Source organism: Gordonia sp. Z-3, from assembly GCF_036233855.1.
Taxonomy (GTDB): Bacteria; Actinomycetota; Actinomycetes; order Mycobacteriales; family Mycobacteriaceae; genus Gordonia; species Gordonia tangerina.
Map to the genome: position 1 here is coordinate 366,081 of NZ_JAZARS010000001.1, position 55,304 is coordinate 421,384.

60 protein-coding genes, 3 tRNA genes, 1 other RNA gene and 1 riboswitch (2 of these 65 cut by a window edge) are annotated in these 55,304 nt (G+C 66.2%); of the genes, 43 read left to right on the top strand and 21 right to left on the bottom strand.

Annotated features, from left to right (window positions below; translation table 11 throughout):
• Positions 1–112 carry the final stretch of a YlbL family protein gene (locus VX037_RS01580; protein WP_328712992.1) on the top strand. It extends 929 nt beyond the left edge of the window, so only the last 112 of its 1,041 coding nucleotides appear in the window; its start codon lies off the left edge, out of view; the stop codon is at positions 110–112.
• Between the two features lie 109 nt (positions 113–221).
• On the opposite strand, the gene VX037_RS01585 is transcribed toward VX037_RS01580, so the two are convergent.
• Positions 222–860: a PPA1309 family protein gene (locus tag VX037_RS01585; protein WP_235724625.1), complete on the bottom strand. Its 639-nt coding sequence runs from the start codon at positions 858–860 to the stop codon at positions 222–224.
• 270 nt (positions 861–1,130) lie between these two features.
• On the opposite strand from VX037_RS01585, the gene VX037_RS01590 reads away from it, so the two are divergent.
• Complete coding sequence (locus VX037_RS01590; protein ID WP_235724624.1) at positions 1,131–4,085, top strand: UPF0182 family protein; 2,955 nt, start codon at positions 1,131–1,133, stop codon at positions 4,083–4,085.
• Positions 4,086–4,276: 191 nt separating this feature from the next.
• Here the strand turns inward: VX037_RS01590 and VX037_RS01595 are convergent, their stop codons facing one another.
• Both VX037_RS01595 and VX037_RS01600 read right to left on the bottom strand, forming a co-directional pair.
• Positions 4,277–4,564: a hypothetical protein gene (locus VX037_RS01595; protein ID WP_235724578.1), complete on the bottom strand. Its 288-nt coding sequence runs from the start codon at positions 4,562–4,564 to the stop codon at positions 4,277–4,279.
• 93 nt (positions 4,565–4,657) lie between these two features.
• Complete coding sequence (locus tag VX037_RS01600; RefSeq protein WP_235724577.1) at positions 4,658–4,948, bottom strand: hypothetical protein; 291 nt, start codon at positions 4,946–4,948, stop codon at positions 4,658–4,660.
• Positions 4,949–5,349: 401 nt separating this feature from the next.
• Here VX037_RS01600 and VX037_RS01605 point away from each other — a divergent pair.
• Positions 5,350–5,426 (top strand) — tRNA-Met (locus VX037_RS01605).
• 65 nt (positions 5,427–5,491) lie between these two features.
• Here the strand turns inward: VX037_RS01605 and VX037_RS01610 are convergent.
• Entirely contained in the window at positions 5,492–5,767 is a 276-nt protein-coding gene (locus tag VX037_RS01610) for a hypothetical protein (RefSeq protein ID WP_235724576.1), read from the bottom strand.
• 185 nt (positions 5,768–5,952) lie between these two features.
• Between VX037_RS01610 and VX037_RS01615 the strand changes: the two genes are divergently transcribed.
• Positions 5,953–6,029 (top strand) — tRNA-Met (locus VX037_RS01615).
• Between the two features lie 77 nt (positions 6,030–6,106).
• Here the strand turns inward: VX037_RS01615 and VX037_RS01620 are convergent.
• A complete protein-coding gene (locus VX037_RS01620) occupies positions 6,107–6,610 on the bottom strand; it encodes a hypothetical protein (protein ID WP_235724575.1) in 504 nt (167 codons plus the stop codon).
• Between the two features lie 93 nt (positions 6,611–6,703).
• Positions 6,704–7,144, bottom strand: a complete 441-nt coding sequence (locus VX037_RS01625) for an SRPBCC family protein (RefSeq protein ID WP_235724574.1) — start codon at positions 7,142–7,144, stop codon at positions 6,704–6,706.
• A 123-nt stretch (positions 7,145–7,267) separates the two neighbouring features.
• On the opposite strand from VX037_RS01625, the gene VX037_RS01630 reads away from it, so the two are divergent.
• Both VX037_RS01630 and VX037_RS01635 read left to right on the top strand, forming a co-directional pair.
• Positions 7,268–8,506: a bifunctional alpha/beta hydrolase/OsmC family protein gene (locus tag VX037_RS01630; protein WP_235724573.1), complete on the top strand. Its 1,239-nt coding sequence runs from the start codon at positions 7,268–7,270 to the stop codon at positions 8,504–8,506.
• A gap of 25 nt (positions 8,507–8,531) precedes the next feature.
• Positions 8,532–9,143: an MSMEG_1061 family FMN-dependent PPOX-type flavoprotein gene (locus VX037_RS01635; protein WP_235724572.1), complete on the top strand. Its 612-nt coding sequence runs from the start codon at positions 8,532–8,534 to the stop codon at positions 9,141–9,143.
• 2 nt (positions 9,144–9,145) lie between these two features.
• Here VX037_RS01635 and VX037_RS01640 read toward each other — a convergent pair whose 3' ends face one another.
• On the bottom strand, positions 9,146–10,051 hold the full coding sequence (locus VX037_RS01640) for an alpha/beta fold hydrolase (RefSeq protein ID WP_235724571.1): 906 nt from the start codon (positions 10,049–10,051) through the stop codon (positions 9,146–9,148).
• 69 nt (positions 10,052–10,120) lie between these two features.
• On the opposite strand from VX037_RS01640, the gene VX037_RS01645 reads away from it, so the two are divergent.
• The 5 genes from VX037_RS01645 (at position 10,121) to VX037_RS01665 (ending at position 14,284) form a co-directional block, all read left to right on the top strand.
• Entirely contained in the window at positions 10,121–10,645 is a 525-nt protein-coding gene (locus VX037_RS01645) for a MarR family winged helix-turn-helix transcriptional regulator (RefSeq protein WP_235724570.1), read from the top strand.
• 38 nt (positions 10,646–10,683) lie between these two features.
• Positions 10,684–12,633: a propionyl-CoA synthetase gene (locus tag VX037_RS01650; protein ID WP_435948551.1), complete on the top strand. Its 1,950-nt coding sequence runs from the start codon at positions 10,684–10,686 to the stop codon at positions 12,631–12,633.
• Between the two features lie 106 nt (positions 12,634–12,739).
• A riboswitch (Fluoride riboswitch) is annotated at positions 12,740–12,829 on the top strand.
• A 19-nt stretch (positions 12,830–12,848) separates the two neighbouring features.
• Positions 12,849–13,364, top strand: a complete 516-nt coding sequence (crcB, locus tag VX037_RS01655; protein WP_328712994.1) for a fluoride efflux transporter CrcB — start codon at positions 12,849–12,851, stop codon at positions 13,362–13,364.
• Complete coding sequence (crcB, locus tag VX037_RS01660) at positions 13,361–13,729, top strand: fluoride efflux transporter CrcB (RefSeq protein WP_328712996.1); 369 nt, start codon at positions 13,361–13,363, stop codon at positions 13,727–13,729. The genes crcB (VX037_RS01655) and crcB (VX037_RS01660) overlap by 4 nt, the downstream gene beginning before the upstream one ends.
• Before the next feature lie 27 nt (positions 13,730–13,756).
• Positions 13,757–14,284, top strand: coding sequence for a universal stress protein (locus VX037_RS01665; protein WP_235724566.1), 528 nt, complete (start codon positions 13,757–13,759; stop codon positions 14,282–14,284).
• A 327-nt stretch (positions 14,285–14,611) separates the two neighbouring features.
• Here VX037_RS01665 and VX037_RS01670 read toward each other — a convergent pair whose 3' ends face one another.
• Both VX037_RS01670 and VX037_RS01675 read right to left on the bottom strand, forming a co-directional pair.
• Entirely contained in the window at positions 14,612–15,835 is a 1,224-nt protein-coding gene (locus VX037_RS01670; protein ID WP_328712997.1) for an acyl-CoA dehydrogenase family protein, read from the bottom strand.
• A gap of 30 nt (positions 15,836–15,865) precedes the next feature.
• Positions 15,866–17,251 (bottom strand): acyl-CoA dehydrogenase family protein, encoded by a 1,386-nt coding sequence (locus VX037_RS01675; protein WP_235724564.1) that lies wholly within the window; start codon positions 17,249–17,251, stop codon positions 15,866–15,868.
• A gap of 272 nt (positions 17,252–17,523) precedes the next feature.
• Here VX037_RS01675 and VX037_RS01680 point away from each other — a divergent pair, with 272 nt between their 5' ends.
• Positions 17,524–17,892: a DUF2752 domain-containing protein gene (locus VX037_RS01680; RefSeq protein WP_235724563.1), complete on the top strand. Its 369-nt coding sequence runs from the start codon at positions 17,524–17,526 to the stop codon at positions 17,890–17,892.
• A gap of 73 nt (positions 17,893–17,965) precedes the next feature.
• The gene (locus VX037_RS01685; protein ID WP_235724562.1) at positions 17,966–18,625 is read left to right on the top strand and encodes an MBL fold metallo-hydrolase; all 660 of its coding nucleotides are present in this window, start codon (positions 17,966–17,968) and stop codon (positions 18,623–18,625) included.
• Positions 18,626–18,650: 25 nt separating this feature from the next.
• Here the strand turns inward: VX037_RS01685 and VX037_RS01690 are convergent, their stop codons facing one another.
• Together VX037_RS01690 and hisN are read right to left on the bottom strand one after the other, a co-directional pair.
• A complete protein-coding gene (locus VX037_RS01690; RefSeq protein WP_235724561.1) occupies positions 18,651–19,046 on the bottom strand; it encodes a VOC family protein in 396 nt (131 codons plus the stop codon).
• Positions 19,047–19,149: 103 nt separating this feature from the next.
• Positions 19,150–19,971 (bottom strand): histidinol-phosphatase, encoded by an 822-nt coding sequence (hisN, locus tag VX037_RS01695; protein ID WP_235724560.1) that lies wholly within the window; start codon positions 19,969–19,971, stop codon positions 19,150–19,152.
• A gap of 107 nt (positions 19,972–20,078) precedes the next feature.
• Between hisN and VX037_RS01700 the strand changes: the two genes are divergently transcribed.
• From VX037_RS01700 to ssrA, 10 genes are all read left to right on the top strand, one after another.
• Positions 20,079–20,477 (top strand): hypothetical protein, encoded by a 399-nt coding sequence (locus VX037_RS01700; RefSeq protein WP_235724559.1) that lies wholly within the window; start codon positions 20,079–20,081, stop codon positions 20,475–20,477.
• Positions 20,478–20,544: 67 nt separating this feature from the next.
• Positions 20,545–21,660 (top strand): peptide chain release factor 2, encoded by a 1,116-nt coding sequence (prfB, locus tag VX037_RS01705; RefSeq protein ID WP_235724623.1) that lies wholly within the window; start codon positions 20,545–20,547, stop codon positions 21,658–21,660.
• Position 21,661: 1 nt separating this feature from the next.
• Positions 21,662–22,618 (top strand): mechanosensitive ion channel family protein, encoded by a 957-nt coding sequence (locus VX037_RS01710; RefSeq protein WP_235724558.1) that lies wholly within the window; start codon positions 21,662–21,664, stop codon positions 22,616–22,618.
• Positions 22,611–23,123 (top strand): hypothetical protein, encoded by a 513-nt coding sequence (locus VX037_RS01715; RefSeq protein WP_235724557.1) that lies wholly within the window; start codon positions 22,611–22,613, stop codon positions 23,121–23,123. Before VX037_RS01710 ends, VX037_RS01715 begins: the two co-directional genes overlap by 8 nt.
• A 67-nt stretch (positions 23,124–23,190) precedes the next feature.
• Complete coding sequence (gene ftsE / locus VX037_RS01720; protein WP_235724556.1) at positions 23,191–23,877, top strand: cell division ATP-binding protein FtsE; 687 nt, start codon at positions 23,191–23,193, stop codon at positions 23,875–23,877.
• 89 nt (positions 23,878–23,966) lie between these two features.
• Positions 23,967–24,875, top strand: a complete 909-nt coding sequence (ftsX, locus tag VX037_RS01725; protein WP_235724555.1) for a permease-like cell division protein FtsX — start codon at positions 23,967–23,969, stop codon at positions 24,873–24,875.
• Positions 24,876–24,927: 52 nt separating this feature from the next.
• The gene (smpB, locus tag VX037_RS01730) at positions 24,928–25,401 is read left to right on the top strand and encodes an SsrA-binding protein SmpB (RefSeq protein ID WP_235724554.1); all 474 of its coding nucleotides are present in this window, start codon (positions 24,928–24,930) and stop codon (positions 25,399–25,401) included.
• A 78-nt stretch (positions 25,402–25,479) separates the two neighbouring features.
• Positions 25,480–26,700 carry a glycoside hydrolase family 27 protein gene (locus VX037_RS01735; RefSeq protein ID WP_266063404.1) on the top strand — a complete coding sequence of 407 codons (1,221 nt, stop codon included), beginning with the start codon at positions 25,480–25,482 and terminating at the stop codon, positions 26,698–26,700.
• 136 nt (positions 26,701–26,836) lie between these two features.
• Positions 26,837–28,246 carry a glutamate decarboxylase gene (locus VX037_RS01740; RefSeq protein WP_287017040.1) on the top strand — a complete coding sequence of 470 codons (1,410 nt, stop codon included), beginning with the start codon at positions 26,837–26,839 and terminating at the stop codon, positions 28,244–28,246.
• 75 nt (positions 28,247–28,321) lie between these two features.
• Positions 28,322–28,694, top strand: a transfer-messenger RNA (tmRNA) gene (gene ssrA, locus VX037_RS01745).
• 107 nt (positions 28,695–28,801) lie between these two features.
• Here the strand turns inward: ssrA and VX037_RS01750 are convergent.
• Positions 28,802–29,425 (bottom strand): alpha/beta hydrolase, encoded by a 624-nt coding sequence (locus VX037_RS01750; RefSeq protein ID WP_328712999.1) that lies wholly within the window; start codon positions 29,423–29,425, stop codon positions 28,802–28,804.
• A gap of 193 nt (positions 29,426–29,618) precedes the next feature.
• Between VX037_RS01750 and pgm the strand changes: the two genes are divergently transcribed.
• From pgm to VX037_RS01765, 3 genes are all read left to right on the top strand, one after another.
• Positions 29,619–31,259, top strand: a complete 1,641-nt coding sequence (gene pgm / locus VX037_RS01755; RefSeq protein ID WP_328713002.1) for a phosphoglucomutase (alpha-D-glucose-1,6-bisphosphate-dependent) — start codon at positions 29,619–29,621, stop codon at positions 31,257–31,259.
• A gap of 78 nt (positions 31,260–31,337) precedes the next feature.
• Positions 31,338–32,087 (top strand): DsbA family protein, encoded by a 750-nt coding sequence (locus VX037_RS01760; RefSeq protein ID WP_235724621.1) that lies wholly within the window; start codon positions 31,338–31,340, stop codon positions 32,085–32,087.
• A 105-nt stretch (positions 32,088–32,192) separates the two neighbouring features.
• A tRNA-Ala gene (locus tag VX037_RS01765) sits at positions 32,193–32,265 on the top strand.
• A 113-nt stretch (positions 32,266–32,378) separates the two neighbouring features.
• On the opposite strand, the gene VX037_RS01770 is transcribed toward VX037_RS01765, so the two are convergent.
• Positions 32,379–32,600: an amphi-Trp domain-containing protein gene (locus VX037_RS01770; protein WP_287015500.1), complete on the bottom strand. Its 222-nt coding sequence runs from the start codon at positions 32,598–32,600 to the stop codon at positions 32,379–32,381.
• 117 nt (positions 32,601–32,717) lie between these two features.
• On the opposite strand from VX037_RS01770, the gene VX037_RS01775 reads away from it, so the two are divergent.
• Complete coding sequence (locus tag VX037_RS01775; RefSeq protein WP_328713004.1) at positions 32,718–34,385, top strand: ABC-F family ATP-binding cassette domain-containing protein; 1,668 nt, start codon at positions 32,718–32,720, stop codon at positions 34,383–34,385.
• A 72-nt stretch (positions 34,386–34,457) separates the two neighbouring features.
• On the opposite strand, the gene VX037_RS01780 is transcribed toward VX037_RS01775, so the two are convergent.
• Positions 34,458–35,066 carry a TetR/AcrR family transcriptional regulator gene (locus VX037_RS01780; RefSeq protein WP_328713006.1) on the bottom strand — a complete coding sequence of 203 codons (609 nt, stop codon included), beginning with the start codon at positions 35,064–35,066 and terminating at the stop codon, positions 34,458–34,460.
• 141 nt (positions 35,067–35,207) lie between these two features.
• Here VX037_RS01780 and VX037_RS01785 point away from each other — a divergent pair, with 141 nt between their 5' ends.
• A complete protein-coding gene (locus tag VX037_RS01785) occupies positions 35,208–37,070 on the top strand; it encodes a multicopper oxidase family protein (protein ID WP_328713008.1) in 1,863 nt (620 codons plus the stop codon).
• 9 nt (positions 37,071–37,079) lie between these two features.
• Here the strand turns inward: VX037_RS01785 and VX037_RS01790 are convergent, their stop codons facing one another.
• Entirely contained in the window at positions 37,080–37,457 is a 378-nt protein-coding gene (locus VX037_RS01790; protein ID WP_328713010.1) for a VOC family protein, read from the bottom strand.
• Between the two features lie 177 nt (positions 37,458–37,634).
• Here VX037_RS01790 and VX037_RS01795 point away from each other — a divergent pair, with 177 nt between their 5' ends.
• Positions 37,635–38,591, top strand: coding sequence for a glycine betaine ABC transporter substrate-binding protein (locus VX037_RS01795; RefSeq protein ID WP_328713011.1), 957 nt, complete (start codon positions 37,635–37,637; stop codon positions 38,589–38,591).
• A 12-nt stretch (positions 38,592–38,603) separates the two neighbouring features.
• On the opposite strand, the gene ykgO is transcribed toward VX037_RS01795, so the two are convergent.
• A complete protein-coding gene (gene ykgO, locus VX037_RS01800) occupies positions 38,604–38,726 on the bottom strand; it encodes a type B 50S ribosomal protein L36 (RefSeq protein WP_235724544.1) in 123 nt (40 codons plus the stop codon).
• A 133-nt stretch (positions 38,727–38,859) separates the two neighbouring features.
• Positions 38,860–39,198 (bottom strand): histone-like nucleoid-structuring protein Lsr2, encoded by a 339-nt coding sequence (locus VX037_RS01805; protein ID WP_235724543.1) that lies wholly within the window; start codon positions 39,196–39,198, stop codon positions 38,860–38,862.
• Between the two features lie 1,018 nt (positions 39,199–40,216).
• On the opposite strand from VX037_RS01805, the gene trhO reads away from it, so the two are divergent.
• The 6 genes from trhO (at position 40,217) to VX037_RS01835 (ending at position 45,801) form a co-directional block, all read left to right on the top strand.
• The gene (gene trhO, locus VX037_RS01810; protein ID WP_328713013.1) at positions 40,217–41,101 is read left to right on the top strand and encodes an oxygen-dependent tRNA uridine(34) hydroxylase TrhO; all 885 of its coding nucleotides are present in this window, start codon (positions 40,217–40,219) and stop codon (positions 41,099–41,101) included.
• Positions 41,098–42,156 (top strand): CobW family GTP-binding protein, encoded by a 1,059-nt coding sequence (locus tag VX037_RS01815; RefSeq protein WP_328713015.1) that lies wholly within the window; start codon positions 41,098–41,100, stop codon positions 42,154–42,156. Before trhO ends, VX037_RS01815 begins: the two co-directional genes overlap by 4 nt.
• Before the next feature lie 164 nt (positions 42,157–42,320).
• Entirely contained in the window at positions 42,321–43,436 is a 1,116-nt protein-coding gene (locus tag VX037_RS01820) for an N-acetylmuramoyl-L-alanine amidase family protein (protein WP_372475115.1), read from the top strand.
• Between the two features lie 63 nt (positions 43,437–43,499).
• On the top strand, positions 43,500–44,432 hold the full coding sequence (locus VX037_RS01825; protein WP_235724540.1) for an SDR family oxidoreductase: 933 nt from the start codon (positions 43,500–43,502) through the stop codon (positions 44,430–44,432).
• The gene (locus tag VX037_RS01830; protein WP_328713017.1) at positions 44,433–45,206 is read left to right on the top strand and encodes a fructosamine kinase family protein; all 774 of its coding nucleotides are present in this window, start codon (positions 44,433–44,435) and stop codon (positions 45,204–45,206) included. It begins immediately after the preceding gene.
• Between the two features lie 10 nt (positions 45,207–45,216).
• Positions 45,217–45,801, top strand: a complete 585-nt coding sequence (locus tag VX037_RS01835; RefSeq protein WP_235724538.1) for a nucleosidase — start codon at positions 45,217–45,219, stop codon at positions 45,799–45,801.
• Between the two features lie 15 nt (positions 45,802–45,816).
• Here VX037_RS01835 and VX037_RS01840 read toward each other — a convergent pair whose 3' ends face one another.
• From VX037_RS01840 to VX037_RS01855, 4 genes are read right to left on the bottom strand one after another with little or no spacing between them, the layout of a single operon-like run.
• Positions 45,817–46,977 (bottom strand): DUF6542 domain-containing protein, encoded by a 1,161-nt coding sequence (locus VX037_RS01840; protein ID WP_328713020.1) that lies wholly within the window; start codon positions 46,975–46,977, stop codon positions 45,817–45,819.
• A 34-nt stretch (positions 46,978–47,011) separates the two neighbouring features.
• On the bottom strand, positions 47,012–48,217 hold the full coding sequence (locus tag VX037_RS01845; protein WP_235724536.1) for a DNA recombination protein RmuC: 1,206 nt from the start codon (positions 48,215–48,217) through the stop codon (positions 47,012–47,014).
• Between the two features lie 26 nt (positions 48,218–48,243).
• Complete coding sequence (locus VX037_RS01850) at positions 48,244–48,786, bottom strand: methylated-DNA--[protein]-cysteine S-methyltransferase (RefSeq protein ID WP_287014949.1); 543 nt, start codon at positions 48,784–48,786, stop codon at positions 48,244–48,246.
• 55 nt (positions 48,787–48,841) lie between these two features.
• Positions 48,842–50,539 (bottom strand): Ada metal-binding domain-containing protein, encoded by a 1,698-nt coding sequence (locus tag VX037_RS01855; protein ID WP_287014948.1) that lies wholly within the window; start codon positions 50,537–50,539, stop codon positions 48,842–48,844.
• Between the two features lie 119 nt (positions 50,540–50,658).
• Here VX037_RS01855 and VX037_RS01860 point away from each other — a divergent pair, with 119 nt between their 5' ends.
• The 8 genes from VX037_RS01860 to VX037_RS01895 form a co-directional block, all read left to right on the top strand.
• Positions 50,659–51,024 carry a hypothetical protein gene (locus VX037_RS01860; protein ID WP_287014947.1) on the top strand — a complete coding sequence of 122 codons (366 nt, stop codon included), beginning with the start codon at positions 50,659–50,661 and terminating at the stop codon, positions 51,022–51,024.
• Positions 51,025–51,081: 57 nt separating this feature from the next.
• Positions 51,082–52,362: an AI-2E family transporter gene (locus tag VX037_RS01865; RefSeq protein WP_328713022.1), complete on the top strand. Its 1,281-nt coding sequence runs from the start codon at positions 51,082–51,084 to the stop codon at positions 52,360–52,362.
• A 104-nt stretch (positions 52,363–52,466) separates the two neighbouring features.
• The gene (ychF, locus tag VX037_RS01870; RefSeq protein WP_266063373.1) at positions 52,467–53,546 is read left to right on the top strand and encodes a redox-regulated ATPase YchF; all 1,080 of its coding nucleotides are present in this window, start codon (positions 52,467–52,469) and stop codon (positions 53,544–53,546) included.
• Positions 53,547–53,670: 124 nt separating this feature from the next.
• Positions 53,671–53,862, top strand: coding sequence for a type II toxin-antitoxin system RelE/ParE family toxin (locus tag VX037_RS01875; RefSeq protein ID WP_442903627.1), 192 nt, complete (start codon positions 53,671–53,673; stop codon positions 53,860–53,862).
• Complete coding sequence (locus tag VX037_RS01880) at positions 53,849–54,151, top strand: HigA family addiction module antitoxin (protein WP_266063372.1); 303 nt, start codon at positions 53,849–53,851, stop codon at positions 54,149–54,151. The genes VX037_RS01875 and VX037_RS01880 overlap by 14 nt, the downstream gene beginning before the upstream one ends.
• Positions 54,148–54,438 carry a putative quinol monooxygenase gene (locus tag VX037_RS01885; RefSeq protein ID WP_266063371.1) on the top strand — a complete coding sequence of 97 codons (291 nt, stop codon included), beginning with the start codon at positions 54,148–54,150 and terminating at the stop codon, positions 54,436–54,438. Before VX037_RS01880 ends, VX037_RS01885 begins: the two co-directional genes overlap by 4 nt.
• A 405-nt stretch (positions 54,439–54,843) precedes the next feature.
• Positions 54,844–55,041, top strand: a complete 198-nt coding sequence (locus tag VX037_RS01890; protein ID WP_235724527.1) for a type II toxin-antitoxin system VapB family antitoxin — start codon at positions 54,844–54,846, stop codon at positions 55,039–55,041.
• Positions 55,038–55,304, top strand: the 5' portion of a protein-coding gene (locus VX037_RS01895) for a type II toxin-antitoxin system VapC family toxin (RefSeq protein ID WP_266063370.1). 102 nt of this gene lie beyond the right edge of the window; the window shows 267 of its 369 coding nt (coding positions 1–267); the start codon lies at positions 55,038–55,040; its stop codon lies off the right edge, out of view. Before VX037_RS01890 ends, VX037_RS01895 begins: the two co-directional genes overlap by 4 nt.

The window sequence follows — 55,304 nt, forward strand, 5'->3', positions numbered from 1 at the left end:
AGCCGTATCCGATGCGCCCGACGGTCTCACCCTGGTCAAGGTGGCGAACCTGGACGGTGCGGTCGACGCGTTGGACGCGATCGGTGCCGGCCGGTCGGCGCCGCATTGCTGAGATCGACAGGGTTCCCCATCTGACGGGTCGGCGCCGTCGACGCCGACTACTGATACGAATCGACGTCTGATGCGAATCGTCGCCGGCTCCGCACGGAGTGGAGTGGCGATCAGCTCTCGTCGAAGGTGTGCGCGAGCGCGGTCCGCAGGTCGGCGGCGAGGTCGTGGCGGGTGAGCAGTTCGATGTCGCCATCGGTGACGTCGGCAGCGGGGTCCGGACGTAGATGCAGCAGACCCAGGGTGGTCCCAGAGCGCAGCGCGCCGACGATGAGGCGGGCCACCCGGCGTTCGGGGTGCGCGGCTGCTCCCGAGAGGGTGTCGGTGCCCTCGGCCTCGGGCGGCAGGACGACGATCTCCTGGATCAACGCCGCTCCGGCGACCGCGGCAGGCCAACTCGTGGTGGCCAGTGCTCGTTCGATATCGGCCGTCAGGTCGGTCTTTGAGCGGTCGGTGTCCCCGGATGTCGCCTCGTCTGCTCGGGAGGCCACCGCCGCAACGTCGGCGGTTGTGTCGCGGGGGAAGGGTTCCTGTGCGATCGGACTCAGGACGGAGTCGTCGTCGGGGGCGATCAAGCCCGGCTGTGAGGCCGCCAGGATCGCGGTCGGTACCAGGGCGAACAGCATCGGTGGCTGTCCCCATCCCGCCGGGTCGACGAACTCGACGATGTCGCGCAGGGCGGCACCGAGATCGTCGACGGACAGCGTGGCGGGGTCGCTGGCGGGGCCTGAATCGTCGGTCACGGCCCCCATCTTGCCGTTTCGCGTCGGTGTGACGCGGAACTCACCGCGTCGGTCGATCGTTGGCGGGGTGTCGTGCACATCCGGCAGCACGTGACGGCCATCTCGATATGGCGCGGAACGAAGCGGTACTCGGCGCCCGTGTGGCGCAGTCGATCGTTGTCCGGAGCCGACCAGTACAGTTGGGTGCACGAGTCAGGCGGGCGTCCACGCCGGTCGGGCCGATGTCCGGAATGAGAACTTTGGAGAGTGGGTCAGGTGGGCGTTCGCGGGCCGGCTGGTATGCCGACACTGTCGCGCAGAAGCAAGATCGCCATCGGGATCGGCGTCGGCATCCTGGTGCTGTTGCTGGTGGGGCCCCGTCTGGTCGGGTTGATCACCGATTGGTTGTGGATGTCCGACGTCGGATACACGCGGGTGTTCTCGACGGTCATGTGGACCCGCGTGATCCTGTTCCTGGTCACCACGCTGGTGGTCGGGCTGCTGATCTTCGGCGCCATCGCGATGGCGTACCGTTCGCGTCCGGTGTTCGTGCCGGCCTCGGGACCCAATGATCCGCTCGCGCGCTACCGCAGCACAGTGATGGGCCGTACCCGGTGGTTCGCCATCGTTCCGGCCGTGATCATCGGCATCCTGGCCGGGCTGGTCACGCAGGGGTCGTGGGCCACGGTGCAGACCTTCTTGCATGGTGAGCAGTTCGGCGTCACCGATCCGCAGTTCGGCATCGATGTGAGTTTCTACGCCTTCGACCTGCCTTTCATCAGGCTGGTGCTGAACCTGCTGTTCGTCATCGTGGTGATCGCCTTCCTCGCGAACCTGCTGACGCACTACCTGTTCGGGGGCATCCGGCTGACCGGCGGTGGCGCCAACGGCAACGGACCGTCGTTCTCCAACGCGTCCCGTATCCAGCTGGCCGCGCTCGCCGGAACCTTCCTGCTGCTCAAAGCGGCCGCGTACTGGCTGGACCGTTACTCGTTGCTCTCGAGTCAGCGCAAGCAGGACATCTTCACCGGCGCCAGCTACACCGACATCAATGCGGTGCTGCCGTCGAAGCTGATCCTGATGGCCATCGCCATCATCTGCGCGGTCGCGTTCTTTGCCGGCATCGTGCTGCGGGATCTGCGGGTACCGGCGCTGGCGACCGCGTTGATGCTGCTGTCCGCGTTGGTGATCGGCGTGGGTTGGCCGCTGGCGATGGAGCAGTTCTCGGTCAAGCCGAACGCGGCACAGAAAGAGTCCGAGTACATATCGCGAAACATCACCGCCACCGAACAGGCCTATGGGATAGGTCCGGAACAGGTGACCACCCAACCCAACTGGACGGCCGAACCGGTCAACCAGCCGTCGGTGGACGCGGACACGCCGACGTTGTCCAACATCCGCATCCTGGACCCGAACATCGTCTCGCCTGCGTTCACGCAGTTGCAGCAGCGACAGAACTTCTACGGGTTCCCGACACAGTTGGCATTGGATCGCTACGACATCGACGGCGAGATGCGCGATTTCGTGGTCGCGGTCCGCGAGATCGATCCTGCGCGACTGGTCGGCAACCAGACGAACTGGCTCAACAAGCACCTCGTCTACACCCATGGCAACGGCTTCGTCGCGGCGCCGGCCAACCGGGTCAATCAACCGGCCTCCGACGACGTCGAGGGTGGCGGTTCTCCGGTGTTCTTCGTCAGCGATCTGTCGAATTACCAGACCGAGGAATATCAGAACGAGGCGCCGATCAAGGTCACGCAGCCACGTATCTACTTCGGCGAGCTGATCTCGCAGGTCGACCCCGACTACGCGATCGTCGGTTCCAACAGCGACCAGTCCCGCGAGTACGACACGCAGGACTCGACGTACACCTACCAGGGCGATGCCGGTGTGTCGCTGGGCAACTACTTCAACCGGTTGCTCTATTCGATCCGGTTCGCCGAGCGCAACTTCCTGCTCTCCGGTGAGATCAACGAGAACTCGAAACTGCTCTACGACCGAGACCCGCGCGACCGTGTCAAGAAGGTCGCGCCGTGGTTGACCGTCGACTCCAAGACCTACCCGGCCGTGATGGCGGACGGGTCGATCAAGTGGATCGTGGACGGCTACACGACGCTGGACAACTACCCGTACGCGCAGCGCACCTCCCTGCAGGCGGCCACGACCGACGCGCAGGAACTGAACCAGGGCCAGACCGGACGCACCCAGGTCAATCGCAGCGTCTCCTACGTCCGAAACTCGGTGAAGGCCACCGTTGATGCCTACACCGGCGAGGTCACGCTCTATCAGTTCGACGACCAGGACCCCGTGTTGCGGACGTGGATGAACATCTTCCCCGGGACCGTGAAATCGCGCGCGGAGTTCGATCAGCAGGAATCGCTGGCCGATCACGTCCGCTATCCGGAGGATCTGTTCAAGATCCAGCGTTCGTTGCTGACGAAGTACCACGTCACCAACCCGCAGCAGTTCTTCGAGGGCAGCGACTTCTGGTCGGTGCCGTCGGACCCGACGAACGAGGACGCCGACGCGCAGGGCCTCGATCAGCCGCCGTACTTCTTCGTGGCGTCCTCGCCGGAGAACGGTCAGCCGTCCTTCCAGCTGACGTCGGTGCTGACCCGTCTGAACCGCCCGATCCTGGGTGCCTACATGACGGTGTCGTCGGATCCCACCGACTACGGTCAGATCACGGTCAAGACCATTCCGACCAACATCCAGCGTGATGGTCCGCGCCAGGCGTTCAACCCGATGCAGCAGGATGATCGAGTCGCCGAGAGTCGACGCAACTTCCAGGGCAACGTCGACGTCATGTTCGGCAACCTGTTGACGCTGCCGGTGGGTAACAGCGGAATCCTCTACGTGGTGCCGATGTATGCGCAGGCACGCGGTGAGGGTACGTATCCGCGCCTGTTCCGGGTGATCACCCGGTATGAGAATCGGGTCGGTTACGCGCCCACCACGGCGGGTGCGCTCTCGCAGGTGGGGATCAACCCGCAGGGAGCCGCGCTGGTTCCCGGGGAGACCACCCCGCAGCCGGAGGCGCCAGAGCAGACCGAGCAGCCGCCGGCCGGCGAGCAACAGCAGGTGACCCCGCCCGCGACCGGTTCGACCGCGGAGCGCGACGCCGCGCTGCAGGCGATCAGCGAGGCTCTCGACGCTTTGGAGCAGGCGCAGAGCGCGGGGAACTTCACCGCCTACGGCGAAGCCCTCGACCAGCTGAACGAGGCCGTCCAGCGCTACGAGGCACTGCCCAACTAGTCAGCATCAACTGGTGAGAACCGACCGCCCGCGTGAGCCATGTTCACGCGGGCGGTTCGGGTTGACGAGGGTCTGCTGGGTACCCGCGGGTGGTCGACAAGCCGCGCGAGCCGAGTCGGCCCGCGGCAGCCGAGTCCGCCCGCGGCAGCCGAGCGGGGTCCGCTCAGCTCAGCGGCGTGCGAGGCGCCGTATCACCCGCGATAACGCTGGCGATACCGACCGAGTTCGGCTTCGGTGTTGTCGGGCAGCACCGGGCTGTGATGGTGGCTGTGCGTCAGGGTCATGAAGATGGCGGTCGCGCCGGCAAACGCGCCGATCATCAGCAACCCGAACACGATCGCCGGGACGACGTTGCCGCCGGCCATCGCGACCAGCCACAGGGCGGCGCTGGCGAACCCGCCGAGCACCAACAGATATCCGAGAACGCTCATCGGATGATTTCCGTGGCTCTCGTGATGGGGCAGATGATGAGTTGCCATCGTTCCTCCTCGATCTCGCTGTATGCGGTATCTGTGAGGCCAGGATACCGCGCTGTGATGTTTATCACATTGAGATGGGTGTTCTGCTAGCCGTCAGCGGCGGTGTTCGGCGAGGTAACGCTGCTTTTCAGCGTCGCTGTCGTCCGGGATGAGTGGGCTGTGGCCCAGCCGCCGCGCCATTGTGGCGTAGATGGCGGCAGCGCCGACCAGGAATGCCGCGCCGGCGACGCCCGACGCCACCGCGCCGCCGGTGTTGCCCTCGGCGGAGAACGTGACCGCCAATCCGAGCGCCGGGATGATGAGCAGTACCAGCAGAAATGCGACGATGCTCATCGGGTGACGATTGTCGGATGCGGTGGCGTTGCCTGAGGCGAGGCTGGTCACGGTTGGTTCTCCTTTGTTTCGAACACACCTTCTGTCTCCCTCACGATGCGCCGGCAGCGGGCGCACCGACAGGGACTTTCGGCCCGGTCGGGGCGGGTCGTCGGATACTGAACGCGCTGTCGGTCGTGCGGGCCGCGGCTGCACCGATCGTCGGTCTGTTGGCGGCGGTGTACGCCGGACGACGGTCAGAACCAAGGCCAGGCGGATCGGTGCCGGTGGGTGATCCGACGGGTGTGCCTGAATCCGTTGGCGCGGCAGCTAGCGGCATTTCCGGCAGTCCGACCGCAGTGATCAAAGTGCCCTGTGTCACAGGGGGATTGGTTGTCGGCATGTGAACGCGACGGGGCGTCGGAAGCGATTTGCACCCGCGGCAAACCAGTGTGTAACGTGGTGTTCACCAACGCGGGGTGGAGCAGCTCGGTAGCTCGCTGGGCTCATAACCCAGAGGTCGCAGGTTCAAATCCTGTCCCCGCTACCACTCGAGAAGGCTCCGGAAGTGTGCTTCCGGAGCCTTCTCGCATGTCTGGGGTCACCCGAGAGTCATCAGTCCCGGTAGTCGTGAAGGTAGTGGCCGACCTCGACGGTGGTGTTGTCGGGAACCAGGGCGTCGTGGTGCAACCGCTTGGTCATGACCGTCAGGATCGTCGTCGCAGCCAGGAGGAGGCCGAGTGCGGCAACTCCGGTCACCGCTGCGCCGGTCGTCGCCTCGGCGAGCAGGACGATCCAGATGCCGCCCGCGGCGAAGCCGAGAAGCATGAACAAGTAGGCGAGAACTGCGACCTCGTGATAGCCGTGGTCGGTGTGATGGAGGGTGAACATCGCCATCATCTCCTTTGTGGGAATCCCTTCCGCTCCACTTCCGATAATACCCCTAGGGGTATGAAGTGAACTGTGTTCTGAGACACGTGGCCGGCGGCAGTGACGTGGCTCGGCGCGCATGTCCAGTCGCCGGTCGGGACGCGATTTTCACCCGCGGCGGGAGATGTGTACAGTGGGGTCAGCAACGCGGGGTGGAGCAGCTCGGTAGCTCGCTGGGCTCATAACCCAGAGGTCGCAGGTTCAAATCCTGTCCCCGCTACCACCACGAGAACCCCTGCCGGACAAAGCCTGGCAGGGTTCTTTGTTGTTCGGGTCCGCGGGCTGCAGGCGCCCACGGTGTCAGCGCACCGGCATTCCGCGACGGGGCGTCATCGCGACGAACCACGCCTCGTTGACGCCGAGCACCACGATGAGGCTCAACAACAGCCCTTCGAGTTCGATCGGGGTGAGCGCAAGATTCACCGCGTCGGCGAACCCCGGCCAGACGGCCACCACCACAACGGCGAGATACAGCGGCACACCGGCGCAGACGAAGATCCACGGCAGCACCCGCGCGTCGGTGCGCAGCGCGAACTGGTGGGCCAGCATGGTGATGCCGACAGCGCCCAGGATTCCGGCCACGGTGAACGCCGCTCGCCACACATCGGCGATCTCGGGAGCCACCTGCGCCAGCAGCGACACGGCGGCCGGGATCACGAACTGCAGGGACACCAGATAGGCCATGCGGCGTCCGGCTCTCGTTCCTCCGCCGAGGTCGCCGCGGTCCTTGATCGCCACCCACCACAGCCCGAGCAGGGTGAAATTCGTCGCGGCGACGACCCCGTAGAACGCGGACTGGTCCATGTCCTGACGATAGTCGCCCGGGGGGCTCCGCGTAACCCTGTTTGTACTGCTCACACCATGTTTTTCCGCTATCGGTGGTGCGGTTGGGCGGGGTCAGTCGGAGTGTTCGAGCACTGCCTTGAGCCGGCGCAGATCCTTGGTGTTCGCCCGGCGCATCGCACACGCCATGAACGGGGCGGCGACGGCTCCGAAGCCGGTGGGCTGCCCGCGGTTGCGCAGCGACATCCGCGTCGACTCGGTGTCCAGCCGCTCCCACTCGTAGGTGGTCTCCATCTCGAACGGGCCGTCACTGGTCCGCATCACGAACCGATGCTCGGGCACCATCTCCACGACGTCGTAGGTGTATTCGAGTCGGCGGCCCAGGAAGTGGGCGACGAACGCGATCTGTGAGCCGACCGCCAATGGCGGCGGTGTGCGCATCCGCGACGACTCGATGTTGGCGTACCAGTGCGTGGCGTTCGCCGGATCCTGGGCGTAGGTCGCGACGTCGGCGACCGGCCGTCGGATGGTGATGTGGGTGATGACGTCGACCATGCGCACCTACCTGCTTTCGCGCCGCGTAACCATCAGGCCAACACCATCATGGCAGTGCGCCCGCGGTGTCAGACGTGGATCGCCACGACCGAGTAAACAACGTCGTCGGGCAGGATGGCATCCATGACTCGGACCGAGCGCTTCACCTTCACCGGATCGTCGGGTACGCAATTGGCTGCGCGGCTCGACCGGCCGGAGGACGAGCCCCGCGCCTACGCATTGTTCGCACACTGCTTCACCTGTTCCAAGGACGTGATGGCCGCGTCCCGGATCAGTCGACGCCTGGTGGAGCGAGGTTTCGGGGTGCTGCGGTTCGACTTCACCGGCCTGGGGGCCAGCGACGGGGAGTTCGCGAACACCACGTTCACCTCCAATGTCGAAGACCTCGTCCTCGCGTCGGAGGCGCTCGGCGCCCGCCACGCGGCGCCGCGGCTGCTGATCGGGCACAGCTTCGGTGGTGCGGCCGCGTTGGCCGCGGCCCCGCGTCTGCCCGACATCACCGCCGTCGTCACGATCGCGGCCCCGTTCAACCCGGGGCAGATCCGGCATGTCTTCTCCGACGACGCGCTGCGGCGGATCCGTGAGCAGGGCAAAGCCGAGGTGACCCTGGCCGGGCGGACCTTCACCGTGGGTGCCGATCTCCTCGCCGACGCCGATGAACAGCACCTCGAGAAGATCCTGCCCGAACTCGGCCGCGCATTACTGGTGATGCATGCGCCACTCGACAAGGTCGTCGACATCGACAACGCGCGTCGCATCTACACCGCCGCCCGCCATCCGAAGAGCTTCGTCGCGCTCGACGGTGCCGACCATCTGCTCAGCAAACACGCGGACGCCGAGTACGCCGCCGACGTGTTGGCCGCGTGGGCATCCCGATACCTTCCCGCGGTCGTGGCACCCGAATCCGAACCGCCACCCGGCGGGACCGTGCTCGTCGAGGAATCCGACCGCGGGCATCTCACCCAGAGCATTCAGGCCGGGCGGCACTTCTGGGTCGCCGACGAACCGCTCGGGGTGGGCGACGACCTCGGTCCGAATCCCTATGACCTGCTGTTGTCTGCGGTGGGCGCGTGCACGTCGATGACGCTGCGCATGTACGCCGAACGCAAGGGTCTGCCGCTGGAACATGTGGCGGTCCAGTTGCGGCATCGTCGAAGCCACTCGAAGGACTGCGTCGACGCACAGGGTCGTCCCTGTCGGATCGAGTTCGTCGATCGCGAGATCCGCCTGACCGGCCCGCTCGACGACGACCAGATCCGGCGCATGGGTGAGATCGCCGACCGATGCCCGGTGCACCGCACCGTCACCGGCCAGCTCGAGGTACACACCAGCGTCACGATGGCGGACTCGGCGATCCGGTGACTCTGTTGAGTGCGACCATGGTGGGGTGCAGATAACCACCGAGCAGCAGTTGCGCGAGATCGTCGGACACCCGCATCAGAAGGTGATCGACAAGGTTCGGCCCGCCCTGCATCGGGTGCATGTCGAGTGGCTGGCGGCGTGTCCGATGGTGTTTCTGGCCACCTCCGATGCCTCCGGACGGATGGACGTCTCACCGAAAGGGGACCCAGCCGGCAAGATCGTGCACGTCCTCGACGAACACCGCGTCGCGCTGCCCGAACGGCCCGGTAACCGCCGCGTCGACGGGTATCTGAACGTGCTGCAGAATCCGCACGTGGGTCTGGTCGCGCTGATCCCGGGACGGGGAGACACGTTGCGGATCAACGGGACCGCCCGCATCGTCGACGATGGAGACTACTTCGACGCGCTCACCGTCAAGGGAGTGCGTCCGCTGCTGGCGCTGGAAGTCGACGTCGAGGAAGTGTTCTTCCACTGTGCCAAGGCATTTCTCCGCTCCGACCTGTGGCGCCCGGAGACCTGGGAACCCGACGCCGTGCCGAGTACGGCCAAGCTCACCAAGGCGCTGATGCCCGAACTCGACGAGGCCGAACTCGAGAAGGCCTACGCCGAACCCGAGTTCCGCAAGTGGCTGTACTGAGTTCAGCGTAAGGCCGCGTCGAGTGCCGCCTCGAGATGGTCGCTCGGCGACATCGGGAGGGTGTGATGGGTGCCGGCCGGCAACGTGACCACTGCCGCAGTCGGTAGCGCAGCGCGGACATTCGTCGCGACCTGGGCGACATCGTGCACCCGGCTGTCGGGGGCGAGGAGCACAGAGACCCGGTGGGCGTCGAGTGCCCGGAGATCCTGTGGTCGGGGTCGGCGGGGGATGACGGGCCGGGCCGACGGAAATGATCCGACGCCGGTGGTCGTCACGGTGAGCCAATCGGGGTCGAGGTCGGCGCCCTGGGTTTCCCACACCAGTAACCGACGCTGCCGGTCGGCGTCGGGTCGGAGCAGGACGGGCAAGGCCCGGATCAGATAGGCCGCCGACATTCCGGCGAAGCATGAGTTCGGGTCGAGCAGCACCAGACGCCGGACCCGGTGGGGACGCCGAAGTGCATACGCCAGTGCGATCATCGCGCCGTAGGAGTGCGCGACCACGTCGACGGTGGGCGCTGCGCTGTCGTCGAGTACCTCGTCGATCCAGTCACAGAGGTCGTCGGTGCTGCGGAACCGGTCGCCGGTGCTCCGACTCCGCCCGGGCTCACCGATGATGTCGGGCGCGATCACCCGATGGCCGCCGGCGAGGTGGCCGGCCAACGCGGTCCACGCCATCGAGGTGGCGCCACCCCCGTGCAGAAGCAGGAGCGCAGGTGCATCGGCTGCGCCGGTTGTCCTCGGCTGCCCGGCTGTCGTCACGTGCGTGGTGCCGAACCGACCCTCGGTCTCGCTCGTCGTCGTGTCGTCCGGCCAGCGCCGCAAGAGGCGCGCATAGGCATCGTCAAATGCGGCGCCGGCTGCAGACGCGGAAAAGTCCGCGACGGTTTTCGCCTTCGGTTGAGCCATGCGTTGTCCTCCCTGAGGTAGCTTGTTCATCAAGATAATCGCTGATCAAGAGAAACGGTAGGTGGGAGGGTGCCCGATCGATCGACTCCCGACCGGGTCGCAGACTCCGATCTCGAGCTCGTCCACGCCATCCGCGAGCTCACCGTCGCACTCGACCTGGAGGGGGCTGCCTTCGCGGCGGAGCGTGCGATGCACCCGACCGATGTGCGTGCACTCATCGCGTTGCTGGATCGGGAGCGCGAAGGTGGGGTGGCCACCCCCGGGTGGCTGGGGGACCGGTTGCGGCTGAACTCGGCGTCGGTGACCGCCCTCGTCGACCGGATGTCGGCGCGGCGGGAGGGAGTGGGACCGCTCGTCGAGCGGCATCGGGACCCGGTCGATCGGCGCCGGGTGATTCTGCGGGTCACCGACGACGCCCGCGCAATGGGATGGGAGTTCTTCGGCCCGCTCATCGGTCGCGTGATGGGTGTGGTGGCGGACCTCTCTGTCGAACACCGACAGGTGGTCCGGGCATTTCTGCGCGAGGTCACCGAAGCGGTCAGAACGGAGCCCGGCGACGATCGCCACCTTCCGTCGCAGCGCAGCGACCGCTGACCGCGCACTCGGCAATCCAACGTCGTGGCAACGACCACATCGATAGGGTCGTAGTCGACCACGGCACGGTTACGGCGGCCGACAACTCGGAGAGGGATGCGACGGCGATGGGGCATTACAGCGACGCGTTCGCGCGGGCACGCGACGATCAGGACGGCTTCTGGCTCGACGCCGCACAGGCCGTCGAGTGGGTGAACCCACCGACCCGCGCCCTCGACGACTCGGACGCACCGTTCTACCGGTGGTATCCCGATGCCACCCTCAACACCTCCTACAACGCGCTCGACCGGCATGTCGCGGCCGGGCACGGCGACCGCACCGCGATGATCTGGGACTCGGCGATGGTGGGGACGGTGCGTACCTATACCTATGCCGAGCTCCTCGACGAGGTGTCGCGGTTTGCCGGAGTGCTCGCGGCCAGCGGCGTCGCGGCGGGCAATCGCGTGGTGATCTATCTGCCAATGATCCCCGAGGCGGCCATTGCGATGCTCGCCTGCGCGCGCGTGGGTGCGGTGCATTCGGTGGTGTTCGGCGGATTCGCCGCACCCGAGCTGGCAGCACGCATCGACGACGCCGAACCCGTCGCCATCGTGACGGCGTCGGGCGGCCTGGAACCCGGACGCACGGTCGAGTACCTACCGATGGTGGCCAAGGCCCTCGAACTCTGCGCCTCGCCACCGGCGACGGTGATCGTCAAGGACCGCGAGGAGGTCGCGGGCAGCGCGGCCGACCACGACGGCTGGCTGGACTGGGACGCCCAGATGGCCGATGCCGAACCGACGGGCCCGACAACGGTGGCGGCGACCGACCCGCTCTACATCCTGTACACGTCGGGCACCACCGGAAAACCGAAGGGCGTGGTCCGCGACAACGGGGGCCACGCGGTCGCGCTGACCTGGTCGATGCGCAACATCTACGACATCGGTGCCGGCGACGTGTGGTGGACCGCATCCGATGTGGGCTGGGTGGTCGGGCACTCCTACATCGTGTACGGGCCGCTGCTGGTCGGTGCGACGACCGTGATGTACGAGGGCAAGCCGGTCGGCACCCCGGACGCCGGCGCATTCTGGCGGGTCATCGCCGACCACCAGGTCGCCGCACTGTTCACCGCGCCCACTGCGATCCGGGCCATCCGCAAGGCCGATCCGGACGCCGCCGAACTCGCCAAGTACGACACCTCCACGCTGCGGACGCTGTTCGCTGCCGGGGAGCGTCTGGACCCGGACACCTTCGAGTGGGCCACCGCGACCCTCGGGGTCCCGGTGGTCGACCACTGGTGGCAGACCGAAACCGGGTGGGCGATCGCCGCGAACCTGCGTGGCCTGGAGCCGATGCCGATCAAGGCCGGATCGCCGACGGTGCCCGTGCCCGGTTATCGGGTCGGCATCGTCGACGCCGGTGGGACGAAGCTGGGGCCCGGGGCGGAAGGCAACATCGTCATCGAACTACCGCTACCGCCGGGAACCCTGGCCGGCCTGTGGCACGACGAGGAACGATTCCACAAGTCTTATCTCGCCGCGTTCGACGGGTACTACCTCACCGGTGATTCCGGGTACGTCGACGCCGATGGCTACGTCTTTGTCCTCGGTCGCTCCGACGACGTCATCAACGTTGCCGGACACCGATTGTCGACCGGCAGCATCGAAGCGGTCGTCGCCTCGCATCCGGCCGTGGCCGAATGCGCCGTCATCGGCATCCACGACGACCTCAAGGGGCAACGGCCCAGCGGATATGTCGTACTCAAGGCCGGCGTCGAGATCGAATCCGACACCCTACGCAGCGAGCTGGTCGCCATGGTGCGCAACGAGATCGGGGCCGTCGCAACCTTCCGGGACGTGACCGTGGTGCCCGCCCTGCCGAAGACCCGCTCGGGCAAGATCCTGCGCAAGACGATGCGTCAGATCGCCGACCACGAGGAGTACACCGTGCCGTCGACGATCGAGGACCCCGACGTCTTGGCCGATCTCGCCAAGCAACTCGGCGGCTGAGCCGCGGTTCCGGGCGCGAGACGACAGCAGCGTTCTCGGTACCTGTGCGACGTCGGTCAGAACCAGTTGGGTCGATCGGGCGGATGACTGGCGGTGGACGGTAGGGTGTCGGTTGGGTGATGGATCTCGCCCGGACCCGATCGTCGTGGACGACGGGCCCGAACCGCCGCCGCCGGCTGATAGTTCCTGGTCCGACAGACGGATGGGGCTGATGCATGGGTTCTGATCACATCTCGGGTGACACTTCACCCAACGAACTGCCGGCCGACACGCACGCCGAGTTACCAACAGATCCGGACACCGTTCGACCGCTGCATCTGCGGCCGACGGCGATTCTCTGGGTTCTGCTCGGCGGTGCCTGCGGAACGGGATTGCGCTACTGGGTCGAAGACCTGTTGCCCCACCACGACACCGGATGGCCATGGGGGACGTTCGCGGTCAACCTGATCGGGGCGTTCGCGCTCGGGGCCCTCCTCGAGGGGCTGGCGCGGTCCGGTGAGGACGCCGGTTGGCGTCGCCGGTGGCGGCTGCTGCTGGGCACGGGGTTCTGTGGCTCCTTCACCACATACAGCAGCTTCGCATTGGAGATGTCGCTGCTGTCGCATCGCGGAGCGGTTCCACTGGCGATGGGATACGGACTGGCGAGCGTCGTCGCCGGCATCGTGTGCGCCTGGGCGGGAATCGCGGTGGCCGGAGCGGCACTGCGTCGACAGACAGGGGAGGTGTCGTGATCGTCCTGGCCGTGATGGCCGCCGGGGCGCTGGGCGCGGGTGCGCGATTCGTCCTCGACGGCGCGGTCAAGAGCCGGCGGGCGACGACCTTTCCGTGGGCGACCCTGGTGATCAACGTCAGCGGCTCGTTCCTGCTGGGGCTGATCGCCGGCGCCGTCATGTTCGGCACCCTCGATTCGGATGTGCAAGCGGTGGTCGGTACCGGATTCTGTGGTGGATTCACGACTTTCAGCACGGCGAGCTTCGAAACCGTTCGGCTGGCGGAGAAACGGCGGTCGCTGTCGGCCGCCGCCAACGCCCTGGCCTCGGTCGTGGGCAGCGCGGTGGCATGCGCCGCGGGTCTGGTACTGGCGTGGGCGGTGTGATCACCGCGGCGAGTGAGAGGGATGGCGATGAGCGACGATGACGTCGACTACGGACTGCGGCCCGGGGATGCGCCACTGCGCAGACGAATCCGAGGGCCCGCCGCGAGGCGTCCCGCGCAGGCGAGTCTGGTGATCGGGTGGGACCGGTCGCCGACCAGCACGGCTGCCGTGCGCTATGCGGTGGATCTGGCCCGTAGGCTCGATGCACATGTCCATGTGGTGCATGTGGTCGACATCGACGACACACCAATCGATCCGGACGCCCCGGACTGGGGTGATCAGCTGCGGGCGACGTTGATGTCCGACGCCGCCGAGGCCAAGGATTTGCTCGACGGTCTCGCAGCGTCGTGGACCTACCACAGCGGTCACGGCGACCCGGCGCAGCTGCTGGCCACCGTTGCCGATCGCTACAGCGCGCTGATGGTCGTCGTCGGGAGCCCACGAGGCGGATTGCTGTCATATCTGGATTCCCTGGTGGGGCAGTCGGTGTCGCAGCAGCTGATCGGTAACCGGAAGACGCCGCTGTTGGTGGTGCCCGCCGACGTCGAATCATGACGAACGAGCGAGCAGGTGGCGCGCTCGGACCAGTTGTGGCGCAGGTGGTCTCGATAAGCCCTCTCGCCTAGCGGCTCGAGGACTACTCGACCAGCGGAGTGAGGGTCCTCGTCCGGCGGAGGGGCCTCGACCGGCGCAGGGGGCCTCGTCCGGCGGAGGGGGCCTCGACCGGCGCAGGGGGCCTCGTCCGGCGGAGGGGGCCTCGACCGGCCGAGCGAGGGGGCCTCGACCAGCTGAGTGAGGGGCCTCGACCGGCGGAGTGAGGGGGCCTCAACTGCCGGAGGGAAGGCTACTCGACCACCGGAGGGCGGCCCGGGACGTTCGTCGTTACTTCAGCTCGGCGCTGCTCTTGTTGAGCACGCGACGGGCGATGATGAGCTGCTGGATCTGCTGGGTGCCCTCGAAGATGTCGAGGATCTTCGAGTCGCGAGCCCACTTCTCCACCAGCAGCCGCTCCGAATAGCCCAGTGTGCCGGTCAGTTCCACCACTTTGTTGGTGATGTCGGTGCCGGTGCGCCCGGCCTTGGCCTTGGACATCGATGCCTCGAGCGAATTCGGTTCTTTGTTGTCGGCCATCCAGGCAGCCCGCATCGTGTGCAGGTATGCGGCCTCGAAATCCGACTCCATCCGAATGAACTCGGCAGCGGCGGCGTGCTGATCGGCGGCAGGGCGGTCGTAGTCAATCTGCACGCCGGCCTCCTCCAGGATGCGACGCAGCTCCTCGAGGGCCGCACGCGCGACGCCGACCGCCATACCCGCGACCATCGGCCGCGTGTTGTCGAAGGTCTGCATGACACCGCCGAAGCCCTTCTTGGTGTCGACCTCCGGTGAGCCGAGCAGGTTGTCCTTGGGGATGCGGCAGTTCTCGAACCGGATCACCGCGGTATCCGAGACTCGGATACCGAGTTTGTGTTCGAGGCGCACCACCTCGACGCCCGGGTGCTCGCGCGGTACGACGAAGCTCTTGATGGCTGCACGTCCGAGGCTCTTGTCGACCGAGGCCCACACCACGATGTGGGTGGCGCGGGATCCGGCGGTGACGAAGATCTTCTCTCCGTTGAGTACGTACTCGTCGCCGTCGAGGGTGGCCGTGGTCGACACGGCTGCGGAGTCGGAACCGAAGCTCGGCTCGGTGATGGCCATGGCGGCCCACACCTTGCCGAAGCTCTTGAGCTGTTCATCTGTGGCCACGGCGGCGATCGCGGCGTTGCCCAGGCCCTGATACGGGATGGTCAGCATCAGGCCGACATCGCCCCACGATGTCTCCATCGTGTTGATGACCGACTGCATGTTGCCGCCGTTGACCACCGCACCTTCGGGGCGGGGTTTGTCCGACTTCTGCTGGCTGCGTCCGCCGTCGGCGCCTGCGCCTGCCTGGCCTGCCTCGGCAAGGCCGTCGTAGAGGCTGGCCAAGGTGTCGAGCTCGACCGGGTAATCGTGCTCGCGCAGATCGTATTTCCGCGAGATCGGACGGAAGATCTCCGCCGCGGCCTGATGGGCCTGATCGATCGTCGCGTTCAGTTTCTTGGGGAGTTCGAGATTGATGTTCATAGTGGTTTCCTCACCGAATCCGTCGCGCCCTTACAGGACGACGATGCCCTCGCCGATGCCGGCGCCCCGCAGGTCGCGGTACCAGCGTTCCACCGGGTGCTCCTTGGTGAAGCCGTGACCGCCCAGGAGCTGGACGCCGTCGAGTCCGATCTGCAGACCCTTGTCGATCGTCAGCTTGCGGGCCAGTGCCGCCTCGCGGGCGAACGACAGGCCCTGCTCGGCGCGGGCGGCGCCACGCAGGGTGACCAGACGGATCGAATCGACCTCGGTGGCGATGTTGGCCACCATGAAGGCGACGGCCTGCCGGTTGGAGATCGGCTCGCCGAATGCCTCGCGCTCGTTCACGTAGGGGATCACGTAGTCGAGTACTGCCTTCGCGGTGCCGGCGGCCAACGCCGACCAGCCCAGACGCGACAGCCGCACCACATCGCGGTAGGCCGAGAACGCGGCCTCACCGTCGGCCCCACCCAGCAGCGCGGACTCGGGGACGGCCACATCCTGCAACAGCAGTCGACCCATGCCGGCCGCACGCACACCCATTCCCGGGTCGGCTTCGACGATCAGGCCCTTGGTGCCGGACTCGACGATGAACAGCGCCGGACGACCGTCGAGCTGTGCACCCACGATGAACAGTTCCGATGACCCGGCCGCCGGGACGAATGACTTGACGCCGTTGAGGCGGTACCCGCTGGGTACGCGGGTGGCCTTGGTGCCCAGGTCGAAGGCGTCGAACAACGGCTTCGGTTCGGCGATCACGACCGACGACTGCGGTACGTCCTCACCGGCGAAGTCGGGCAGGTAGGTGCGCTGCTGCTCGTCGGTGCCGAAATTCGTCAGTGTGGTGGCCACACCGCTCGGCGCGAGCAGCGGCAGTGCCAGCCCCATGTCGCCGTAGGCCATCGCCTCGGACACCAGTGCGTTGGTGACCACGCCGCGCTCGGCGGCGGCGCCCTCGAACTCCTCGGGCACGTTGATCATGGTGATGCCGAGCTCTGCCGAACGCTTGAGGATGTCCTCAGGCGCCGCGGCTGCGTTGTCGGCGTCGTACGCGGCCGGTCGCAGGATCTCGGTGGCGAACTCCCGAACGGTCTCGGCGATCATCTGCTGCTCGTCGTCGGGGGTGAGGTTGAAGTACCCCTTCGGCGAGGTGGTCAGCCGCTTGGCCTGACCCGATCCGCCCTGCGCCGCCTGGAACGCGCGGTTGGCCGCGCCCAGCGTCTGGAAGCCGGTCTTGGTGCCCTGGTAGGCGATACGGTTGAGGGGCTCGCGGATCTTGTACTTCTCGGCGAACTCCGACCCGGTGACCGTCGTCAGCACGCGCATTGCGGTGCCGATGAAATTGCGTGGATGCGGGTTCTTTCCGACGGCGGACGTATCGCGGGGTTCGGTATGCCGCGCTTCGGTTTGTGAGGTCATGGTTCACCAGCCTGTTCTCGGGCGGTCGGGGTCGTGCCGGGTGTGGCGTCGGCCCCTATCTTACTCGATAGTAAGTACAGACCTTACTCCTCGGTAAGTAAATTGTCACGCACTACTCTGGTCGGGTGACTGTTCGCCCCGGCTGTTCATCCCCCGGGTATCGTTTCGCGCCCCCACTGCCGCAGGGGGACGAAGCGATACCCGGGGGACGAACTGAGGCCGGCGGGGGTCGGGGGACCGCCGTCGCGGTTGCGGCGGTCGGGGTCGCGGCGATGGGGGCAGCCGTCGCGGTGTCGCCGACGACTCTGTCGAGCGGTCCGGGAGTGTGTCCCTTCGCGCATCTGACCGGTCTGCCGTGTCCGGGCTGCGGGCTGACCCGCAGCTGGGTGGCCCTCGGACACGGAGACGTCGTCGGAGCGATCGGGTTCAACTGGTTCGGGCCGCTGTCCATGGCAGTGGCGGTGATCGTCACCGCCATCGCGCTGTGGACGGCACTCACCGGCGGTGGTGCTCTGCGGCGGGTGCAGCACGTACTGACCGGCCGGATTGCGATGTCGGTGCTCGTGGTGTGGCTGGGCTATGGACTTGTGCGAATACTCGATGCCGGATTCGGTTGGGGTCTCTTCCCTCTCGTGGTGTGACTCTGCTCGTGGTGTGACACCGACCCGCCGCGGTGACGTGACGTCGGCTGCGCAGGAGAGCAGAGTGGGATGCATGCAGATCACACACTTCGGTCATTCGTGCGTCCTGGTGGAGATCGACGACACCAAGATCCTCTTCGACCCGGGCAACTTCTCCCACGGCTTCGAGGGACTCACCGACCTCGACGCCGTCTTCATCACCCACCAACACCCCGATCATTGCGACGTCAACCGGCTGCCCGACCTGATCGCGGCCAACCCGCAGGCGGTGCGCTTCGCCGATCCGCAGACGGCCACCCAGCTCAACGAGGACAACGTCGCCGGTCCGTGGACCATTGCCAACGCCGGTTCGCACACTCAGGTCGGCCCGGTAACAGCGCGGTTCACCGGCGGTCGGCACGCAGTGATCCATCCGGAGATCCCGGTGGTCGACAACGTCGCCTACGTACTCGACACCAAGTCGATGACCGGCCGCTTCATGCATCCCGGCGACTCGTTCTACATCCCGTTCGAGAAGATCGACGTCCTCGCCCTGCCGTCCGCGGCGCCGTGGATGAAACTCAGCGAATCAGTCGACTACCTGCGTGCCATGGCCCCGCGGGTCGCGGTTCCTATCCACCAGGCCATCCTGTCCGACGCCGGTTCGGGCGTGCACTACGGCCGGCTCGCGGACATGAAGGCGGCTTCCACCGACTTCGTCGTCCTCGACGAGGAGTCGGCAACCGAACTCTGATTCGGTTGCTCCGCCCCCCCGGATCTCAGCTCGGCGGTGCGAAGAACTCGAGGGCGATGTTGTCGGGGTCGCGGAACGAGATCCCCGATCCGTAGTGCGCGTGCTTGATGCCGCTGTGGGCGATCCCGAGCTCGTCGAGCCGCCGTGTCCAGGTCTCGAGATCGTCTGCCGTCACGGTGAACGCGACATGGTCGAGGCCGGGGCGGCGTTCGTCGAATGCACCATCCGGATCCGCCGATGTGTGCGTGTGCAGCCCGAAGAGCATGCCGCCGTCGAGGGCGAACACCGTGTGGTGGAAGTCGCCAGACTCCTCGTCTTCGTCGAGTACGGGGTCTGCGCCGAACAGCGCCGCGTACCACCGGGTGCTGTTCGCGAGGTCGGTCACTGTGACCGCCACATGCGCGAGTGCGGGAAAAGCCATGGCGCCACTCCTTTGTGTTGCGCTGCTCTGTGCATCTCTCCCGACGTTAGGCCGCGAGTGCGGCGCGCAGAACTCCCCGAACGGACAGGATCACCCATATGCGCTATCGGGTCGTCGGCCGCAGCGCTTCCACTACGGCGCCGTGCAACGGGCCGTTGGTGGCCACGGCGCTGCCCCCGGACGGGCCGTCGGCGCCCTCGAGTGAGGTGAAGCGTCCACCCGCCTCCCGCACGATGATGTCGAGTGCGGCGAGGTCCCACAGCGAGACCTCGGGTTCGGCCGCGACGTCGACGGCGCCCTCGGCGACCAGGCAGTAGTTGTAGAAGTCGCCGTACCCGCGAACCCGCCAGACGCGGTCGGTGAGTGCGATGAACTCACCGCGTATCCCTCGCTCGGCCCACCCGGACAGGCTCGAGAACGCCAGGCTCGCCGACGACAGTTCCGAGACCGCCGACACCGACAGCCGACGCGGGAACTCTTGCCCGTCGAACACCGTGAACGCGCCCAGCCCTTCCGCAGCCCACCAACGTCGTCGCAGCGCGGGAGCCGAGACCACCCCGACCCGGGGTCGGCCGTCGATGAGCAGCGCGATGAGGGTGGCCCACACCGGCACGCCGCGGACGAAGTTCTTGGTGCCGTCGATGGGGTCCACCACCCACTGCCGACCGCGCAGTACCGCGTCGCCGCCGAACTCCTCGCCGAGGACCGCGTCGTCGGCGCGACGCGCAGCGAGGCGTTGCCGCACCATCGTCTCGCAGGCCAGATCGGCGTCGGAAACCGGCGTCAGATCGGGTTTGTCGTCCACCCGCAAGTCAATCGCCCCGAAGCGTTGCATTGTCAACGCATCCGCCGAATCGGCCAACGACAACGCGAGCTCGAGATCGTCGGGGAGCCCGTGGCCGGTGGCAGCGCTGTCGTGTGGCATGCCGGTAGGGTAGCGCCACCCGGCTGCCGACCACCCAGCCGTGGACCACTCACTGCGGACCCGGCGAACGTCCGATTTGCCCGACGCCGCCCGGTAGGCTGACGCACATGTTGCTTGCGGTCGGTTTCACGGTGGTCATCGCGGCGGTTCTGGTGGCGCTCGTCGTGCAGTGGCAGCGTGGCCGCAGCCCGCAAGGGCTGTCGGGTGCGCGCGCGGCGCAGTTCGTGCAGGGCACCTTCACGGTCACCGGCGTGAGTGAGCGTCCGGACCAAGGGGACGCCAAAGGAGAGCGGTTCTGCACCGTGTCCGGCACGATCGTAGGTCCGCAGACCGAGCCCGCCGAGGTCTACGGGACGCTGGTGCTCGGTGACGCGGATCCGTGGCCGCAGATCGGTGCGGACCTACCAGTGGTGTACAAGCCCGGCAAGGCGACCTCGTCGTGGCGGTTCGGCGAACTGCCCCCCGCCGATCCGGCGCAGGACCCGGGTCCGATGCCGAACGCCTGAGCGGTTCGGGACAGATCGAGGGCGGGGGGCAGCCCGGCCGGGTTTCGCGACGGTAGTCTTGATGACCGTGCATCCCGACGTAACCGCAGACCTCGAATCCATCGGCACCATCTTGACCACGGTCGAGAAGGTGCTCGACCTCGACGAGCTGCGCCGTCGGATCGACGAGCTGGAGATGCAGGCCTCCGATCCAGACCTGTGGAACGACCAGGACCACGCGCAGCGGGTGACCAGCGAGCTCTCGCACGCCCAGACGGAGTATCGACGGGTCACCGAGTTGCGTCAGCGGCTCGACGACCTGCCGGTGCACTACGAGCTGGCGGAGGCCGAGGAGGGTGACGACCAGACCGCCGCGCTGGCCGATGCGGACGCCGAGCGGGCGTCACTGAAGGCCGACGTCGAGGCCATGGAGGTCAAGACAATGCTGGCCGGCGAGTACGACCAACGTGACGCGTTGGTCAACATCCGATCCGGTGCCGGTGGCGTCGACGCGGCGGACTGGGCGCAGATGCTGATGCGGATGTACATCCGCTGGGCCGAGAAGCACAACTACGGAGTGGAGGTCTACGACACCTCCTACGCCGAAGAAGCCGGCATCAAGAGCGCCACCTTCACGGTGAAGGCGCCGTACATGTATGGCACGCTCTCGGTGGAGCAGGGCACCCACCGGCTGGTGCGCATCAGCCCGTTCGACAACCAGGGCCGCCGGCAGACGTCATTCGCCGAGGTCGAGGTGCTCCCCGTGGTCGAGACGACCGACCACATCGACGTCGACGAGAACGACGTGAAGGTCGACGTGTATCGCTCCTCGGGCCCCGGTGGTCAGTCTGTCAACACCACCGACTCCGCGGTCCGGCTGACCCACATACCCACCGGCATCGTCGTAACCTGTCAGAACGAGAAGAGTCAGCTGCAGAACAAGGCGTCGGCCATGCGCGTGCTGCAGGCCAAACTTCTCGAACGTAAGCGCCAGGAGGAGCGCGCAGAACTCGATGCGCTCAAGGGCGACGGTGGCTCGAGCTGGGGGAATCAGATGCGTTCGTACGTGTTGCATCCGTATCAGATGGTGAAGGACCTGCGCACCAACGTGGAGGACAACAACCCCACCGCCATCCTCGACGGGGAGATCGACAAGTTCATCGAAGCCGGTATCCGCTGGCGTATGGCTGCTGCCGACGCCTGACATGGCGGCCGTTGTGACGCCGTTGGCATTCGCTCCCGGCGCAACCGAAGCGGTGCTCGGGCGCTTCTATGTCTGGGCAGCCACCGACGGTCTGGAGATCCTCATCTGGATTCTCGGTGGACTGCTCGTCATCCGGTGCATCCGGTGGGGTGCCGACGGCTATGCCGCCCGGCTCAAGACCCAATTTGACTCCAGTGACCTCATCGTCCAGACCGAGGACGCCAAACATCGGCGCGCACTGGTGGATGTGGTGGCGTGGACGCTCATCGTGATCGTCGCGATCATCGTGATCGTGCGCATCATGGTGATCTTCGGGGTACCCATCACCGGCCTGGCGGGACCGGGTGCCGTGCTCGGTGCGGCGCTGGGCTTCGGTGCGCAGCGCATCGTGCAGGACATCCTCGCCGGATTCTTCGTCGTCGCCGAGAAGCAGTACGGGTACGGCGACGTGGTGGTTCTCACCGTGTCGGCCAACGGTCAGGCCGAGGGCACGGTCGAGGATGTCACGCTGCGCGTCACCAAACTACGTACCTCCGAGGGTGAGGTCATCACGGTGCCCAACGGGCAGATCGTCAAGGCCACCAACCTGTCCAAGGATTGGGCGCGCGCCGTGGTCGACGTGCCCGTGCCGGCCGACGCGGACATCGCGATGGTCAACGAGGTCCTCGACCGCGTCGGAGATGCATTCTACGAGCAACCACGCTGGCACGATCTCCTGCTCGACTCGCCGTCACCGCTCGGCGTCATCGACCTCGAACTCGACTCGATCACGGTCCGGATGGTCGCCCGCACGCTACCCGGCAAACAGTTCGACGTCAGCCGGGCGTTGCGCATTGACATCGTGCGCGCGCTAGCAAGCGAGGGCATCACCGTCGCACCCGTGGGTGTCCAGGCCGGCGGCGGACCGCCCGCGACGATGGCCGACGAGGCCGGCAAGGGGCGTGATCGCAATGGCTGATCGGCCCGACGACGAATCCGAGAAAGAGCCCGCGACGCGCGACGGTGCGGGGACCGATCCGGGAGGCAAGCGAGATGGCGCCGACGAGCCCCGCCCCATCATCCCGGAACGCTTCCGGGACTGGGGACACGTCTACAAGACCCGCCTGCGAACGAGCACCGCGGTTCTGCTGATCGCGTTCCTCGGCTCGAGCATCCTGTACGGCTACACCTCGCAGCGCTACGGGGTGGTCCAGCCGCCCGCTGCACCGGCCCGCACGTCGGTGTCCACCACCGTCACCCCTGAGCCGAGCTGGTCCTCGACCCCGTCGAGTACCTCGCTCACCACCACCACCACCACGACAACCGACTCGGTGGACGGCCCCGATGGTGACACAGAGCCCGAACCGGGCTCGGGCACCGGCGATACGGGGACCCAGACGCGCAGCACCGTGCCGGGACTACCCGGTGTGGTGATCCCGAATTTCGGCCGCACGCCGGAGACCACTACAGTTCCGCAGCGCTGACCAGCCGCGACCTGGCCGCGCCGAACCTGAGCGGAGAACTCAGCGGCCGTGGCTACACTGGCTTCTCGTGATCAAGCTGGAGAACGTCACGATGAAGTACAAGGCGTCCAGTCGGCCCGCCTTGACCGACCTCACCCTCGAGGTCGACAAGGGGGAGTTCGCCTTTTTGATCGGTCCGTCGGGTTCGGGAAAGTCGACCTTCTTCCGGTTGCTCCTGAAAGAGGACAAGCCCACCTCGGGCGAGGTGTACGTGGGAGATTTCCACGTCAACACGCTCAAGGGGCGGATGGTGCCCAAGCTGCGACAATCAATCGGCTGCGTCTTCCAGGACTTCCGACTGCTGCAACAGAAGTCGGTGGCCGACAATGTCGCGTTCGCGTTGGAGGTGATCGGCAAGTCACCGTCGACGACTCGGCGCATCGTCCCAGAGGTCCTCGACTACGTCGGACTGTCCGGCAAAGCCGACCGCATGCCCAACGAGCTGTCCGGCGGTGAGATGCAGCGTGTCGCGATCGCGCGGGCCATCGTCAATCGGCCGTTGCTGCTGCTCGCCGACGAACCGACCGGAAACCTCGATCCGGAGACCAGTGAGGAGATCGTCGACGTCCTCGACCGGGTGAACCGGCGTGGCACGACGGTGATCATGGCGACCCACGACCGGCACATCGTCGACGCCATGCGCCGACGGGTGCTCGAGTTCGACAACGGCCACCTGGTCCGCAACGATCCGCAAGGGGTGTACGGCATCGGCTGACCGCCGCTGCCGCGCCCGGCCCCGTGCGCGGCAATGCCCGCACCTCGACTCTCGCACCATCGACTTCGGTAAGGACTGCGCACAGACCCATGCGAGCGAACTTCATCATCAGCGAGGTCCTGAACGGTTTCCGACGCAACGTCACCATGACCATCGCCATGATCCTCACCACGGCGATCACCCTGGGCATGTTCGGCGGTGGCCTGCTGGTCATCCAGATGGCCGACAAAAGTCAGCAGATCTTCCTGGACCGAGTCGAGATGCAGTTCTTCGTCAACGACGCCGTCTCCGACGCCGACCCGAACTGCCAGGAGTCGCCGTGTGCGGAGCTACGTACCGACATCGAGAACGAGCCGGGCGTCGGGTCGGTCACCTTCATCGACCGTGAGGAGGCGTTCGAGGCCGCCAAACAGACCTTCAAGGACAATCCCGACATCGCCAACAACATCCGCGAGGGCACCATCCCTGCGTCGCTCAAGGTACGGATGTCCGACCCGGCCCAGTTCGGCGCGGTGCTCGACAAGTACAAGGACCGCAAGGATCTCGGTGTCGACGGCGCACTCGACCAACGCGAGCTGGTGCAGCGCATCTTCAGCGTGCTCGACGGAACCCGGAACGCCGCGTTCGCGGTCGCCCTGGTCTTGGCGGTGGCGGCGATCCTGTTGATCGTGAACACCGTGCAGATCGCGGCGTTCACCCGCCGCACCGAGGTGTCGATCATGCGCCTGGTCGGTGCCACCCGCTGGTACACGCAGTTGCCGTTCCTGCTCGAGGCGGTGGTCGCCGCGCTGGTGGGTGCGTTCCTCGCGATCGGTGGGTTGTTCGCGGCCAAGGTTTTCTTCTTCGACAACGCCCTACGCGATCTGTACGGTGTGAACATCCTGGCCCGCATCGGGATCTCCGACGTGCTGTTCGTGTCGCCGTGGCTGATCCTGGCCGGAATCCTGCTGTCGGGTGTCACCTCGTATGTGACACTGCGGGTTTATGTGCGCGAATGATCGGGGCCGGCGAGATCGGCAGGAGAGATAGGGACGAGGAGGAGGTGCAGGAATGGCGAAGGAGAAGGGTCGCAACGTGATCGCGACCAACCGCAAGGCGCGTCACAACTACACCATCCTTGACACCTACGAGGCGGGTATCGCGTTGTTGGGGACCGAGGTCAAGAGTCTGCGCGGTGGCAAGGCATCGCTTGCCGATGCCTTCGCGACCGTCGACGACGGCGAGATCTGGCTGCGCGCCGTGCACATCCCCGAATACGGCAGCGGGTCGTGGACCAACCACGCTCCGCGTCGCAACCGGAAACTGCTGTTGCACCGCCGTGAGATCGACAACCTGATCGGCAAGATCCGCGACGGCAATCTCACGTTGGTGCCGCTGTCGATGTACTTCAACGACGGCAAGGTCAAGGTGGAACTGGCACTCGCCCGCGGCAAGCAGGCCCACGACAAGCGCCACGACATCGCGCGCCGGACGGCGCAGCGTGAGGTGGAGCGCGAGATCGGTCGGCGCGTCAAAGGGATGTGAAAGGTGCCCCGAGATCCGGAGCCCGAGGCCCTGTCGCCACGTCGTCGCCACATCGTCGTACTCGCGCTTGTGGTAGTGATGGCGATGCTCGGTCTCCTCGCCTGCACCCCCGATCCGGAGGGCCGCATCGGCGGTGACGGAGTCGCCATCGACGGTGTGCCGGTGACCCCGCCGATGGGGTGGAACAGTTGGAACACCTTCGGCTGCAATATCACCGAACAGATCGTCCGCGAGCAGGCCGACGCGCTGGTGGTGACCGGGCTACGTGACGCCGGGTATCGCTACGTCGTCGTCGACGACTGCTGGGCCGCGCCTGAGCGCGCCGACGACGGGTCGCTGCAGGCCGATCCGCGTCGATTCCCGTCCGGGATGGCGGCACTCGGACAGTATCTGCACGACCGCGGGCTGAAGTTCGGGTTGTACGCCGGCGCCGACGACAAGACCTGCACCCAATTCCTGGGTACCTACCCGGGTGCCACCGGTAGTCGCGGCCACGAGGGCCGCGACGCCCAGACCTTCGCCGACTGGCAGGTCGACTATCTGAAATACGACTGGTGCTCGAGCAATGCCGACCATGACGACCAGGTGTCGGCGTTCACCGCGATGCGCGACGCGATCCGCGACACCGGGCGACCCATGGTGTACAGCATCAACCCCAACAGTGGCGTCGCGGAATCGGTTCCGGGAGCCGAATTCGATTGGGGTGGCGTCGCGACCATGACCCGCGTCACCAATGACATCACCCCTGTGTGGTCGACCAACGCCGACGATTCCGGCGCGCAGGGCGTGATCGACATCGTCGACGCCGTGGCGCCGCTCGCGTCCCGGGTCGGGCCGTCGGCGTTCAACGATCCCGACATGCTCGTCGTGGGCGTGGACGGCAACCCCGGCCTCACCCTGGCCCAGCAGCGTACGCAGATGTCGATGTGGGCGATGATGGCGGCGCCGCTCATCGCCGGTAACGATCTCACGCGGATGTCGACGCAGACGCTCGACCTGCTGGGCAACCGCGCGGTCATCGTGATCGATCAAGACGATCGGGTCAGCGCCGGCGCGCCGGTCGACGACGACGCGGAGATCTGGGCCCGCGCCATCGGTGACAAGGGGCTCGTCGTCTCGTTGACCAACCGGGCCGATCATCCGCGCGCCATGTCGGTCTCACTGGGAAGTCTCGGTCTGGTCGGCGACGCCACCGTCAGCGCCGTCGATGCGTGGACCGGTCGGCGATACCAGGCGGCCAACGGGGAACTGACCGTCGACGTCGCGGTCAACGACACCGTGCTGCTGCAGATCGCCTGACGCCTCGCCGGTTGTCCGAAACAGCCGGTGGGCGCGGCGTTGTCGATATGATCCGATGTGGCCGCGAGGTCAGGGCACTGTGGACCCGCGTCGACACACGCAGACTCATCGATTTCGCCACCCTCAGGAGCTGACGATGACCGACCGCAAACACACCAATGCCCGGCACACGACCAATATCGGCGCGAACCTCACCCTCAACCCGGTGTTCGTCCGCCCCGGTGAATCCACCGAGCTGCCGAAGTTCACGATTCCCGACCAGATGAGTCTGCCCGAGACGGCATACCAGATCGTGCACGACGAGGCCATGCTCGACGGCAACGCGCGGCTGAACCTCGCGACCTTCGTGTCGACCTGGATGGACGACGAGGCGCGTCGACTCTACGCCGAGACCTACGACAAGAACATGATCGACAAGGACGAGTATCCGCAGACCGCCGCGATCGAGGATCGGTGTTGGCGGATCATCGCCGATCTGTGGAATGTGCCAGACGTGGAGAACTCGATCGGGACGTCGACGATCGGGTCGTCGGAGGCGGCGATGCTGGGTGGCCTGGCGCTCAAGCGGCATTGGCAGACGCGCCGCAAAGCCGAAGGCAAGTCGATCGAGAAACCGAATCTGGTGCTGTCGACCGCCGTTCAGGTGTGCTGGGAGAAGTTCCTCAACTACTTCGAGGTGGAGCCGCGGTGGGTGCCGGTGAGCGAGGAGCATTTCGTCTTCGACGGCCACGAACTCGAGAAGTACGTGGATGAGAACACAATCGGCGTGGTAGCGATCGTCGGGGTGACCTACAACGGGTTGTATGAGCCGGTGAAAGAGATCTCGGCGAAACTCGACGAGATCCAGGCGTCGACGGGCCTGGACATCAAGATCCATGTCGACGGTGCATCCGGCGCCATGATCGCGCCGTTCTGCCAGCCCGATCTGGAGTGGGACTTCCGCGTGCCGCGGGTGGTGTCGATCAACACCTCCGGCCACAAATACGGTCTCGTGTATCCGGGGCTGGGCTGGATCGTGTGGCGCGATGCCGCGGCGTTGCCGGAGAGCATGGTGTTCCACTGCAGCTATCTCGGCGGCGACATGCCAACGCTCGCGCTGAACTTCTCGAGGCCCGGTGCGCAGGTGTTGTTGCAGTACTACAACTTTCTGCGGTTGGGTCGTGAGGGATATCGGCAGGTGCAACAGGAGTCGCTCGACGTCGCGCAGTATCTGTCCGCGGCAATCGGCGACATGGGGCCGTTCGACCTCGTCAGCAAGGGTGACACCATCCCGGTGTTCGCGTGGAAGCTCAAGCCCGGTTATACCGACAAGTGGACGCTCTACGATCTGTCGGACCGATTGCGGATGAAGGGGTGGCTGGTGCCGGCCTACCCGATGGCCGATGACCTCGCCGACATGACGTTGCAGCGCATCGTGGTGCGGGCGGGTTTGAGTCGTGATCTCGGTGCCGCGCTGTTGCGGGACATCGAGAGCGAGATCGCCTTCCTCGACAACCTGGAGTCGCCGATGCCGCGGGAGGGCACGGGGTCGCACTTCCACCACTGAGGCGATACCGGGATGAAACCGTCGGCAGCCGTTGTTAGACTGAAGTGCTCGTCGAAATTCGGCGGGTGCTACCTCGGGGCTGATCGGTTTCGACTGCGTGCGTCGAGGTAGGGGAAGCGTGTCGGTGCAGGCTAGAGACCACCGTTAAGCGTCGTAGCAACCAATTAAGCGCCGATAAGAATCAGCGCGACTACGCACTCGCTGCCTGATCAGCGAGGCTAGTCTGTCGGCCCGGGTCTGCTCCCGCACCCGGATGCCGGCATCATCTCAGGGAGCTCACCGCTGTCGTCGGTCGCGGACGGCAGCGGGACATCAAACAGCGACTGGGATCGTCATCTCGGCTTGTTCGCGTGACCGGGAGATCCAAGTAGAGGCATAGCGAACTGCACACGGAGAAGCCCTACCGAAGCGACGGAGGACCCGGGTTCAATTCCCGGCAGCTCCACCGACGAGACCCCCGACCGCCTGGTCGGGGGTCTCGTGCTTTTCTTGGGTTTTGTTTGTGGGCGCGTTGAGGGCCTTTCGCGTCGAGTGGGCGCTGTTTGGCAGCGCGGGCTAGGGGTGATGTGCGCGCAGGACGGTGCTGACGAAATCGAGGGCGGCGTTCTGCCAGAGACCGATGTGATCGAGCATCGCGTGCTTACCGTCGGGCACGGGGACGAAGGTGGCGTCCACCCCGCGTTCGTCGAGTTCGTGCACACCTCGCTCGGTCCGGCGCGCGAAGGTCCGAGTGTCATCGGTGCCGTGTACCGCGACCACCCGGACGCCGTCGCGGATGTGACGCCAATCGGCATGCTGCCACCACGGTGCCAGTGCGAGCAGTCCGACGACTCGGCTGTCGGCCGCGAGGTGCGCACCCACCCGTCCGCCCATCGAGTGGCCGACGAGGACCACCGGTACGCCCGGATGCTCGCGCGTCAGATCGTCGAGTGCCTTGCGGGCGTCGTGGACCGGACAGTTCTGTGCGCCGTTCCATCCGAAGAAGCGGTAGCGCACCTGGTGCACACGTACCCGGTTGCGAAAGCGCGCCCGGATCGACCACGTGAACGGGTACATCCGCAGCGCTGACGGCTGGCGTGGGCTGAACGGCCGGTAGCTGCGGTCCGTTCCGCCCGGCAACACCAGGACCACCAGCTCGGTGCGGTCCGAACCTGACGTCGCCGGATCACGTTTCAGCACGACGAGCTGCCGGCTCTGGCGGACGACCGGGTGGCCGGTGGGCGCACCTGTGCGACGGTGCGTGCCTCGACGACGTGCATGCCAGACGATCCTCCTGTGTCCGGGCTCTGGGGCGGGCCTGCTGAGTCGGTGCCCACAGTAATCATTCGTACGATGCCGACGTTCGGATCGGTTCCGATGGCAGAATTGCGGCATGGCACATCCGAGAGCAGGAACACCGGCGCTCCCCGAGGACCTGATCGACGTCGCCGCGGTCGAGCGGGCCTACTACGACCGGGTGCCCGACCCCGACGATCCGATGCAGCAGGTGGTGTTCGGCACCTCGGGTCATCGTGGGTCCAGCCTCGACGGGGCGTTCAACGAAGCCCACATCCTGGCCACCACGCAGGCGATCGTGGAGTACCGTCGATCGGCGGGGATCACCGGGCCGTTGTTCATCGGCTTCGACACCCATGCGCTTTCGATTCCGGCGTGGCGCAGCGCACTCGAGGTACTCACCGCCAACGAGGTCACCGTTTACATCGCCGAGAACGAGAAGTTCACGCCCACCCCGGCAGTGAGTTTCGCCATCCTCCGGTTCAACCAGGCCAACCCCGGTGTGCTTGCCGATGGCATCGTCGTCACCCCGTCGCACAACCCGCCGCGCGACGGTGGGTTCAAATACAACCCACCCAGCGGTGGGCCGGCCGACACGAGCATCACCTCAGTGGTGGCGCGCCGTGCCAACGAACTGCTCGCCGACAATCTCTCCGGCGTCAACCGGATTCCGTTCGAACGTGCCCGCACCAGCGAGTTCATCCGCGAATATCCGTACACCGCAACCTATGTCGATCACTTACAGGAGGTGGTCGACATGTCGGCCATCCGCGATGCCGGCATCCACATCGGTGCCGATCCGTTGGGTGGCGCGTCGGTCGGCTACTGGGCCGAGATCGGGTTCCGGTACAACCTGACGAACCTGACCGTGGTGAACCCGACGGTCGATCCGACGTTCCGGTTCATGACGCTGGACACCGACGGCAAGATCAGGATGGACTGCTCCTCGCCGAACGCGATGGCGTCGCTGATCTCGGCGCGTGAGCGCTACGACATCGCCACCGGCAACGACGCCGACTCCGACCGTCACGGCATCGTGACCCCCGATGGCGGATTGATGAATCCGAATCACTATCTGGCGGTGGCGATCGACTACCTGTTCACACACCGCCCGGGTTGGGGTGCGCAGGCGGCGGTGGGCAAGACACTGGTCAGCTCGTCGTTGATCGACCGGGTCGTCGCCGGGATCGACCGCAAACTGCTCGAGGTCCCCGTCGGCTTCAAGTGGTTCGTCGACGGGCTGCTCGACGGCAGCATCGCTTTCGGCGGCGAGGAGAGCGCGGGCGCATCGTTCCTCACCTTCGACGGCAAGCCGTGGTCGACCGACAAGGACGGGATCATCCTGGCGCTGTTGGCATCGGAGATGCTCGCGACGACCGGCAAGACACCGTCGCAGCGCTATCGGGAACTGGCCGACCGCTACGGCGAAAGCGCCTACGCCCGCGTCGACGCGCCGGCCTCACGGGCACAGAAGGCACTTCTCGGGAAGCTGTCCGCCGATCAGGTCAGCGCGACCGAACTTGCCGGCGAACCGATCACGGCCGTCCTCACCGAGGCGCCGGGGAACGGGGCGCCGATCGGGGGACTCAAGGTGACCACGGAGAACGCGTGGTTCGCCGCTCGCCCGTCGGGCACCGAGGACGTCTACAAGATCTACGCGGAGTCGTTCAAGGGCGCCGATCACCTCGCGACGGTGCAGGCGCAAGCCCAGGAACTGGTCGACTCGGTACTGGTTTGAGCGTCACCGCCGCGTGCTCAACGCAGTCCTCGAACCAACTCAGACAGCTCTTATCGCTGCCGCATTAGAGTCGGCATGGTGAGCGACAAGCGCAAACCGAAATCCTCGACGGCGAACTCGAAGTACCAGCCGAGCGCGACGTCGAGCCGCACCACGTACATCCTCGGTGGGGTGGCGGTGGCGATCATCGTGGCCCTCATCGTCGGCGGTTTGGTGTGGAACAACAGTCAAGACGACGGCGGCGGCGTCGACGAGGCGGTGCTCAGCGAGAACGCCGCACTGATCATCGGCGAGCCCTCGGCTCCGCAGACGATCGACGTGTTCGAGGACTTCATGTGCCCGGTCTGTCAGGAGTTCGAGGAGCAGTCGGGCACCGCCATCACCGAGGCGATCAACAACGGGTCGCTGCGGGTTCGGTACCACATGCTCACCTTCCTCGACGACAGGTCGGCATCCGGCGACTACTCGACGCGGGCCGCCGGGGCCGCCCAATGCGTCGGCACCGGAGAGGACAAAGAAGTCTTCGAGAAATTCCACACTGCGCTGTTCACCAATCAACCGGAAGAAGGCGGGGACAGCGACCTCAGCAACGCGGACATGGCTCGGCTGGCGGGCGCGCAGGGTGCCTCACCACAGACCCAGCAGTGTGTCGCGGACGGCGCCAGGGTGACCGAGGCGACGGAGGCCTCCGAACAGTCGCGGAACCAGCTGGCGAAGGCCACCGGCGGGCAGGTGGCCACGCCGACGGTGCTGTCCGGCGGCGAGCCGGTGAACGGCATCATGGACGGCACGGGCTGGCTGGACCAGCTGCTGAACGAGCAGGGCTGAGGTCGGTGACTCCGGTCCCAGGTAGCCGTCCAGGCGATTTGGTCGGAGTCGGAGCGATGGTGTAATTTCGCCTTTGCCCTTGAAACGGGGTGAACAACAGAAGACGGGGCTATGGCGCAGCTGGTAGCGCACCACACTGGCAGTGTGGGGGTCAGGGGTTCGAGTCCCCTTAGCTCCACAAACAGGGAGAAGCCCGCTTCATCGTCGAAGCGGGCTTCTCCCTGTCTTGGCCTATGTGCCCGACCCGCGCCGCCGACGGTGACCAGATCGGAGTTGGTCAGCCATCCACACCTACCACGAGATCTCGATTTCGATCTCGGACTCGTCGCCGCGCTCGATTTCGACCGTCAACCGCACCGTCGGCGGGATGTCGACCCGCACGGTCTTGTTGTTCTCGACGTAGGAGACCTCGTTGTGGCGCGAAATCGCATCGGCGAGGTCGCGCAGACGTTGTGCGGCTTCTTCGCGCGTCATCTCGGTCGTGGTCTCGTGTTCGAACAACTCGTCGCTCATGCATCCATCCGAGTCGAGTAAGACGGCAAGGGCAAGGGGGTTCACCGATTGTTCAGTCGTTCGCAGCCGATCCCGTCGGGGTCTCGGTGTTCGACGACGAGTGCGACGATGGTGCCCATGACCGCCACTCTCGTCGCCAAGGATGTCTCCGGCGGCTATGCCCACCGTGTGCTGTTCGACCACCTCGATCTCACGGTCGCACCGGGTGACGTGGTCGGGGTCGTCGGCGCCAACGGCGCCGGCAAGTCGACGCTGCTACGGGTGCTGGCCGGCGAGCTGGCGCCTCTTGCGGGTTCGGTGACGAGATCACCGGCCGACGCCTTCGTCGGCTGGTTGCCGCAAGAGCATGAGCGCGTCCCGCGGGAGACCGTCGCGCAGTACGTCGCGCGCCGAACCGGGTGCGCCGCGGCCACTGCGGCGATGGACGTCGCGGCGGCTGCGCTCGCCGACGATCCGGCAGCATCACCCGGACCTGACGATCCCGCCGACGTCTACGCCGCCGCACTCGATCACTGGCTTGCGACCGGCGCCGCCGATCTCGACGACCGGTTGCCCGGCGTACTGGCCGATCTGGGCCTCGACGTCGACGCCGTCGAACCAGGCGCAGTCCTGATGGACGTCCTGTCGGGTGGCCAGGCCGCGCGGGTCGGCTTGGCTGCGCTGCTGTGCTCACGGTTCGACATCGTCCTGCTCGACGAACCGACCAACGATCTCGATCTCGACGGGCTCGCGAGGCTGGAGGACCTGGTCGGCGGCATGCGGGGTGGGGTGGTGCTGGTCAGTCACGATCGGGAATTCTTGGCGCGCAGCGTGACCCGGGTCGTCGAACTCGATCTGGCACAGCACACCAACACTGTCTACGGCGGCGGATACGAGAGCTACCTGGAAGAGCGTGAGGTCGCACGGCGGCATCGGCGCGAGGAGTACGAGGAGTACGCCGAGAAGAAGGCGGACCTGGTGGCGCGCGCGAGGACCCAACGTGAGTGGTCCTCCCAGGGCACCCGGAACGCGATACGCAAGGCGCCCGACAACGACAAGATCCGACGCCGCGCGGCGACCGAGTCGAGTGAGAAGCAGGCACAGAAGGTCCGGCAGATGGAGAGTCGGATCGCACGTCTCGAGGAGGTCGTCGAGCCGCGTAAGGAATGGGTTCTCGAGTTCACGATCGGGGCCGCACCCCGGTCGAGTTCAGTGGTGGCGACGCTGAACAATGCGGTCGTCAGACACGGCGATTTCACGCTCGGGCCAGTGTCGTTGCAAGTCGATGCCGGCGACCGCATCGGAATCACGGGACCCAACGGCGCGGGCAAATCGACCCTGCTGAGACTGCTGCTCGGCGTGATCGGCCCCGACGTGGGCACCGCGCAGCTCGGCACCAATGTCGCGATCGGCGAGATCGACCAGGCGCGGGGCCGATTCGCCGGCGCCGCACCGCTCGTCGATCGATTCGGCGAGCTCGTGCCGGAGTACACCTCGGCCGAGGTCCGCACGCTGCTGGCAAAGTTCGGACTGCGAGCCGACCATGTCGGGCGGAGCGTGGACGATCTGTCGCCGGGGGAGCGCACCCGGGCGGCGCTGGCGTTGCTTCAGGCCCGCGGCACCAATGTCCTGGTGCTCGACGAGCCCACCAACCACCTCGACCTCCCGGCAATCGAACAGTTGGAGTCCGCGCTCGAGTCGTACGACGGGGCGCTGCTGTTGGTCACCCACGATCGGCGCATGCTCTCCACAGTGCGTACGAATCGCGTGTGGCATGTCGCTGGAGGCGTTGTCACCGAGCGCTGAGCCGGCTGCGTCCGCCGACGGATGCGCGCTGTGCGGGACCACGAGTTGTGCGGGGAACTCGGCATTGTTGCCTCAGTGATCCGGCGAGCCGTCCGGGTCTGTCTCGGTCGGTTGCTGCCCGGCGGTGAACGACAACAGCCCGGGAAGTGTGTGCTGCACGTCCTGCGCAGAAATGCGCGGGAGCCCCTCGTGGCCGTGGATGTAGCCGATTCCGGCGTACACCAGCAGCCCGGCCAACACGCGGGCTCGGCGCGGGCTCAGCTGGAGTTCGCGCAGGGTGGCATCGACCGCGGCGAAGATTTCCTCGTCGATGCTGCGAACCGTGTGCGCGACCTCGTCGTTGCTGCGCGCCCAACTCCGGATGGCGCGCTCCACCGTCAGATGGTCGTCGCCGACCAGCATCGTCGACAGCGCGGCGAGACGCTCGTCGGGCGGCAGCTCGGACAAGGCTTCGAGGTCGGCGACGCGTTGACGGTTCATTGTCTGCCAGCGCACCGCCATGGCCTCTCGCAGTGCGTCGAGGTCGTCGAAGTGCCAGTAGAAGCTGCCCTTCGTGACCTTCAGCGTCGTGCACAGACGGGCGATGGTGACCGCATGCGCACCGTCGGAGGTGACCAGTGCCAACGCAGCGTCCACCCAGTCGGTGGCGCTGAGACGTCTGGTGCGGCGGGAGCTGGTCATCGGTCGGTCGATTCTCTCAGACCGACGCAGGTGATGGTCGCGACCGAGGCAACGCCCGGGCGGACCGGACACGGGATGGCGCCACACCATACCGATGGTATGGTTCATCGGTCTCGACGTGGCCGAGCAGGGGGGAACCGAATGGGCCAGAGGATGAATCGTCGTCGATTCCTGTGGGGGGCAGCGTCGGCCGCTGCCTCGGGGGTGTTGGTGGGGCGCGTCGGTGCCGGGCCGGCAGGTGCCGATCCGGCGCCACCGATCAAGCTGCCCACCATCTTCCATTCGCCGGAGATGGTCAAGTACGTCGACGAAATGTCGGTGCCGAGCACCATCACCTCATCGCCGACGCAGCCGATCGAGATCGTCGCGCGCACCACGAGCACCAGATTCCACCGGGATCAGCCGAGGGTGCCGACGATGGCCTACAACGACGAGCCATACCTGGGCCCCACCGTCGAGGCGTATGTCGGTGAGCAGACCACTGTGCACTATCGCAGCGAACTCGCCGAACACATCTTCGCGGCGGATCTGGACACCTCGCTGCACGGAGTGACCGAACGCTATCGAGGCCAACCCGTCACCTCGATGCACCTGCACGGCGGGGTCACTCCGCCGGAGTTCGACGGTAACCCGGAGCGCCTGATGCTGCCCCACCACGGCACCGCAGTGTTCGAGTTCCCCAACCGCCAGGAAGCCGGGCACCTCTGGTATCACGACCACGCGATGGCGATCACGCGTGCCAACGTCTACGCCGGCCTGGCCGGGATGTATTTTCTGCGCGACGGCCACGACACGGGGACATCGGGCAATCCGCTGGGCCTGCCGGCCGGCGAACACGAGATCCCGTTGATTCTGCAGGAGAAGATCTTCCGCGTGGACGGGCATCAGTCATTGCGCTCGACACCGGTTGTGCCGCAGGGTATGTGGGAGGGTGGCGCGGTCGGTGACCGCGGTCTGGTGAACGGCAAGGTGTGGCCGACGATGACGGTCGATCGCGGGCTGTACCGGTTCCGACTGATCAACGCGGCGTCGTTCTCGGTCTGGAATCTGTTCTTCTCCAACCGCATGCCGTTCTGGGTGATCGGCAACGAGGGCGGTCTGCTCAACGCGCCGGTTCGGACTCGCTCATTCGCCGCGGCGCCGGCGGAGCGTTTTGATCTGCTCGTCGATTTCAGCTCGCTGGCGCCAGGGGAGACGGTGGAACTGTGCAACGACCTGGCACCACCGTTTCAGGCGGCCATGCTCGGTGAGGTCGTGATGTCCCGGTTCTGCCGGTTCGTAGCAGGCGCCGACCGCGGTGACCGACGGCCGGTACCGACGACGCTGCGCGGCGGTCGGGGACAACCGGCCCGCATCCCGCCGATCGCGACACCACAGCGGGTCCGGCACGTCAGCGTCTCGCAGCCCTACGAGCTGCGCGTCCCGCCGGCCATCATGTCGTTGAACAATCTGCGCTACGCCGATCCGCAGATCGAGAAGCCGCGCGCGGGCACAACGGAGCGCTGGGACATCATCAACATCACCCCGGACCCTCATCCGATTCATCTGCACCTGGTCATGTTCCGCATCCTGGGGCGTCGGCCGTTGCGCACCGTCGCGTATCAAGCCGCGAATCCGCAACCTCCGATCGGTACTCGCTGGGCTCCGGATCCGAGCGCGTTCTACGCCGGACCGATGCGCGGTCCGGCCGCGTGGGAGGCCGGCTGGAAGGACACGGTGCACGCCGTCGGTGGCCACGTCACCTCGATTGTCGTGCGGTTCCCGACGGCCGACGAGCTCGGGTTCGATCCGGACGCGATCTTCTCCTCCGATCCGACACAATCGTGGACCCGGCCGTCGGGTGGACATGCGGTGGCGCCATCCGCATCGGGACAGCACCGCCACGCCGCAGCCACGCCGGTGCACGGCATGGTGACCAAGGATCTACAGGGATATGTCTGGCACTGCCACATCTTCGATCACGAAGACCACGACATGATGCTGCGCTACCGAGTGGTGTCGTGAGGTTCGCGCTCACCCGAGGGCGGGTGGATCGTACTTCGGTTCGTAGATCGTGATCTGCCCTGCGCCGGGCACCGTGACGCCGATGGTCACACCCCACGGTTCGTCGACGGGTTCGCCGACGAACTGTGCGCCTTTCGCCGACAGGTCGGCCATGGTCGTGGCGAGGTCGTCGCACATGAAGGAGACGTCGAAGCGCTGATCGGTGCCGCCGGTCGTGCCCTGGTACTCCCACGAGCTCGGATGTGCGCCCAACTCGCTGGGGCCGGTCCGGAAGATCAACCAGCCCCCGCCGGTGTCGGCGTAGGGGAATCCGAGCACATCGCGGAAGAAGGCGCGTGCGGCCTCGGGGTCATCGCAGTAGATCAACGTGTGCATGGCGGTGATCATGGGTTCAGGTTAGGCCGTACGCGCGGTGCGGGCAGCTGATTGCCTGCGGCGAGACGGGAGCGGCCGGTCTCGCTGCGGGGGTACCATGTGACCGTTGGCATTCGAGGCCAACTCAGCATCGGGAGTGCCCCATGGATACTGACGGCTCCGGCCACTGGTGACCCGAGGTGGGACGCGATGGTGCGACGAAGGTGGTGGCGAGCCGTCGCGGGTGTGGTGGTCGCGACGTTGACCTTGGCCGCATGCGGTGGCGGTCCGGAAGACGATGTGGCAAGCAGGTTCTCGTCGTGCTCGGTGTCCGACCGCATCGCCGATGCGACGGCGGAGCCGGTGGGGGATCGCGACATCATCATCGGCGCGTTCGTCGGTTGGGACGAATCTGTCGCTGCCGCTTACCTGATGAAAAACGTCCTCGCGACGAACGGCTACGGCGTACAGGTGAAGACGGTGGACGTGCAGGCCGGGTTCTCGGCGACGGCACACGGGGACATCGACGTCATCCCCGACGTCTGGTTGCCGACGACGCATAGTTCCTATGTCAATCGACACGGAGCCCAGCTGGAATCGCTGGGCTGCTGGTACGACGACGCGACCTTGACCATCGCGGTGAACAGTTCGTCTCCGGCCCGGTCGATTGCCGATCTGAAGGACATGAGCGATGCCTACGACGACACGTTGGTCGGCATCGAGCCAGGCGCCGGTGAGACATTGCTGGTCACCGACCGGGCCATCCCGGAATATGGTCTGGGCGATCTGACCTTTCGCAGTTCCTCGACGGCGGACATGCTCGGGTCCCTGCAGCAGGCGATCGTCGATGAACGCAACATAGCGGTGACGCTCTGGCGGCCGCACTGGGCCTACGCGGAGTTCGACATCCGCGACCTCGATGATCCACTGGGCGCGTTGGGCGGCACCGAGGGAATCTGGAGCTTCGCCACGGAGGGATTCGCAGGCACCGCACCGAAGGCCGCGCAGATGTTCGCCAATCTCATCCTGTCGGATGCCGAACTCACCGATCTCGAGTACCTGATGGTCGCACGTCACGATCGGTCCGACCCCGACGGCGCCGTCGTCGAATGGCTCGGCGCGCACCCCGACTTCGCCGATCGACTCGTCCGCGGGACCTTGGGGTGAGGACCGTCGGACTCAGCCCTGGCGAGCCTTGAACCGGGGTTCCTTCTTGTTGATGACGAACACTCGTCCCCGTCGGCGGACCACCTGGGCCCCGGGGCGCTTCTTGAGGGATCGGACTGAGTTGCGTACCTTCATCGCTCTATCGTAAACGATAATCGTTGTCATTTAGAATCCCAGTGTGGTGCTGCTCGCGGCTGCGAGTCGGACCTCAACGCACTACCGCCGACGCCCCATCGGTGGCGCCGGCGGTAGTGCGGGTCGGGATATGTCAGTGCGCTGCTTCGAAAGCCTCGATGACATTGAGCGGGATGCGGCCGCGATCGCTGACCTCGTATCCATTCTGCGTCGCCCAATCACGGATTGCCTTCGTCTGCTCTTTGCTGCGTCCGGCCGACACCGGAGCTGCACGTTTTACGCCGCGTGCTGCCGAGGTGACCCGGGAAACAGAGATGTATTTGGCCAGCGAATCACGGAACTGTGCCGCGTGCTTTGCCGATGTGTCGAATTCGTAGGTCTTTCCATCGAGTGACCACCGCACGGTCTCGTACTCCTCGAGAACCTTACCGTCGATGTCGTCGATGACCTGGACGATTTCTTTCTTCGCCATAGTGAACTCCGTCTTTCCTCGTCGTGACAATGTGTCCTCGGGTGGATTGGATGACCAACGTGCCGATGACTGTCCCGCGCAGCATTGTTGCGCATTCTTCGATGGTCACATACTAGCGGTCAGAAAATAAGCGGTCCCTGAGAAACGCCCACATTCTCAGATGTATGTGAATAATCGCTGCGGACATTACCACCGGCGCGGTCAGGGGGTCGGGACCACGCGGGGCGACGTCGTCGAGTCCATCGGTGTATCACCGTCCGTGTCAGGTGTGGCCGACGCGGACCCGGCGCGTGATTCGGGTATACCGAGAAGTTCTGCAGGCGCTCGATCTGACGCCTCGATTTCCGTCAAACCCGTTGGAGTGACTGCGAATCCATTGTCCGAGCGGGATTCGACGCAGAACATGCCCGCGGTCTCGACGAGACAGGAAAATCTCGAAATCGAAATCGTGTGACCGTAGTCGACGATTGTGCTCCGGTAGAGAACCGGATTGCGGTCGGAACAGGCTGCCAGGTCTGTTCCTTGTGGAGTCAGAGCGATCAGATTGTTCTCGCCGTCGCACCCGTCAGGAGTGACCGCTGCGGCCGAGTTCGGGATTTCTGTGTTCAGTCGGCACGCCAACGTCGCGGTGTCCGCGGCTATCGTCGAGCAGTTCACACTGCGGTCCGGGGGTGAGAAGTGAAAGCCGGAAGTGTCCTCGAGTGCGGAATCCGGTGTTTGGGACCCTTGGTGATACTTGGCATTGTCCACGCGGGGCGCAAGGGCTATCAGTCGACCGATCGTCCAATCGGGCAGCGGCGGGCCGGCGGTGTCCTCGACAAGAGGCGTGGCACTTGTGGTCGCGATGCTGGTTTCCGATTGGGTCGACAACACGTCGGTCGGTGGCAAGACGATCTCCGACGGACCGGTGTCGGCAGAGATTTCGCATCCGGTGGCCGATGCAAGCATGAATGCGCCGAGAACGAGGGTGCCGGGCAGCTGTAGCGAGCTGCGGCGCAGGTGTCCGTACCCTTGCATTGTGTCGACCCCCAAGATCGTGTTGTTCTACCAATTCACCCCGCTGGCCGACCCGGAGGCGATTCGTCTCTGGCAGCAGGCGCTGTGTGAGCAACACGGCCTGCGCGGCAGGATCATCGTGTCACCTCACGGCATCAACGGCACCGTCGGTGGCGACATCAGGCAGGTCAAACGCTACGTGAGGGCCACCCGCTCCTATCCGGCCTTCGCTGCCGCGGACATGAAATGGTCCGACGGCACCGGCGAGGACTTTCCCCGTCTGAGCGTCCGGGTTCGGCCGGAGATCGTCACCTTCGGTGTGCCCGAGGAGGTCAGGGTGACCGCCGAGGACGGGGTCGTCGACGGTGGGGCGCGCTTGTCCCCGCGCGACGTCCACGACCTGGTGGCCGCACGTGGCGAGGACGTCGTGTTCTTCGACGGTCGAAATCGCATCGAGGCCGAGATCGGACGCTTTTCCGGCGCGGTGGTCACTGACGCCCAGACGACCCGCGACTTCGTCCCCTTGCTCGACAGCGGGCGGTTCGATCACCTCAAGGACCGTCCCGTCGTCACCTACTGCACCGGTGGCGTGCGCTGTGAGGTGCTCAGCGGATTGATGCGGGCGCGTGGGTTTCGCGAGGTCTATCAGCTCGACGGCGGCATCGTGCGCTACGGCGAGGAGTTCGGTGACGACGGCCTCTGGGAGGGTTCCCTCTACGTCTTCGACAGCCGGATGACCGTCGACTTCTCCGAGCACGCCGCCATCGTCGGTACCTGCGCGCGATGTGCGTCGCCGACCAACGAGGTGGCGAACTATCCCGACATACTGGGGCGAGAGCTCGCGGTCCTGTGTGCCGATTGCCGACAGGAGATGGGCACCGTTGAGGTGGAGCGATCGGCCCCGTGACCCGCTCGACGGTGCCTGTGATCGTGGTCGCGGGCTTTCTCGGTTCGGGTAAGACCACGCTGCTCAATCACCTGCTGCGCAACTCCGGCGGCGCTCGCATCGGGGTACTGGTCAACGATTTCGGGTCGATCAACGTCGACGCGATGTTGATCGCGGGTCAGGCCGACAGCACTGTGAGTCTGTCGAACGGGTGTATGTGCTGTGCCGTCGATGCCGACGGTGTGCAGGATGCGTTGGCGCGGCTGCTACGGCCGCGGGCAGCCATCGATGCGATCGTGATCGAGGCCAGTGGCATTGCAGAACCCCGCACGCTGGTTCGGATGGTGACCGAACTCGACGACCCGCGACTGCGTTATGGCGGACTGGTGTATCTCGTCGATGCCGCCTCCGGGAGTTCGCTCCGCACCCGGCATCCGGAGATCGACCGGCACGTGGAGATCGCCGATCTGGTGGTGGTCAACAAGTCCGACCTGGTCGGTGACGACGAACTCACCCGGATCCGGGCCGACATACGGGCTGTCAACGACACCGCACCGCTGGTGGTGACCACCGAGGGCGGGATCGACCCGACCGCGTTGTTCGACGTGCTCCCGCGAGACGTCGAGGACGACCGGGTGCGCAGTCGGCAACTGACCCTCGACGAACTGCTCGACGAGTGTGCACACGAGCCACGTGCCCATGACGACGCTGGCCGGCACGGACACCTTCACGACGCGTTCACCTCGGTGGAGTTCACTTCCGAGGCGCCGTTGCAGCCGCGTCGGCTCGCCGAATTCCTGGAACGACCACCGGCCGGCTGCTACCGGATCAAAGGGGTGGTGTCGTTCGACGTTCCCGGTCACCGACAGCGGTTCGTCGTGCACGCGGTGGGCGGATTCGTCCGCGTGCAGCGCGAGACCTGGGGTGGTCGGCCGAGGGTGTCGACCCTGGTCGCCATCGGTACCGACATGGACGCCGACCTGGTCGATCGTCGTCTGCAAGCACTCGTCGACGACGGGCAACCCGACCCCAACGGCATCCTCAGTGTCACCCGGCACCTGGTCACAGCTCACTAACGGTTTGCGGTCAGCCCAGGTCGCGGATTTCCCATCTGGACGACAGACTGTTTCACTTGTTACAACTGTGACTGATGTGGCCAGTGTTGCGTCTTGGAAGGAGTGTGGCGGCGGTTCCCGGTCTCGGCCGGCCGACGCCCGATGTAGCGATGACCCAGCAACGCATGACATACCCCGAGATCACGTCCCGCCCGACCGCCGTCCGGCGGGCCACACCGCGTCGTCGGCGTCGACTCGTCGTCGCCGCGATGTCGGCGCTGGCACTGACCGCCGGCGCCGTGTCGGCGACGACCCCAGTGGCTTCGGCAGCACCTGCTCCCGCGCCGACCGGCAACGCGCTGGCCGGCAAAACGGTCTTCCTCGATCCGGGGCACCAGGGCAGCGCTGCCGGACACGACCTGAACGCGCAGGTGCCCGACGGCAGGGGCGGTAAGAAGGACTGCCAGACCAGCGGCGCCACCGGGGTGAACGGCGCCCGGGAGCACACCGTCAACTGGGATATCGGGCAGCTCGTCAAGGCGGGTCTGGAGAGCCAGGGGGCGCGGGTCGTGCTGAGCCGGCCCGACGACACCGGGTGGGGCGGCTGTATCGACGAGCGTGCTGATGCCGCGAGTCGGTCGGGTGCGGCCGTCGCGGTCAGTCTCCACGCCGACTCGACCACCGCCGGCGCGGACGCCTCGAAAAAAGGCTTCCACATGATCGTGCCGTCACTGCCGGTGCCGGACGCCACCGTCAACCGGGTTCAGGGCGGTGAAGGGCGCAAGGCGTCGGAAACCATGCGTGACGCCTTCGTCAAGGCAGGTTTCCCGGCCGCGAACTACGCCGGGGTCGACAACGGCCTGCAGACGCGGTCGGACATTGCGGCGGTCAACCTGACCAAGGTGCCCGCGGTCTTCGTCGAGATGGGCAATCTGTCCAATCCCCAAGAGGCTGCGGCGCTGTCGGGCAAGGACGGCCAGCTCAAGTACGCGATGGCCATCACCGACGGCATCCTCAACTATGTGCGCGGCGCCGCCACCACACCGGCCGATCCGCCGGCGGCGACCGGTGCTGCGCCCGGGGCCACGGCCTCGCCGACCAGCACCACCCCGGAGCCGACCGACGGCGAGCAGGGACTGGAGATCGTCATCCCGTTCGTGCAGCAGTTGCTCGCCACCGAGGACCCCGCCGAGGTGGTGCAGTTGCTGCTCGGCGAGGGACAGGACGTCTCCGCGCAGGTCCTCAAGGCGATGCTGACGATCGTCTACGGCCTCTTCGACGGCGATCTGCCGGTCGGCTGACGCCCCGCACCCAGATCCTCGCAGGTCCCACCCGCGACGGCGCACCGCAACTATGGTGGGGCCATGGGGATCAAGGACCTGCTCGTGATGAAGACGCCGGTACCCACGCTCGGCGGCCGGACGGTCCTGATCACCGGTGCCGCCAGCGGGATCGGGCGCGCCACCGCCGAAGCGGCCGCCCGCGACGGTGCACAGCTGGTGCTGACCGACCTGCACGCCGATGCGCTCGACGACGTGGTCAAGCGCATCAACACCTCCGGTGGCGAGGTCGTCTATCACCAGGCCGGTGACATCTCCGATCATCAGTGGGTGTCGACATTCGCTCGTCAGGTCGACGCGGAGGTCGGCGTGATGGACGTCGTGATGAACATCGCCGGCGTCTCCGCGTGGGGCACGGTCGACAACCTCGAACACCGACACTGGCGCACGATGGTCGACGTCAACCTGATGGGTCCCATTCACGTCATCGAGAGCTTTGTGCCACAGATGATCCGGCGAGGTGCCGGTGGGCACCTGGTCAACGTGTCGTCGGCGGCGGGGCTGTTGGCCTTCCCGTGGCATGCGGCGTACAGCGCCAGCAAGTTCGGGGTGCGGGGCATGTCGGAGGTCCTGCGTTTCGACCTGCGACGCCACGGCATCGGCGTGTCACTGGTCTGCCCGGGCGGTGTCGACACACCGTTGGTGGACACCGTGGACATCGTGGGCGTCGACCGCACCGATCCTCGTGTCAAAGCTGCGGTGGCGAATTTCCACAAGGTCGCGGTGAGTCCGGAAAAGGCCGCCCAGGCGATCCTGGCCGGTGTGCGGCGCAACCGTTTCCTCGTCTACACCTCGTTCGATGTCCGCTTCGGCTACTGGTGGGCACGCAAGTTCGCGTTGCCCTACGAGATCGTCATGCGTGTGGCCAACGACCGCTTCGACCGTCTGGCCCGGATCAGCTCGCCTGAGTCGAGCTCCCGTACCAGCGCCCCCGACGGCTCCGACGCGACACCGTAGATGCCGACGACACACCGCAAGCAACGTACCGACGTCGATCGCGACTTCTTCCGCGCGGAGGCGGCCGGTCTGCGATGGTTACGCGAGGGCGGCGGTCCGGTCGTCGACGTCCTCGATGTGGGCGACGACTTCATCGCGTTGGCCCACCTCGACTCCTCCCCACCGACCGTGCACGCCGCCCGAGAATTCGGCGCCGCGCTGGCCGGCATGCATGACGCGGGGGCACCCCGGTTCGGCACGCCGCCCGCCGGGCATACCGGCAAGCAGTACATCGGTGAGCGCCGACTGAGTTCGCACACCCATGATCGGTGGGGGGAGTTCTACGCCGCGGAACGAGTGCTGCCGTACCTGGCGCCGGCCATCGATGCCGGCAATCTGCGATCCGACGATGCCGCAGCCACGCGGCACGCCTGCGAGTTGATCGCCGCCGGTGCCTTCGACGACACGGATCCGCCGGCCCGTATCCATGGCGATCTGTGGAACGGGAATGTCATCTGGACTTCGTCGGGTGTGGTGCTGATCGATCCGGCTGCGCACGGCGGCCACCGCGAAACCGATCTGGCGATGCTGGCGCTCTTCGGTTGTCCGCATCTCGACGTCGTCATCACCGGCTATCACGACACACATGCATTGCGGCCGGGATGGGAGCAGCGCGTGCCACTTCATCAACTGCACCCGCTGGCCGTGCACGCGGCCGGTCACGGTCCCTCCTACGGCAGCGCGTTGGGCCGCGCCGCCCGCACGTGTGTCGCGCTTGCCCAGCGGGCCCGCTAAGTTCTGCTGCGTGACGACAGACCCCTTCGATCGTTCGACCCTGCTGGTGGCCGCCACGCGCGCCGAGGCGCACCACCTACCGGCCGACGCCCGCGTGCTCGTAACCGGAATCGGCAAGGTGCGCGCGGCGACCACGCTGACCCGGGCGCTGGTGGAGGCCGAGCGCGACGGCCGACAACCGATTCGGCAACTGATCAGTATCGGCACGGCAGGTGCGCTGCGCGCCCAACACACCGGCATCTTCTTCCCATCGGTCGTGATCGAACACGACATATCCGCAACGGAGTTGCGCGCGATGGGCTACCCGCTGGTCGACCGGTGGGAGCTGCCCGACGGGGACGGCACGGTGCTGGCCTCGGGCGACACATTCGTGGCCGATCCGGTGCGCCGCGACGTCCTCGCCCGCCACGCCGACCTCGTGGACATGGAGGGTGCTGCGGTGGCACATGTCGCCGCCGATTTCGGCATCCCATGCCGCATGGTCAAGATCGTCAGCGATGCCGCCGACGAGTCGGCGATGGACTGGCCATCGGTGGTCGACGCGGCGGCGCGCCGGCTCGGCGAGTGGTGTGCGGGGGCTGCTGCGATCGGCTGAACGCCGACCCGGCGATCAGCCGCGGTTGCGGGCGCGCGTGGACCGATATTGCGCGGTCGGGGCTCGTCCGGTGGCCGATTCGTACCGTGGATACTCGTCCGCGGCCGGGCGGACGCGTCCGCGCGCGGCGACCTCGCCTGCCGTCGCGGTGGTTGCGGGCGCGGGTGCGGCCACCGGCGCGATCACCTCGTCGACCGCGTCGATCTGCTCGCCCGCGCCGGCCCTGAAGACCGCGCCGGCGGTCGAACGCCGTCCGTTCGGGACGGCGCCGTTGCGTGTGTGGCCGTTGCGTGTGGGGCCGGTAGCGCTGACCCGGCTCTGTTCGGTGCGCGCGGTGGCGTCGGGTCGGCTGACGCTGTCACGGGTGGGGTCGTCCGGACGCAAGCTGGGCTTTGCCGATCGCGACGCCTTGGCAGCCGCTGAACGTTGCGACCGGTCGGCGCCTTCCGGCGGAGTGCCTGGTCGAGACGCACGAGATTGCGCCGCACGCGATTGCGTGGTGTTCGACGTGCCGGGGGCCGGTCGGCTCGACTCGGGTGCCCCCGACTCGCGTGCCCCCGACTTCGATGCTGCCGACTTCGATGCTGCCGACTTCGATGTTCCGGACTGCGACCTGGCTGTGTCCTTCGCTGCCCTCGCGCTGCTCCGCCTCTGACCGGCGGTCCGGGTGGATGACCTCTTCGCGCCGTTGGCAGCAGCGGGCCGCGCCGGGCCGCTGGGTCGTTTCTTGTCGCCTGCGGCTCGATCTCGGGTGAGGTACCAGCGGGCCACCACCAGACCCAACGTGACGAGGAAGGTCAGCGCCATCCACGGGAAGTCGTTCGCGATCGGCAGCAGCACCTGGAAGATCAGGCTCTTGAGGCCCGACGACGCCTGTTCGGCGTTCAACCCGTAGAGGGTGATGACCCCGACGAGGAATGCGATCAACGGAGGCTGCGCCGCGGCGGTGAACAGGGCCCGGCGCCGGACGGCCAGTGCGGCACTCACACATCCGACCAGGTAGCAGAACTTGAACACGGCACCGAGCCCGTCGGTATTGCTCGCGTCGATCGCTGCTCCGATGCCGGCAATGACCGTGGCCACCAACACGGCGCCCCACCAGGGAACTCCGCGGACCGTGGGCAGCACGGACTGCTGATCCAGCGGCACCGCTGAACGCTGTTGGGCAGAAGACACATCTAGACGGTACCGGGTCGACCGCAGAAATCCGTTAACCGCCGGGTGATGTTGCCCATTGGTCGTCGTTGGGGGAGTCTGCGCTGGTCCGCACGCCTCCAGCGCTGCGAATCGTGATGTCGATGGGCGTCGGTCCGGTGTGTTCGGCCTCACCCTGCAGAGCGTCGAGTTCGGCCAATTTGCGGGCTGTGACCCCTACTCGTGCGTCCACCGCGCCGACGGTGGAGTTGAACGATTCCACCGCACGACGCAGCGAGCCACCCAGCCGGTCGAGGTGGCCGAGCACCCCGCCGAGTCGATGGTGCAGTTCGGTCCCGAGTTGGTGGATGGTCGCCGCGTCGCGGGCCATCGCGTCGTGGCGCCAACCGAGGGCGACGGTGCGCAGAAGCGCGACGAGGGTGGCAGGAGTGGTCAGCACCACGTTCTTGGTGAAGCCGAATTCGATCAGGTCCCCCTCGGCCCGGACCGCGGCCTCCAGGACCGGGTCGCTCGGCACGAACAGCACCACCATCTCCGGCGTGTTGTCGAAGGCCGACCAGTAGGCCTTGGACGCCAGCTGGGTGATGTGGTTGCGCAACGCGCGGCCGTGTTCGGTGTGCAGCCGCGCGATCTCGTCCGGATCGTCGGTGTCGACAGCACGGAGATATGCGTGCAGCGGTACTTTCGCGTCCACCACGATGGTGCGCCCTCCGGCGAGGTGGACCACCATATCCGGCCGGACCGAGCCTGCGGTGCCGTCGGCACCCACCTGCGTGGCGAAGTCGCAATGCCGGGACATGCCTGCGAGCTCCACCACACGTTCGAGCTGGACCTCACCCCACCGCCCTCGGATCTGCGGCGTGTGCAGGGCATTCGTCAACGCCCGGGTCTGGTCGGTGAGTTGTGCCGACGCTGCATGCATACCGCGCACCTGTTCGCTGAGACCTGCGTAGGCGTTGATCCGGTGATGCTCGGTTCGGCGCAGTTCCTCGGACATTTGTGCCAGCAGACCGCGCAGTGGGTCGATGATGTGAGCCACCTGCCCGCCGATGGCCGAGGACTGACGTCGGGCGGCGTCCTCGGAGGCCGAAGACAGCGCGCGCGCCGTCAGATCCTGCGCGGACCGCACGGAATCGAGTTCGGCGCGGGCGGCGGCGAGTGCGGCGGTGGAACGTGACGCACTCGCCAACCATCCGATCACCAGCCCGACCATCAGTCCGGCGATGACGCCGGCCACCACAGAGATGTTCATGGCCGCCATCGTGGCCGACGGGTACGACAAACCGCTCAGGCCGTCGCGTATCCCTCGCGCGTGAGCAACGACCGCTTGACGGGGAGCCCGTACCGGAACCCGCCGAGCGAGCCGTCGCTGCGCAGCACCCGGTGACACGGGACGAACAATGCGGCGGCGTTGCGCGAACAGGCGGCCGCCGCGCCGCGTATCGCGGTGGGGGTGCCGGCGAGTTCGGCCAGTTGTGCATAACTGACCGGTTTGCCGGGGGCGACCGTCCGCAGCACGGGCCAGGCCCGACCCAGAAACGGCCCCGATCGCTGGTGGACCTCGATGGCATCGAGTCGCGTCGGCTCACCGGCGTAATAGGCGTCGACGGCGTCGGTGACGGTTCCGAGGGACTCGGTGTGCAGTACAGCGACGGGGCGGATCGATCGATGGACGAGGTCGATCAGGTAATCCGCATCCTCGGTCCAGCCCGATGCCAGGACACGGTCGGCGTCGTCGGCGATCACCGTGAAGGTGCCATCGGGGGTCGAGACCGAGGCCCGGCGTGCCGTCGTCGTCGCGGAGTGGGTGGGGGAGATGGTTGCGGTCATGGTGCTCCTTCGAGAGTGCCGACCGGTTGGCCCGGCCGAGCGGGTATCGATCGCGTCATCCGCGATCTCGGTGAGGGGGCCGCATGGAATCCTTCGGCAACATCGACGTGTCCGCTGTCTGGTCACCCAGTATCGGCTCAGACACCGACAATCGGGATCGCCACAGATGCATCGACGCATACGAACGCCACGGCGACCATGCGGTGTGGCCGTGCTGGAGGTCCAGGTCGAGGTCGGCGGCGGCGCGTCGCACCACGAGATCGTGGTCGAGCATGATGTCGGGGTTCCCGGTCACGCGCATCGTCACGTAGTCGGCGGTCCACGGGCCGATTCCGGGCAGCGTCAACAGCTCCGCGCGGAGGTCGGCGGCACCGCGGCCCGGGTGCAGATCGATCCGGTTGTCGGCGAGCACGGCTGCAGTCGACACAATCGCGTCGATGCGGCGACGTGGGCCGGCCAGGACTGTGTGACCGTGCTCGGCGATCGCCGCCGGCGTGGGGAACAACCTGCGGGCGTCACCTGGTCCCGGAGGAGCGGGCGTGCGAGCGTCATCTGGTCGCTGAGGAGTGAGCGTGCGGGCGTCGTCTGGTCCTGGAGGAGCGAGCTTGCGAGCGTCACGAAGGTCCACCCCCGTAAGCGAGTCGTCTCGCAATGTCCACGGCGCGGGGCGGCCGAGCTCGTCGACCAACCGATCCACATGACGGCGCGCCGCCGCCACACTGATCTGTTGCCCGATCATCGTGCGTATCAGAGTTTCGGCGGAGTCCATGGTTCCCGGGACGCGCAGCCCCGGAGCAGTACGTACCAGGCGGGCCAGGTCGGGATCGGCGCCGAGTGCCTCGTCGGTACTGAGCGGGTCGGCATCGAGGTCGAGCAGTCGTCGAACCCGGTTGACTGCGACGCCCAGGTCCCGCATGTCGAGATGCTCGATGCGCACGTTGACATGTGCGGGGGCGGGTTCGATGGTGGCCAGAGCGGGGCCGTGTGGAAGGTCGACTGCGCGACTGTGCCGCCACTCGTACGGGTCACTGCCGGTCCACATGGTCTCGAGACCGGCGACCAGGTGGGCACCGAGAAACCAACGTAACCACGGCAGGTGCAGTGGGGGTCGATATGCAAGCCGGAGCGACACCTCGCCGATGGCGCACGGGCGGCCGGCGGCCGCGGGCGCGCCCAGTGACCGCATGCGCGACGGAGTGAGACCGAAAACGTCGCGGATGGTGTCGTTGAACTGCCGCACACTGCGGAAGCCGGACGCGAACGCGATGTCGGCCATCGACATTGCGGTGCGCTGGATCAGCACGCGCGCGGTGCCCGCACGGTGGGCGCGGGCCAGCGCGAGCGGGCCGGCGCCGAGCTCGGCCGTGAGCACTCGGGTGAGGTGACGGGATGTGTAGCCCAGACGGGCGGCCAGTTCCTCTACGCCGCCGCGTTCGAGGGCGCCGTCGGCGATGAGCCGCATGGCCCGCGCGGAGAGGTCGGCGTGGGTGTTCCATCGCGGTGAGCCGGGCACGGCATCGGGTGCGCAGCGGCGACACGCGCGATATCCCTGCTGTTGAGCGGCTGCTGCGGTCAACACGAAGTGCACGTTCTGTCGGTGCGGGGTCCGGGCGGGACACGACGGCCGGCAGTAGATCCCGGTTGTGTGCACGGCGATGAAGAACTGGCCGTCGAACCGGCTGTCGCGTGCGGAGACCGCGCGATAGCAGCTGTCGAAATCGAGAGCGCCGGCACAGTCGATCGTGGTGGTCACGCATCCACTCTGACACGGTCGGCGGTGCGATCCTGGCGGGAATCAGACATGGCGATCTGGTTCATCGTAATAACCAGAAAATAGTGACGCAGATAACAAATGCTGGCACGATATGGCTCATGACCGCTCTGTTCGGTGGCCGTCAACGACGACGTGACCACGAACCCGCCTTGGCTGAACTACCTGCGTGGGGGCTCGAGATCATGATGGCTCTTTACGGGCCCGAGACCATCCAACGCGAATGTGCACGGGAGGAGGTATCACACGAGCGGGTGCGCCCTCAACGGGCACGACGTGATCAGTCCCGGGTAAGCATGCCGGAGCGGCGTGAAGCGGCGATCGATGGACACTGTGACGACGACCCGGCCCGTTCCGACTCTGCCCGCCCGGACGGTGCGCTCCCACCGCCGTCGCCGCTCATCGTGGAACTCGAGGCGATGAACGAACTCGTCAAGTACCTCGAGCGCAAACTGAAGCGACACTGATCCACGCCCGGAGGGTGCACGGGAACGCGGCGCGGTGCGACTCTTGGTCATCGGTTCATGTCGTGTGCCCGGCAAGTGTGTGACCATTTGGGCGTGACAGATGAATCGGGTGCGCCCGATCCCGACGCAACGCACTCCGCCACCTCGACGCTACCGGCGCAGTCGCATCCCACCCGGGTCCAGGTCGTGTTGGCAGGACTGCGCTCCACGTCGATCGTGAGCCTGCAGTTCGTGTTGGTCGTCGCGGCGTTCTGGGTACTGCTCTGGGTGATCGGCAAGCTCTGGGTGATCCTGCTGCCGGTGCTCTTCGCGATCATCGTCTCCACGGTGCTGTGGCCGCCGGCGCGTTGGATGCGCAATCGCGGTGTCCCGGGAGTGGTTGCCGCGCTGGTGATGATGTTGCTCGGACTCGGGGTGCTGGCCGGCGTGATCAGTCTGATCGTGCCGTCGATCGTGGATCAGGCGCCCGAATTCGCATCTCGCGCCACCGGCGGTGTGCGGCAGCTGCAGGACTGGGTTCAGGGTCCACCGTTCAACGTCCAGGACGAGCAGCTCAACAACATCGTCGACACGGTGGTCCAGCGACTGCAATCGAGCGCGTCCACGATCGCTGCCGGTGTGTTCAGCGGCGTCGGGACCGCGACGTCTATTCTCGTCACCCTGTTCACCACGTTGATCCTGGTGTTCTTCTTCCTCAAAGACGGTCCGAAGTTCCTACCCTGGCTCGACCGGACCGTCGGCAGGCCCTCGGGCGCACACATCGGCGAGGTGCTCCTACGGATGTGGAACACCCTGGGTGGCTTCATCCGCACGCAGGCGATCGTCAGTTTCGTCGACGCGGCGCTGATCGGTGCCGGGCTGTTCATCCTCGGTGTACCGCTCGCCGCGGTGCTGATGGTGATCACGTTCCTCGGCGGCTTCATCCCGATCGTCGGTGCGTTCGTGGCCGGCGCGCTGGCGGTGTTGATCGCGCTGGTGTCCAACGGATTGACCACCGCGCTCATCGTGCTCGGCATCATCCTGGCGGTGCAGCAGCTCGAGGGGAATGTGCTGCAGCCGTGGCTGCAGTCGAAGTCGATGGATCTGCATGCGGTGATCGTGCTGCTGTCGGTGACCCTGGGCGGCACCCTCTTCGGTATCACTGGCGCGTTTCTCGCGGTGCCCGCCGCCGCGGCACTGGCCGTGGTGCTGCGCTATCTCAACGAGCAGATTGCCGAACGTGCCGGCGAGGCCCTGCCGCCGCACAGCACGCCGGTCACCGCGCACGTCGGCGTCCCCGACGACGAACCCGCCGATGACGCGCCCATCGACGATCCGGGCACCTCCACCGAGAAGTAGCGCCGACAGAACCCGCAATCCCGCCAAGGGAATCGCGGTGCGGGTGCGAGTCCCGTCGGTGCCCTCGCCGACGTTCGATCCCGATGCCGATAGACTGGACGCCCGTGAGTCTCACCCTCGGAATCGTCGGGCTTCCCAACGTCGGCAAGTCGACCCTGTTCAATGCACTGACCCGCAACGACGTGCTGGCGGCCAACTATCCGTTCGCCACCATCGAACCCAACGTCGGCGTGGTCGAACTGCCCGATCCGCGCCTCAATCGGCTGGCCGAGATCCATTCCAGCGAGCGCATCCTGCCCGCCACGGTGTCGTTCGTCGACATCGCCGGCATCGTCAAGGGGGCGTCTGAGGGGGAGGGGATGGGCAACCAGTTCCTCGCCAACATCCGCGAGGCCGACGCCATCTGCCAAGTGGTGCGCGTCTTCGCCGACGATGACGTCGTGCACGTGGACGGCCGCGTCGATCCGCTCGCCGACATCGGCATCATCGAGACCGAACTGATCCTCGCCGACCTGCAGACGATCGAGAAGGCGCTGCCGCGGATGGAGAAGGATGCCCGCAAAAACAAGGACCTCGCCGAGACGGTCGCGGCTGCGCAGAAGGCCCAGGAGATCCTGAACGAGGGCAAGACGCTGTTCTCCCAGAAGGATTCGTTCGACCTGTCGGCGGTCCGGGAACTGCATCTGATGACCGCCAAGCCGTTCCTCTACGTCTTCAACGCCGACGAGTCCGTCCTCACCGACGACGCGCGCAAACAGGAACTCCGTGATTCGGTGGCCCCGGCGGACGCGGTGTTCCTCGACGCCAAGGTGGAGAGCGAACTCCTCGAACTCGACGAGGAGGACGCGCAGGAACTGCTCGACTCCATCGGGCAGGACGAACCCGGCCTGCGTTCGCTGGCCCGCGCCGGTTTCCACACCCTCGGGCTGCAGACCTACCTGACGGCGGGGCCCAAGGAGTCGCGCGCCTGGACCATCCACCGTGGCGACACCGCACCGAAGGCGGCCGGCGTGATCCACACCGACTTCGAGAAGGGCTTCATCAAGGCCGAGATCGTGTCCTTCGACGACCTCGATGCCGCCGGCACGATGGCTGCCGCCAAGGCCGCCGGCAGGGTGCGTATGGAGGGCAAGGACTACGTGATGGCCGACGGAGACGTGGTCGAGTTCAGATTTAACGTCTAGCGTTATTAACGCATAGCGGTATATTCTGATCGCGTGATCCGGTCGTTCGGCAACCAAGGACACCGAACGCCTGTGGCGTCGTGAACGCGCTCGCTCGCTCGATCCGCGGATTCATCGGGTCGCGCTGCGCAAACTTCGTCAGGTGGGATCGGCAGAGTCGCTCGACGACCTCAGGGTCCCACCCGGGAACCGGCTCGAAGCGCTGAAAGGTGATCGGGCGGGACAACACAGCATCAGAAACAATGACCAGCGTCGAATCTGCTTCGTCTGGGCGGACACTGTGCCGGAGGAGGTGGAGATCGGTGACTACCACTGACAAGATCGCGCCGATCCATCCCGGGAAAGTCCTCATGGAGGACTTCATCGAGGGTTTCGGCATCACGCAGAACAGGTTGGCAGTGTCAATCGGTGTGCCTCCGCGCCGCATCAACGAGATCGTGCACGGCAAGCGTGCGATCACCGCTGACACGGCCTTGCGACTCGGGAAGTACTTTGGCACGTCGGCTCAATTCTGGCTCAATTTGCAGTCGCATTACGACCTTGACCTCGCCGAGGACCGTGCCGCCGAGCAGATTGATGCGATCATTCCGCTGCAGTCGGCATGACGGGCGAGGTCGTCCTTACGGGTCATCTCGTTTGTGCGAACTTCAACGAGGCTGACGTTGTCGAACGGCACTTGCGCCGTCACCTCGAACTGACCCGATGCGAGCCGGGTTGCTTGTCCTTCGATGTCGACCGGACCAACGATCCATTGGTCTGGCGGGTTGCCGAGAGATTTGCCGACGAGTCCGCGTTTGCCTTCCACCAGGGTCGAGTTGCGGAGAGCGAGTGGGGCCGCGCCACGGTCGACATAGAACGCCGGTACTCGGTCACGATCGGGGAAGGCGGCTGACGCACGTTATCGGTCGCGCAAACCGGTCGAGTTTCGGTTCAACGTCTAGTCGAGTGCCGATGCAACGTCTCACGGCGTGCTCGGCGAGTCGACTGTAGATGAACGTGTCGCGGCGTTCGGTCCCAACGTGCTGCCAGCTGCGCAGCAATCCCTCTCGGTCGAATCCGCAACTCTCGGCGGTGCGCCAGGAAGCCTCATTCTCGGGTTCCACGTGCAGTTCACGGCGCGCGACCCTCGGAAATGTCGCGCGTCCGTGATGATCAGCGAAGCGTCGCCGTCGTTGAATGGTCGCAATGAACATCGGTTCCAGTGAGCACCGGAAATCTCGGCTGGCCGGGTCACGTGCGGGAATACCGATCCCATGGCATCATCAACGACATCGTTTGATGCGATTGGAGATGCGGCATGCGCACGACGGTGACCCTTGACGACGAGCTTCTGGCGAAGGCGGCCGAGCTGACCGGGGTTCATGAGAGAGCGGCGCTCATTCGCGAGGGGTTGCAGGCGTTGATCCGCATGGAGAGTGCGCGTCGCCTCGCTGCGCTTGGAGGCACCGATCCTACGGCCGCGGCTGCTCCGCGTCGCCGTTCGTCGGTCGGATGATCCTCGTTGATACGTCGGTCTGGATCGACCATCTGCATACCAAGAACGAACGGTTGACCGCTCTCCTCGGGGACGGTGAGATCAGTTGTCACCCAATGGTCGTCGAGGAACTCGCAATGGGATCGATCGCGAACCGGGAGGCAGTGATCGACCTTCTCGGCAATCTCGTCCAGTTTCCCGTTCTCACTCATGTGGAGCTGCTACATCTCGTCGAGACCCGGCGACTCTGGGGTCGCGGATTGAGTCCAGTCGATGCTGGGCTG

Coding starts and splice junctions, on each gene's coding strand:
- VX037_RS01610 (WP_235724576.1), bottom strand. CDS start 5,767: ATGTTCACCCTCCATCACACCGACCACGGCTATCACGAGGTCGCAGTT.
- VX037_RS01670 (WP_328712997.1), bottom strand. CDS start 15,835: ATGAACATCAATCTCGAACTCCCCAAGAAACTGAACGCGACGATCGAT.
- VX037_RS01665 (WP_235724566.1), top strand. CDS start 13,757: ATGAGCGACGATGACGTCGACTACGGACTGCGGCCCGGGGATGCGCCA.
- VX037_RS01700 (WP_235724559.1), top strand. CDS start 20,079: ATGTTGCTTGCGGTCGGTTTCACGGTGGTCATCGCGGCGGTTCTGGTG.
- VX037_RS01775 (WP_328713004.1), top strand. CDS start 32,718: ATGACCGCCACTCTCGTCGCCAAGGATGTCTCCGGCGGCTATGCCCAC.
- VX037_RS01850 (WP_287014949.1), bottom strand. CDS start 48,786: ATGACCGCAACCATCTCCCCCACCCACTCCGCGACGACGACGGCACGC.
- ftsX (WP_235724555.1), top strand. CDS start 23,967: ATGCGAGCGAACTTCATCATCAGCGAGGTCCTGAACGGTTTCCGACGC.
- VX037_RS01770 (WP_287015500.1), bottom strand. CDS start 32,600: ATGAGCGACGAGTTGTTCGAACACGAGACCACGACCGAGATGACGCGC.
- crcB (WP_328712994.1), top strand. CDS start 12,849: ATGGGTTCTGATCACATCTCGGGTGACACTTCACCCAACGAACTGCCG.
- VX037_RS01715 (WP_235724557.1), top strand. CDS start 22,611: ATGGCTGATCGGCCCGACGACGAATCCGAGAAAGAGCCCGCGACGCGC.
- VX037_RS01885 (WP_266063371.1), top strand. CDS start 54,148: ATGACGGGCGAGGTCGTCCTTACGGGTCATCTCGTTTGTGCGAACTTC.
- VX037_RS01685 (WP_235724562.1), top strand. CDS start 17,966: ATGCAGATCACACACTTCGGTCATTCGTGCGTCCTGGTGGAGATCGAC.
- VX037_RS01740 (WP_287017040.1), top strand. CDS start 26,837: ATGACCGACCGCAAACACACCAATGCCCGGCACACGACCAATATCGGC.
- VX037_RS01680 (WP_235724563.1), top strand. CDS start 17,524: ATGGGGGCAGCCGTCGCGGTGTCGCCGACGACTCTGTCGAGCGGTCCG.
- VX037_RS01820 (WP_372475115.1), top strand. CDS start 42,321: ATGACATACCCCGAGATCACGTCCCGCCCGACCGCCGTCCGGCGGGCC.
- VX037_RS01590 (WP_235724624.1), top strand. CDS start 1,131: ATGCCGACACTGTCGCGCAGAAGCAAGATCGCCATCGGGATCGGCGTC.
- VX037_RS01620 (WP_235724575.1), bottom strand. CDS start 6,610: ATGGACCAGTCCGCGTTCTACGGGGTCGTCGCCGCGACGAATTTCACC.
- VX037_RS01790 (WP_328713010.1), bottom strand. CDS start 37,457: ATGATCACCGCCATGCACACGTTGATCTACTGCGATGACCCCGAGGCC.
- VX037_RS01865 (WP_328713022.1), top strand. CDS start 51,082: ATGTCGTGTGCCCGGCAAGTGTGTGACCATTTGGGCGTGACAGATGAA.
- VX037_RS01795 (WP_328713011.1), top strand. CDS start 37,635: ATGGTGCGACGAAGGTGGTGGCGAGCCGTCGCGGGTGTGGTGGTCGCG.
- VX037_RS01585 (WP_235724625.1), bottom strand. CDS start 860: ATGGGGGCCGTGACCGACGATTCAGGCCCCGCCAGCGACCCCGCCACG.
- pgm (WP_328713002.1), top strand. CDS start 29,619: ATGGCACATCCGAGAGCAGGAACACCGGCGCTCCCCGAGGACCTGATC.
- VX037_RS01860 (WP_287014947.1), top strand. CDS start 50,659: ATGACCGCTCTGTTCGGTGGCCGTCAACGACGACGTGACCACGAACCC.
- VX037_RS01675 (WP_235724564.1), bottom strand. CDS start 17,251: ATGACCTCACAAACCGAAGCGCGGCATACCGAACCCCGCGATACGTCC.
- VX037_RS01640 (WP_235724571.1), bottom strand. CDS start 10,051: ATGGCTCAACCGAAGGCGAAAACCGTCGCGGACTTTTCCGCGTCTGCA.
- VX037_RS01890 (WP_235724527.1), top strand. CDS start 54,844: ATGCGCACGACGGTGACCCTTGACGACGAGCTTCTGGCGAAGGCGGCC.
- VX037_RS01735 (WP_266063404.1), top strand. CDS start 25,480: ATGGCGATGCTCGGTCTCCTCGCCTGCACCCCCGATCCGGAGGGCCGC.
- VX037_RS01805 (WP_235724543.1), bottom strand. CDS start 39,198: ATGGCGAAGAAAGAAATCGTCCAGGTCATCGACGACATCGACGGTAAG.
- ykgO (WP_235724544.1), bottom strand. CDS start 38,726: ATGAAGGTACGCAACTCAGTCCGATCCCTCAAGAAGCGCCCCGGGGCC.
- VX037_RS01690 (WP_235724561.1), bottom strand. CDS start 19,046: ATGGCTTTTCCCGCACTCGCGCATGTGGCGGTCACAGTGACCGACCTC.
- hisN (WP_235724560.1), bottom strand. CDS start 19,971: ATGCCACACGACAGCGCTGCCACCGGCCACGGGCTCCCCGACGATCTC.
- VX037_RS01845 (WP_235724536.1), bottom strand. CDS start 48,217: ATGGCGGCCATGAACATCTCTGTGGTGGCCGGCGTCATCGCCGGACTG.
- VX037_RS01625 (WP_235724574.1), bottom strand. CDS start 7,144: ATGGTCGACGTCATCACCCACATCACCATCCGACGGCCGGTCGCCGAC.
- VX037_RS01630 (WP_235724573.1), top strand. CDS start 7,268: ATGACTCGGACCGAGCGCTTCACCTTCACCGGATCGTCGGGTACGCAA.
- VX037_RS01780 (WP_328713006.1), bottom strand. CDS start 35,066: ATGACCAGCTCCCGCCGCACCAGACGTCTCAGCGCCACCGACTGGGTG.
- VX037_RS01785 (WP_328713008.1), top strand. CDS start 35,208: ATGGGCCAGAGGATGAATCGTCGTCGATTCCTGTGGGGGGCAGCGTCG.
- VX037_RS01825 (WP_235724540.1), top strand. CDS start 43,500: ATGGGGATCAAGGACCTGCTCGTGATGAAGACGCCGGTACCCACGCTC.
- VX037_RS01710 (WP_235724558.1), top strand. CDS start 21,662: ATGGCGGCCGTTGTGACGCCGTTGGCATTCGCTCCCGGCGCAACCGAA.
- VX037_RS01830 (WP_328713017.1), top strand. CDS start 44,433: ATGCCGACGACACACCGCAAGCAACGTACCGACGTCGATCGCGACTTC.
- smpB (WP_235724554.1), top strand. CDS start 24,928: ATGGCGAAGGAGAAGGGTCGCAACGTGATCGCGACCAACCGCAAGGCG.
- VX037_RS01595 (WP_235724578.1), bottom strand. CDS start 4,564: ATGGCAACTCATCATCTGCCCCATCACGAGAGCCACGGAAATCATCCG.